The 52,985-nt window shown below is 72.6% G+C and carries 62 protein-coding genes and 2 pseudogenes (2 of these 64 only partly in view); 31 read left to right on the top strand and 33 right to left on the bottom strand.

What is annotated here, in order from left to right:
- The 3 genes and pseudogenes from AB0J53_RS19585 to AB0J53_RS19595 form a co-directional block, all read right to left on the bottom strand.
- Positions 1-111, bottom strand: the 5' end (the start) of a protein-coding gene (locus AB0J53_RS19585) for a serine hydrolase domain-containing protein (protein ID WP_364173957.1). Its footprint begins 681 nt before the window's first position; the window shows 111 of its 792 coding nt (coding positions 1-111); its start codon is at positions 109-111; its stop codon lies off the left edge, out of view.
- A 94-nt stretch (positions 112-205) separates the two neighbouring features.
- Positions 206-535 (bottom strand): annotated as a pseudogene (locus tag AB0J53_RS19590) (serine hydrolase); the annotation flags it as partial.
- Between the two features lie 117 nt (positions 536-652).
- On the bottom strand, positions 653-1,102 hold the full coding sequence (locus tag AB0J53_RS19595; protein ID WP_364173959.1) for a DUF1801 domain-containing protein: 450 nt from the start codon (positions 1,100-1,102) through the stop codon (positions 653-655).
- Positions 1,103-1,337: 235 nt separating this feature from the next.
- On the opposite strand from AB0J53_RS19595, the gene AB0J53_RS19600 reads away from it, so the two are divergent.
- Positions 1,338-1,685, top strand: coding sequence for a hypothetical protein (locus AB0J53_RS19600; RefSeq protein WP_219502901.1), 348 nt, complete (start codon positions 1,338-1,340; stop codon positions 1,683-1,685).
- 42 nt (positions 1,686-1,727) lie between these two features.
- Here AB0J53_RS19600 and AB0J53_RS19605 read toward each other — a convergent pair whose 3' ends face one another.
- On the bottom strand, positions 1,728-2,288 hold the full coding sequence (locus AB0J53_RS19605) for a GNAT family protein (RefSeq protein WP_219502898.1): 561 nt from the start codon (positions 2,286-2,288) through the stop codon (positions 1,728-1,730).
- A 160-nt stretch (positions 2,289-2,448) separates the two neighbouring features.
- On the opposite strand from AB0J53_RS19605, the gene AB0J53_RS19610 reads away from it, so the two are divergent.
- From AB0J53_RS19610 to AB0J53_RS19625, 4 genes are all read left to right on the top strand, one after another.
- Entirely contained in the window at positions 2,449-2,934 is a 486-nt protein-coding gene (locus AB0J53_RS19610) for a GNAT family N-acetyltransferase (RefSeq protein ID WP_364173963.1), read from the top strand.
- A gap of 91 nt (positions 2,935-3,025) precedes the next feature.
- Positions 3,026-3,805 (top strand): type II CAAX endopeptidase family protein, encoded by a 780-nt coding sequence (locus tag AB0J53_RS19615; protein ID WP_364173966.1) that lies wholly within the window; start codon positions 3,026-3,028, stop codon positions 3,803-3,805.
- Entirely contained in the window at positions 3,802-5,058 is a 1,257-nt protein-coding gene (locus tag AB0J53_RS19620; RefSeq protein ID WP_364173969.1) for a sensor domain-containing protein, read from the top strand. Before AB0J53_RS19615 ends, AB0J53_RS19620 begins: the two co-directional genes overlap by 4 nt.
- Positions 5,022-5,666, top strand: a complete 645-nt coding sequence (locus AB0J53_RS19625; protein WP_364173971.1) for a response regulator transcription factor — start codon at positions 5,022-5,024, stop codon at positions 5,664-5,666. The genes AB0J53_RS19620 and AB0J53_RS19625 overlap by 37 nt, the downstream gene beginning before the upstream one ends.
- Here the strand turns inward: AB0J53_RS19625 and AB0J53_RS19630 are convergent.
- The 3 genes from AB0J53_RS19630 to AB0J53_RS19640 are packed head-to-tail and all read right to left on the bottom strand — an operon-like array spanning position 5,651 to position 7,486.
- Positions 5,651-6,085, bottom strand: a complete 435-nt coding sequence (locus tag AB0J53_RS19630; protein ID WP_364173974.1) for a hypothetical protein — start codon at positions 6,083-6,085, stop codon at positions 5,651-5,653. The two genes, AB0J53_RS19625 and AB0J53_RS19630, sit on opposite strands and share 16 nt — an antisense overlap.
- 17 nt (positions 6,086-6,102) lie before the next feature.
- Positions 6,103-7,113, bottom strand: coding sequence for a nuclear transport factor 2 family protein (locus tag AB0J53_RS19635; RefSeq protein WP_364173977.1), 1,011 nt, complete (start codon positions 7,111-7,113; stop codon positions 6,103-6,105).
- Positions 7,114-7,117: 4 nt separating this feature from the next.
- On the bottom strand, positions 7,118-7,486 hold the full coding sequence (locus AB0J53_RS19640) for a nuclear transport factor 2 family protein (RefSeq protein ID WP_219502876.1): 369 nt from the start codon (positions 7,484-7,486) through the stop codon (positions 7,118-7,120).
- A 74-nt stretch (positions 7,487-7,560) separates the two neighbouring features.
- Here AB0J53_RS19640 and AB0J53_RS19645 point away from each other — a divergent pair, with 74 nt between their 5' ends.
- The 4 genes from AB0J53_RS19645 to AB0J53_RS19660 all read left to right on the top strand — a co-directional run bounded on the left by AB0J53_RS19645 (position 7,561) and on the right by AB0J53_RS19660 (position 13,358).
- Positions 7,561-10,203, top strand: coding sequence for an AAA family ATPase (locus tag AB0J53_RS19645; RefSeq protein WP_364173980.1), 2,643 nt, complete (start codon positions 7,561-7,563; stop codon positions 10,201-10,203).
- Positions 10,204-10,352: 149 nt separating this feature from the next.
- Positions 10,353-11,492 carry a DUF418 domain-containing protein gene (locus tag AB0J53_RS19650; protein WP_364173983.1) on the top strand — a complete coding sequence of 380 codons (1,140 nt, stop codon included), beginning with the start codon at positions 10,353-10,355 and terminating at the stop codon, positions 11,490-11,492.
- Between the two features lie 13 nt (positions 11,493-11,505).
- On the top strand, positions 11,506-12,732 hold the full coding sequence (locus AB0J53_RS19655) for a sensor histidine kinase (RefSeq protein ID WP_364173986.1): 1,227 nt from the start codon (positions 11,506-11,508) through the stop codon (positions 12,730-12,732).
- Positions 12,729-13,358 carry a response regulator transcription factor gene (locus AB0J53_RS19660; protein ID WP_219502864.1) on the top strand — a complete coding sequence of 210 codons (630 nt, stop codon included), beginning with the start codon at positions 12,729-12,731 and terminating at the stop codon, positions 13,356-13,358. The genes AB0J53_RS19655 and AB0J53_RS19660 overlap by 4 nt, the downstream gene beginning before the upstream one ends.
- Here the strand turns inward: AB0J53_RS19660 and AB0J53_RS19665 are convergent.
- The 3 genes from AB0J53_RS19665 to AB0J53_RS19675 form a co-directional block, all read right to left on the bottom strand.
- Positions 13,355-14,476: an NADH:flavin oxidoreductase gene (locus tag AB0J53_RS19665; protein ID WP_364173990.1), complete on the bottom strand. Its 1,122-nt coding sequence runs from the start codon at positions 14,474-14,476 to the stop codon at positions 13,355-13,357. The genes AB0J53_RS19660 and AB0J53_RS19665 overlap by 4 nt on opposite strands.
- A 47-nt stretch (positions 14,477-14,523) precedes the next feature.
- Positions 14,524-14,916 carry a RidA family protein gene (locus tag AB0J53_RS19670; RefSeq protein ID WP_364173993.1) on the bottom strand — a complete coding sequence of 131 codons (393 nt, stop codon included), beginning with the start codon at positions 14,914-14,916 and terminating at the stop codon, positions 14,524-14,526.
- Between the two features lie 81 nt (positions 14,917-14,997).
- Positions 14,998-15,522: an EF-hand domain-containing protein gene (locus AB0J53_RS19675; protein ID WP_364173996.1), complete on the bottom strand. Its 525-nt coding sequence runs from the start codon at positions 15,520-15,522 to the stop codon at positions 14,998-15,000.
- A gap of 304 nt (positions 15,523-15,826) precedes the next feature.
- Between AB0J53_RS19675 and AB0J53_RS19680 the strand changes: the two genes are divergently transcribed.
- The 4 genes from AB0J53_RS19680 to AB0J53_RS19695 all read left to right on the top strand — a co-directional run bounded on the left by AB0J53_RS19680 (position 15,827) and on the right by AB0J53_RS19695 (position 18,546).
- On the top strand, positions 15,827-16,033 hold the full coding sequence (locus tag AB0J53_RS19680) for a cold-shock protein (RefSeq protein WP_219502854.1): 207 nt from the start codon (positions 15,827-15,829) through the stop codon (positions 16,031-16,033).
- 276 nt (positions 16,034-16,309) lie between these two features.
- Positions 16,310-17,743, top strand: coding sequence for a DEAD/DEAH box helicase (locus AB0J53_RS19685; protein ID WP_364173998.1), 1,434 nt, complete (start codon positions 16,310-16,312; stop codon positions 17,741-17,743).
- A gap of 60 nt (positions 17,744-17,803) precedes the next feature.
- Positions 17,804-17,929 carry a hypothetical protein gene (locus AB0J53_RS19690; RefSeq protein WP_364174001.1) on the top strand — a complete coding sequence of 42 codons (126 nt, stop codon included), beginning with the start codon at positions 17,804-17,806 and terminating at the stop codon, positions 17,927-17,929.
- Positions 17,926-18,546 (top strand): HAD family hydrolase, encoded by a 621-nt coding sequence (locus AB0J53_RS19695; RefSeq protein WP_364174004.1) that lies wholly within the window; start codon positions 17,926-17,928, stop codon positions 18,544-18,546. Before AB0J53_RS19690 ends, AB0J53_RS19695 begins: the two co-directional genes overlap by 4 nt.
- 21 nt (positions 18,547-18,567) lie before the next feature.
- Here AB0J53_RS19695 and AB0J53_RS19700 read toward each other — a convergent pair whose 3' ends face one another.
- Together AB0J53_RS19700 and AB0J53_RS19705 are read right to left on the bottom strand one after the other, a co-directional pair.
- A complete protein-coding gene (locus AB0J53_RS19700; RefSeq protein ID WP_364174007.1) occupies positions 18,568-19,749 on the bottom strand; it encodes a PQQ-dependent sugar dehydrogenase in 1,182 nt (393 codons plus the stop codon).
- Positions 19,750-19,763: 14 nt separating this feature from the next.
- The gene (locus tag AB0J53_RS19705) at positions 19,764-20,501 is read right to left on the bottom strand and encodes an SDR family oxidoreductase (protein ID WP_364174010.1); all 738 of its coding nucleotides are present in this window, start codon (positions 20,499-20,501) and stop codon (positions 19,764-19,766) included.
- Between the two features lie 87 nt (positions 20,502-20,588).
- Between AB0J53_RS19705 and AB0J53_RS19710 the strand changes: the two genes are divergently transcribed.
- The 3 genes and pseudogenes from AB0J53_RS19710 to AB0J53_RS19720 all read left to right on the top strand — a co-directional run.
- On the top strand, positions 20,589-21,203 hold the full coding sequence (locus AB0J53_RS19710) for a TetR/AcrR family transcriptional regulator C-terminal ligand-binding domain-containing protein (protein WP_364174012.1): 615 nt from the start codon (positions 20,589-20,591) through the stop codon (positions 21,201-21,203).
- Between the two features lie 123 nt (positions 21,204-21,326).
- On the top strand, positions 21,327-21,644 hold the full coding sequence (locus AB0J53_RS19715; RefSeq protein WP_364174015.1) for a DUF202 domain-containing protein: 318 nt from the start codon (positions 21,327-21,329) through the stop codon (positions 21,642-21,644).
- Position 21,645: 1 nt separating this feature from the next.
- Positions 21,646-21,849: pseudogene (locus AB0J53_RS19720) on the top strand (DUF202 domain-containing protein); the annotation flags it as partial.
- 207 nt (positions 21,850-22,056) lie between these two features.
- On the opposite strand, the gene AB0J53_RS19725 reads toward AB0J53_RS19720, so the two are convergent.
- From AB0J53_RS19725 to AB0J53_RS19740, 4 genes are all read right to left on the bottom strand, one after another.
- Positions 22,057-22,992, bottom strand: a complete 936-nt coding sequence (locus AB0J53_RS19725) for a sulfite exporter TauE/SafE family protein (RefSeq protein ID WP_364174018.1) — start codon at positions 22,990-22,992, stop codon at positions 22,057-22,059.
- Between the two features lie 178 nt (positions 22,993-23,170).
- On the bottom strand, positions 23,171-23,755 hold the full coding sequence (locus tag AB0J53_RS19730; RefSeq protein WP_364174021.1) for a hypothetical protein: 585 nt from the start codon (positions 23,753-23,755) through the stop codon (positions 23,171-23,173).
- A 57-nt stretch (positions 23,756-23,812) separates the two neighbouring features.
- On the bottom strand, positions 23,813-24,361 hold the full coding sequence (locus AB0J53_RS19735) for a hypothetical protein (RefSeq protein ID WP_364174024.1): 549 nt from the start codon (positions 24,359-24,361) through the stop codon (positions 23,813-23,815).
- Between the two features lie 48 nt (positions 24,362-24,409).
- The gene (locus AB0J53_RS19740; RefSeq protein ID WP_364174027.1) at positions 24,410-25,033 is read right to left on the bottom strand and encodes a TetR family transcriptional regulator C-terminal domain-containing protein; all 624 of its coding nucleotides are present in this window, start codon (positions 25,031-25,033) and stop codon (positions 24,410-24,412) included.
- Between the two features lie 82 nt (positions 25,034-25,115).
- On the opposite strand from AB0J53_RS19740, the gene AB0J53_RS19745 reads away from it, so the two are divergent.
- Positions 25,116-26,291, top strand: coding sequence for an alpha/beta hydrolase (locus AB0J53_RS19745; protein WP_364174030.1), 1,176 nt, complete (start codon positions 25,116-25,118; stop codon positions 26,289-26,291).
- On the opposite strand, the gene AB0J53_RS19750 is transcribed toward AB0J53_RS19745, so the two are convergent.
- The 5 genes from AB0J53_RS19750 to AB0J53_RS19770 all read right to left on the bottom strand — a co-directional run bounded on the left by AB0J53_RS19750 (position 26,288) and on the right by AB0J53_RS19770 (position 32,119).
- Positions 26,288-26,908, bottom strand: coding sequence for a response regulator transcription factor (locus AB0J53_RS19750; protein ID WP_364174033.1), 621 nt, complete (start codon positions 26,906-26,908; stop codon positions 26,288-26,290). The two genes, AB0J53_RS19745 and AB0J53_RS19750, sit on opposite strands and share 4 nt — an antisense overlap.
- A complete protein-coding gene (locus AB0J53_RS19755) occupies positions 26,905-28,113 on the bottom strand; it encodes a sensor histidine kinase (protein WP_364174036.1) in 1,209 nt (402 codons plus the stop codon). The genes AB0J53_RS19750 and AB0J53_RS19755 overlap by 4 nt, the downstream gene beginning before the upstream one ends.
- A 36-nt stretch (positions 28,114-28,149) precedes the next feature.
- Complete coding sequence (locus AB0J53_RS19760) at positions 28,150-29,970, bottom strand: hypothetical protein (protein WP_364174039.1); 1,821 nt, start codon at positions 29,968-29,970, stop codon at positions 28,150-28,152.
- The gene (locus AB0J53_RS19765; RefSeq protein WP_364174042.1) at positions 29,955-30,722 is read right to left on the bottom strand and encodes an ABC transporter ATP-binding protein; all 768 of its coding nucleotides are present in this window, start codon (positions 30,720-30,722) and stop codon (positions 29,955-29,957) included. Before AB0J53_RS19765 ends, AB0J53_RS19760 begins: the two co-directional genes overlap by 16 nt.
- 98 nt (positions 30,723-30,820) lie before the next feature.
- The gene (locus AB0J53_RS19770) at positions 30,821-32,119 is read right to left on the bottom strand and encodes a tetratricopeptide repeat protein (protein WP_364174045.1); all 1,299 of its coding nucleotides are present in this window, start codon (positions 32,117-32,119) and stop codon (positions 30,821-30,823) included.
- Between the two features lie 117 nt (positions 32,120-32,236).
- On the opposite strand from AB0J53_RS19770, the gene AB0J53_RS19775 reads away from it, so the two are divergent.
- On the top strand, positions 32,237-32,833 hold the full coding sequence (locus tag AB0J53_RS19775) for a hypothetical protein (RefSeq protein ID WP_364174048.1): 597 nt from the start codon (positions 32,237-32,239) through the stop codon (positions 32,831-32,833).
- Here AB0J53_RS19775 and AB0J53_RS19780 read toward each other — a convergent pair.
- Both AB0J53_RS19780 and AB0J53_RS19785 read right to left on the bottom strand, forming a co-directional pair.
- Entirely contained in the window at positions 32,830-33,117 is a 288-nt protein-coding gene (locus AB0J53_RS19780) for a Fe-S cluster assembly protein HesB (RefSeq protein WP_364174051.1), read from the bottom strand. The two genes, AB0J53_RS19775 and AB0J53_RS19780, sit on opposite strands and share 4 nt — an antisense overlap.
- 159 nt (positions 33,118-33,276) lie before the next feature.
- Positions 33,277-33,510, bottom strand: a complete 234-nt coding sequence (locus AB0J53_RS19785; protein WP_219502813.1) for a hypothetical protein — start codon at positions 33,508-33,510, stop codon at positions 33,277-33,279.
- 484 nt (positions 33,511-33,994) lie between these two features.
- Here AB0J53_RS19785 and AB0J53_RS19790 point away from each other — a divergent pair, with 484 nt between their 5' ends.
- Positions 33,995-34,483: an HXXEE domain-containing protein gene (locus AB0J53_RS19790; protein WP_364174054.1), complete on the top strand. Its 489-nt coding sequence runs from the start codon at positions 33,995-33,997 to the stop codon at positions 34,481-34,483.
- Between the two features lie 6 nt (positions 34,484-34,489).
- On the opposite strand, the gene AB0J53_RS19795 is transcribed toward AB0J53_RS19790, so the two are convergent.
- A complete protein-coding gene (locus AB0J53_RS19795) occupies positions 34,490-35,110 on the bottom strand; it encodes a helix-turn-helix domain-containing protein (protein ID WP_364174057.1) in 621 nt (206 codons plus the stop codon).
- Positions 35,111-35,178: 68 nt separating this feature from the next.
- Here AB0J53_RS19795 and AB0J53_RS19800 point away from each other — a divergent pair, with 68 nt between their 5' ends.
- Positions 35,179-35,943: an SDR family oxidoreductase gene (locus AB0J53_RS19800; RefSeq protein WP_364174060.1), complete on the top strand. Its 765-nt coding sequence runs from the start codon at positions 35,179-35,181 to the stop codon at positions 35,941-35,943.
- Positions 35,944-35,959: 16 nt separating this feature from the next.
- Here AB0J53_RS19800 and AB0J53_RS19805 read toward each other — a convergent pair whose 3' ends face one another.
- Complete coding sequence (locus AB0J53_RS19805) at positions 35,960-37,120, bottom strand: alpha/beta fold hydrolase (RefSeq protein WP_364174063.1); 1,161 nt, start codon at positions 37,118-37,120, stop codon at positions 35,960-35,962.
- Between the two features lie 301 nt (positions 37,121-37,421).
- Here AB0J53_RS19805 and AB0J53_RS19810 point away from each other — a divergent pair, with 301 nt between their 5' ends.
- Complete coding sequence (locus AB0J53_RS19810; RefSeq protein WP_364174066.1) at positions 37,422-37,568, top strand: hypothetical protein; 147 nt, start codon at positions 37,422-37,424, stop codon at positions 37,566-37,568.
- A gap of 5 nt (positions 37,569-37,573) precedes the next feature.
- On the opposite strand, the gene AB0J53_RS19815 is transcribed toward AB0J53_RS19810, so the two are convergent.
- On the bottom strand, positions 37,574-38,056 hold the full coding sequence (locus AB0J53_RS19815) for a carboxymuconolactone decarboxylase family protein (protein WP_308125683.1): 483 nt from the start codon (positions 38,054-38,056) through the stop codon (positions 37,574-37,576).
- Between the two features lie 218 nt (positions 38,057-38,274).
- Here AB0J53_RS19815 and AB0J53_RS19820 point away from each other — a divergent pair, with 218 nt between their 5' ends.
- Positions 38,275-38,709 carry a hypothetical protein gene (locus tag AB0J53_RS19820; protein WP_364174070.1) on the top strand — a complete coding sequence of 145 codons (435 nt, stop codon included), beginning with the start codon at positions 38,275-38,277 and terminating at the stop codon, positions 38,707-38,709.
- A gap of 66 nt (positions 38,710-38,775) precedes the next feature.
- On the opposite strand, the gene AB0J53_RS19825 is transcribed toward AB0J53_RS19820, so the two are convergent.
- Positions 38,776-39,270 (bottom strand): GNAT family N-acetyltransferase, encoded by a 495-nt coding sequence (locus AB0J53_RS19825; RefSeq protein WP_364174073.1) that lies wholly within the window; start codon positions 39,268-39,270, stop codon positions 38,776-38,778.
- Between the two features lie 126 nt (positions 39,271-39,396).
- On the opposite strand from AB0J53_RS19825, the gene AB0J53_RS19830 reads away from it, so the two are divergent.
- A complete protein-coding gene (locus AB0J53_RS19830) occupies positions 39,397-40,584 on the top strand; it encodes an MFS transporter (protein ID WP_364174818.1) in 1,188 nt (395 codons plus the stop codon).
- On the opposite strand, the gene AB0J53_RS19835 is transcribed toward AB0J53_RS19830, so the two are convergent.
- On the bottom strand, positions 40,579-41,229 hold the full coding sequence (locus AB0J53_RS19835; RefSeq protein WP_364174076.1) for a hypothetical protein: 651 nt from the start codon (positions 41,227-41,229) through the stop codon (positions 40,579-40,581). The two genes, AB0J53_RS19830 and AB0J53_RS19835, sit on opposite strands and share 6 nt — an antisense overlap.
- A gap of 228 nt (positions 41,230-41,457) precedes the next feature.
- Positions 41,458-41,898, bottom strand: a complete 441-nt coding sequence (locus AB0J53_RS19840; protein WP_364174079.1) for a MerR family transcriptional regulator — start codon at positions 41,896-41,898, stop codon at positions 41,458-41,460.
- 70 nt (positions 41,899-41,968) lie between these two features.
- Here AB0J53_RS19840 and AB0J53_RS19845 point away from each other — a divergent pair, with 70 nt between their 5' ends.
- Positions 41,969-42,595, top strand: coding sequence for a methyltransferase domain-containing protein (locus tag AB0J53_RS19845; RefSeq protein WP_219502792.1), 627 nt, complete (start codon positions 41,969-41,971; stop codon positions 42,593-42,595).
- 60 nt (positions 42,596-42,655) lie between these two features.
- Here AB0J53_RS19845 and AB0J53_RS19850 read toward each other — a convergent pair whose 3' ends face one another.
- From AB0J53_RS19850 to AB0J53_RS19860, 3 genes are read right to left on the bottom strand one after another with little or no spacing between them, the layout of a single operon-like run.
- On the bottom strand, positions 42,656-43,423 hold the full coding sequence (locus AB0J53_RS19850) for a hypothetical protein (RefSeq protein WP_364174082.1): 768 nt from the start codon (positions 43,421-43,423) through the stop codon (positions 42,656-42,658).
- Entirely contained in the window at positions 43,420-44,154 is a 735-nt protein-coding gene (locus tag AB0J53_RS19855) for an ATP-binding cassette domain-containing protein (protein ID WP_364174084.1), read from the bottom strand. Before AB0J53_RS19855 ends, AB0J53_RS19850 begins: the two co-directional genes overlap by 4 nt.
- A gap of 38 nt (positions 44,155-44,192) precedes the next feature.
- Complete coding sequence (locus AB0J53_RS19860) at positions 44,193-44,942, bottom strand: hypothetical protein (RefSeq protein ID WP_364174087.1); 750 nt, start codon at positions 44,940-44,942, stop codon at positions 44,193-44,195.
- 118 nt (positions 44,943-45,060) lie between these two features.
- On the opposite strand from AB0J53_RS19860, the gene AB0J53_RS19865 reads away from it, so the two are divergent.
- The 7 genes from AB0J53_RS19865 to AB0J53_RS19895 all read left to right on the top strand — a co-directional run bounded on the left by AB0J53_RS19865 (position 45,061) and on the right by AB0J53_RS19895 (position 51,926).
- Complete coding sequence (locus AB0J53_RS19865) at positions 45,061-45,978, top strand: histidine kinase (RefSeq protein ID WP_364174090.1); 918 nt, start codon at positions 45,061-45,063, stop codon at positions 45,976-45,978.
- A complete protein-coding gene (locus AB0J53_RS19870; RefSeq protein WP_364174092.1) occupies positions 45,975-46,679 on the top strand; it encodes a response regulator transcription factor in 705 nt (234 codons plus the stop codon). The genes AB0J53_RS19865 and AB0J53_RS19870 overlap by 4 nt, the downstream gene beginning before the upstream one ends.
- A gap of 123 nt (positions 46,680-46,802) precedes the next feature.
- Positions 46,803-47,423: a dihydrofolate reductase family protein gene (locus tag AB0J53_RS19875; RefSeq protein ID WP_364174095.1), complete on the top strand. Its 621-nt coding sequence runs from the start codon at positions 46,803-46,805 to the stop codon at positions 47,421-47,423.
- A gap of 43 nt (positions 47,424-47,466) precedes the next feature.
- Positions 47,467-47,796, top strand: coding sequence for a YciI family protein (locus tag AB0J53_RS19880; RefSeq protein ID WP_364174098.1), 330 nt, complete (start codon positions 47,467-47,469; stop codon positions 47,794-47,796).
- Positions 47,793-49,034: a DUF6596 domain-containing protein gene (locus tag AB0J53_RS19885; RefSeq protein ID WP_364174101.1), complete on the top strand. Its 1,242-nt coding sequence runs from the start codon at positions 47,793-47,795 to the stop codon at positions 49,032-49,034. The genes AB0J53_RS19880 and AB0J53_RS19885 overlap by 4 nt, the downstream gene beginning before the upstream one ends.
- Before the next feature lie 138 nt (positions 49,035-49,172).
- Positions 49,173-51,062, top strand: a complete 1,890-nt coding sequence (locus AB0J53_RS19890) for a sialidase family protein (protein ID WP_364174104.1) — start codon at positions 49,173-49,175, stop codon at positions 51,060-51,062.
- A gap of 174 nt (positions 51,063-51,236) precedes the next feature.
- Positions 51,237-51,926 (top strand): FCD domain-containing protein, encoded by a 690-nt coding sequence (locus AB0J53_RS19895; RefSeq protein ID WP_219502776.1) that lies wholly within the window; start codon positions 51,237-51,239, stop codon positions 51,924-51,926.
- 33 nt (positions 51,927-51,959) lie between these two features.
- Here AB0J53_RS19895 and AB0J53_RS19900 read toward each other — a convergent pair whose 3' ends face one another.
- On the bottom strand, positions 51,960-52,985 hold the 3' portion of the coding sequence (locus AB0J53_RS19900; protein WP_364174107.1) for a hypothetical protein. Its footprint extends 195 nt past the window's final position; only the last 1,026 of its 1,221 coding nucleotides appear in the window; its start codon lies beyond the right edge, outside the window — the gene reads right to left on this strand; the stop codon is at positions 51,960-51,962.

The following is a 52,985-nucleotide window of genomic DNA, read 5'->3' on the forward strand; positions in this document are numbered from 1 at the left end:
GGCCTCGTCGATGAGCTGCTGCGGGGTATAGGTGCGCTTGCTGTACTGCTCGGGGTCGTCGAACTCGGCGGCCTGGTCGTAGGTGGCCAGGCCGCCGGTGTGGTTCAGCAACTGCCGCACGGTGATCTGGTCGCCGCCGTCGATCCGGCCGGCGTCTGCCGATCGGCTCGTCGAGATCCAGCCGGCCTTCTTGCGCGAGTTGCAGGACGACCACCGCCAGCATGCTCTTGGTCACGCTGGCGACGCGGAACCGCCCCTCGCGCGGCACCGGCTCGCGGGTGTCCAGGTCGGCGGTCCCGCTGGTGCCGATCCAGGTCCCGTGCTCGTCATCGATGCGGACCAGGACCCCGGGCGCGCCGCCGGCCACGGTCGCGTCGAGGGCCTGTTGCAGGCCGGCCGGCTCCTCGTGCCTCGGCTGCGCGCTCGCCGGGGCGGGTGACAACAGGGCCGCGGTGACGAGCGCGGCGACCGCGGTGCGTGTACCGGTCATGAGTGGCATGAGTCTTTCCGTGGGGATCGTGGGAATGATCTCCATCCTGGCGGCCGGGGTCGCCGTCCTCGTCCACACTCGTGACGATCTTCCGTTGCGACCGCGGTCGCACCCGTGGTGCCACTTCCGGCTGATCCGTCACCGACGCCGGCCGGGCGCGGGTCAGCTCACCGCGTGCTTCACGAGTGCGGCGATCTGGGCCTCGACCTGGGCCGTCACCTCGGTCAGGGCGAATCCGACCGGCCACATCGTGCCGTCGTCCAGGTTCGCCCGGTCGCTGAACCCGAGCGTGGCGTAGCGCGTCTTGAACTTGGCCGCGCTCTGGAAATGGCAGACGATCTTGCCGTCCAGCGCGTACGCGGGCATCCCGTACCAGAGCTTGGGCGCGAGCTCGGGGGCGCCGGCGGTGATGACGGCATGGACGCGTTCGGCCATGACGCGATCCGGCTCCTGCATTTCGGCGATCTTCGCGAGCACGTCGTCCCGGTCCTGCGCGGCCTTGTCGGCGCGGGAGGCACGGCGTGCGGCCTTCTTCTGGTCCTGGGCGTGCTCTTTCATCGCGGCCCGTTCCTCGGCCGTGAATCCCTGGTACGTGGTTCCGTCGTTGCTCATGGCGAGTTTCTTTCTTGAGAACGCTGATCCGGGTCCCGTGGTGGCCCGGCGAGGCCGTCGCCGGAAGGGGGACGTCCATCGCTTGCTTCGAGGATCAAGTACGGTCAGGCCCCGGAACAACGAGGAATGCCGGAAGATCACCTTCAGCGGGAGTGAACAGCGCAGGTCAGGGCGTGGAACCGCGTGACATCGTGATCTTCATGAGTCCTGCACATACGTGTGTGAAGATGCTCGCATGGGACGAACGATCACCAACGGCCCGGGCTTACGCTGGGCAGCGATACTCCTGGCCGGCGTGCTTCTCCTCGTGGGGCTGTTCTGGCTCAAGCCCGGCCAGGACGATCGGTTCGCTGACGCGGCTCCGCAGATGGAGGCCGTCGCCCGCGCGCTGGGCAAGGACGAGGTGCTGGGGCGTCGGACCATCGGCGGCCTGACCTTCGACGCGATTTACTGGGACGGCGACGTGGTCGTCTTCTCCCTCAGCGGCGCCCACCGCGCGTACATGTGGAGTCCTGACCGGAGGCCGGGCGACACCCTGCGCGTGTGGGGCCCGTGGTACACGCACCTGAGCGACCCCCACTGACCTTCGTCCCCATGCGGCCTGTCTGATCCCGGCCGTCCCGCGTCACTCCTCGTCGTGCCCGTCCCACTCCGGTCGCAGGATCGAGTGGACGACGGAGTCGCGCCAGCCGCCGGCGAGCTTCAGGTGCCCGCGGATGGTGCCTTCCTCGACCATCCCCTCCTGGGCCATGACCCGGGCCGACCGCTCGTTGACGGGCGAGCGGGCGCCCCAGATCCGGTGCAGGCCCAGATGCTCGAAGCCCAGCCGCAGCAGGAGCTGGATGCCGTGGCCGCCGAGCCCGCGTCCCCACTGGTCGGCACGGAACGCGAACCCGATCTGGCCGCTGGACTGGAGCGGGTGGCCGATGTCGACGGCCAGCCGCAGGTGGGCGACCAGCTCCCCGCCCGGAAGGACGCCGGCGAGGGAGTACTCGGTGCGCTCAGGCCGGCGGGCGGCCTTCATCGCGCGGTCGACGATGCCGGCGACCTGATCGCGGTCGCGCGGCTCGAACGACATGTGCTCGGCCACCAGGGGGTCGCCGTAGATGGCGAGCAGCGGGTCGACGTCGCCGGGCTCGAACTCGCGCATCCCCAGCCGCGGGGAGGAGAGCTTCACCGGGAACATGAGCCGTCACCCGGCCCGGCGAAGCCGCGCCCGGCCTGACCGTCGCCGCCAGTGGCCGGCCGTCCGCTGTCCGTCGCTCACGATCTCGCCACCTTCCCCGTCCCGGGCAGATCTCCCGCCCGGTCGCCTGACGCGTGTTCGTGCGAGCGATACTACGGCGGTGAACGACATCGTTGTACGAGCCGCCGAACCGGACGAGGCGGACGCGCTCACCGCGCTCACCCGGCGTTCCAAGGCGTACTGGGGTTACCCGCAGGCGATGCTCGACGGCTGGGCGGAGCTGCTGTCGATAAGCTCCGCCACCATTCGTGCCGACCGGGTCGTCGTCGCGGAGCGGGACGGTGTGCCGGCAGGCTACTACCACCTCGCCGGCGAGCCCCCGCACGGCGAGCTCGCGGATCTCTTCATCGAGCCGGAGGCCATCGGCACCGGGCTGGGGCGCAGACTCTGGGAGCACGCCGTCGAGTCCGCGCGCGGCGCCGGCTTCCAGACCCTCACCCTTGAGTCCGACCCGCACGCCGAAACGTTCTACCTGCGGATGGGGGCCGAGCGCGTCGGGGAGCGAGAGGTCGCTCCCGGCCGGCGGCTGCCCGTCTTGAGGGTCACCGTGGGGTCCGCGGCGGGAGTCCCCGGCGGCGCACCCTGAGGGAGATCCCGGCGGGGGTGGACCTGGATCCACCCCCGTCAGGTTGCCAGGTGCAGTGATCGCAGCGCGGCCGGACGGAATCGTCGGTCCCATGCTGAAGACACAGACACCGACGATCGATCGCGTCCTGGCGCCCGTGGGGGTGTTCCTCGCCGTCGCCTTCGTGGCGTCCGGCCTGCTGGGCGCGGCGCAGGCTTTCACGCCGATCCCCGCCGAGGTGATCCAGCTGACCCAGTTCGGGCCGGCCCTCGCGGTCGGGGCCGTCGCCCTGTGGTGGCCGAACCTCACCCGGCGGGCCCTGTCCGGCGCGGTGAGCCAGCAGGCCGGCGGGGTGGGCCGTCACGGGCTGCTGCTGCTCGCCACGGCTCCGCTGATCGTCGCGCTCTGCGTCGGCGGGTACGGCCTGCTCACCGGCGATGCCGGGTTCACCGGGCCGCAGACGCTGGGCAGCCCGTTCGCGCTGATCGTGGTCGCGCAGCTGGCGGGCGCGTGCGGCGAGGAGATCGGCTGGCGCTGCCTGCTGCAACCGCTGCTGCGCCGCCGGTTCGGCCCGCTGACGGCGTCGATCGCGGTGGGGGTGCTGTGGGGGGTGTGGCATGTGCCGGTGTTCGGCAGGCCGCCGGCGCACGCGGCGGCGTTCCTGCTGGCGACGGTGTCGATGTCGGTCGTGATGGGGCTGGCGCTGGAGCGGGTGCGCTCGCACCGGCTGCTGCTGACCGGCGGCTTCCACACGCTGATCAACCTCGGCCTGCTGCTGTTCATGGACGAGGAGAGCGGAGCGGTCGCGCCGATGGTGATGTTCGGCACGTCGTGCGCGCTGGCGGCGCTGCTGTGGGTGTGGAACGCGCCCGTTAGAATCCACGACCGATGAGAGCGAAGGGGGCGCTGGCCGCTGTGGGGCGCTGCCAGCTGGCGGGACTGCTCGCGGTGGCGGTGTCCGCGGTCGGGTCGCTCGTCGTCCTGGCCCTCCTGCTCCTCCCGGTGGGCGCGGGTTTCCGGCTGCTCGTCCCCGCCGCGACGGCGCTGCGGCGCCTGTCGGACCGCTCGCGCGCCCGCGCCGCCCGGTGGACGGGGGTGCGGATCAGCCCGCCCGAGCCGTTCGCCGGTGACCCCTCGTGGAGCCGGCGCAGGAGAGCGGGCGCGATCCTCGCCGACGAGGGCTTCTGGCGGGATCTGGCCTGGGCCTGGCTGGAGCCGTGGGCCGGGGGAGTCCTCGTCGCGATCCCGCTCATGTTCCTCTGGTACGGCGCGTTCGGCACGCTGGTGCAGCCCTTCGTGTGGCGGCACCTCGGCGACGGCAACTGGTACGCGTTCGTCCCGGTCCACAGCACGCCGACCATGCTGGCGGCCCTCGCGCTGGGCGTGGGCTTCCTGGTCGCAGGGGTCGTGATGGCGCCGCGGATCCTGAGCCTGCACGGCCGCTGGACCCGGCTCCTGCTGTCCGTGCCGCGCCGTACGGAGCTGACCAGGCGGATCGCCCATCTGACCGACACCCGGGCGCAGGCGCTCGACGTGCAGGCGGCCGAGCTGAGGCGCATCGAACGCGATCTGCACGACGGCGCCCAGGCCAGGCTCGTCGCGCTCGGCATGACCCTGGACAGCGCCACCCGGGTCCTGGACAGCGACCCGGCGGCCGCCCGCAGGCTGCTGGCCGAGGTGGGCGAGACCACCGCGCGGGCGCTGGAGGACCTGCGCACGCTCGTGCACGGCATCAACCCGCCGGTCCTCGCCGACCGGGGCCTCGGCGACGCCGTGAGGTCGCTCGCGCTCGACAGCTTCCTCGACGTCCACGTCGACGTGCGGCTGGCGGGCCGACCGCCCGCGCCGGTCGAGTCGGCCGCCTACTTCGCGGTCGGCGAGGCCCTCGCCAACGCGGCCAAGCACGCCGGCGCGCGGGAGGTCGGCATCGTCCTCGAACACGACGGGCGGACGCTGCGCGTCAGCGTCACCGACGACGGGCGCGGCGGCGCCGACCCGGCGAAGGGGACCGGGCTGCGCGGCCTCCAGCGGCGGCTGGAGACGTTCGACGGCGTTCTCACCCTGCACAGCCCGCCAGGCGGGCCGACCACTGCGATCATGGAGATTCCGTGCGTGTTGTCCTCGCCGAAGACCTCTTCCTGCTGAGGGACGGGCTGACCAGGACCCTGCGCGAACACGGCTGCGAGGTGGTGGCCTCGGTCGACAACGGGCCGTCGCTGCTGCGCGCGCTGCTCCAGGACGAGCCGGACGTCGCCGTCGTGGACGTCCGGCTGCCGCCCACCTATACCGACGAGGGGCTGCGGGCCGCGATCGAGGCCCGCAGCCGCCGTCCTGGACTGCCGATCCTGGTGCTCTCCCAGTACGTCGACCAGCTGTACGCCAACGAGCTGCTGGCGGCCGGTGACGGCGCCGTCGGCTACCTGCTCAAGGACCGGGTCACCAACACCGAGCAGTTCGTCGACGCCGTCCGCCGGGTCGCGGCGGGCGGCACGGTGATGGACCCGCAGGTCATCGCCAAGCTGCTGTCCCGCAGCCAGGCCCGCGGGATGATCGGCAGCTTGACGCCGCGTGAGCTGGACGTGCTCGAGATGATGGCCGAGGGCAGGTCCAACGTCGCCATCGCGGCGGCCCTGCACTTCAGCGAGAGCGCGGTCGCCAAACACACCGCGAGCATCTTCGGCAAGCTGCGGATCGCCCCCTCGACGGACGACAACCGCCGCGTCCTGGCCGTCCTGGCCTACCTCAAGCGCTGATGGCGCCGCGCTGCGTGTGCGGGCAGCGCGGCGCTGACGGTGACGCCGCCGCCGGGCACCGCGTTCATCGACAGCCCGCCGCCCAGCCCCGCGAACCCGGCCCGCCTGACGCGCAGGCGTCCGGCGAGCCCTTCCCGCGGCAGGCCGGAGCCGTCGCCGCTGATCGTCAGGCGCAGTCCCCGGGCGCCGAGGGTGAGCGCGAGGCCCACGCACCGCACCGATCCGTCCTCGGCGAACGCGTCCAGCGTGTCGAGGATCGTGGCACGGACGAGCCCCTCGACGACGCGGGGCGGGGGCTCGCCAGGCAGCGCCCACACCTCCACGGTGATCCCGGTCGATCGGGACCAGCGTTCCACCTGGTCGTGCAGGTCCCAGGTGCGGCCCGCCCGCACGTCCGGAAGGAGTCCGTCCAGTGCCATGCTCTTCCCTCATTCCCTCAGGTGCGGCGCAGCAGGCCGTACAGCTGGTTGATCTTGCCCGCGTCGGCGATGAGGGGCAGCGTGTCGAACGTCAGGCTCCAGTCGGTGACCTTGCCCTTGTGGTGGCCGAAGCGTTCGATGATCCCGTAGGAGATCTCCCGCTCCTGGCTGCGTACGGTGCCGTACCACTCCTGGTACGTGGCGTCGCGGGTGTGGATCGCCTGCCCGGGGCGCAGCGCGGTGACGTTGCCGCGTTCCGGGTCGTTCTCGAACCTGCTGAGCAGCCTGTCGACGTAGGCGAGCTTGGCGGCCTTCGTGTACAGCTTGCGCCCGTCCAGGCCGGGACCGCTCAGCGGCGCCCTGTCCGAGGCCGCGACCAGGGCGTGGGCGTTCCTGCTGTTCCAGGCGGCGGCCCGGCCGAGCAGACCCTGACGCGAGCTGTCCACCTGCGCCTCGGCCTCGGGGGCGGCGGCGGCACGATCGGCGATCCCGCCGAACAGGTTGTCCAGCTTCAGCTCGCCGGGAGCGATGGGGGCGAACCAGGAGTACCGGTCGTAGTAGCGCCGTCCCTGCGTGACCTCGCCGGACTCGTCGAGCACCACGCGGTAGATGGCGGGGTACTCGATCGTCCTGCCGTGGATGACGATCGTGTTGTGGGCTCCGTACATCACGGTGTCGCCGCCGGCCGCGATGCGCTGAGGCGTGAACCCGAAGTTCGGCACGAGCGTGAGCGTGCCCTTGATGGCCTGCTCGATGGCGGGCCTGCCGTGGATGAGGTCGGCGGCGGCCTCCCAGAGGGTCGCGTCGGCGGCGAACATCTCACCGTAGATCCTGATCCGTTCGGCGCCGTCGCCCGTGGGCATGGCGCCGAACCGGGTCTGCCGGTCGATGAAGATCTTCGCCTGAGGGCTGACCCGGCCCTCGATCACGGGACCGTCCGTCCGCTGCGCCTGCGCGGGCGAGGCGAGTGCGACGATCGGCAGGACGGCCAGCAGGGCGGCGGCCAGATGGCGCCTTCTGTTCCTCATGGTCTCAGGCCCCGCTGGGGATCTTGTCGAGGAAGCCGTGCACGCGGTCGATGCGGCCGTCGGCGGTCAGCACGGCCACGTCGAAGCCCACCACCAGGGCCTCGGCGCCGTCCTGCGCGAGCTCCCAGGTGAAACGGGCGATGTCGTGGTGGGCGTCCACCGGCCCCGCCAGGGTGAAGGTGAAGCCGGGGAACTGCTCCTGGACCGCCGCGATGGTGGCGTCGATCGCGTCGGTGCCCGCGGCGACCGCCATCGGGTCGGTGTAGACGCCGTCCGGGGTCCACAGCTCGTCGATGGCCGCGCGGCGGGCGGCGGCGTCGGTCTCGTTCCAGGTGGCGAGGTAGCGGGCGATGGTCTCGTCGATGTTCTTCATGACGAGAACGCTAGGGAAACCGCACATAATGGGCATCTGTCGCGATTAGGTACTTGTCTCAGTAAAGGGAGACCATGCTGTACGGGCGAGAAGCCGAGGCATCCGTCATCGACGAGCTTCTCGCCACCGTGCGGTCAGGACGCAGCGGCGCCCTGGTGATCAAGGGCGAGCCGGGAATCGGCAAGACCGCCCTGCTCGACCACGCCGCAGGACGCGCCGACGGCATCCAGGTCATCCGGCGCAGCGGCGTGCCGTCCGAGAGCGAGCTGGCGTACGCGGGGCTGCACCTGCTGCTCCGTCCGGCGCTGGACCGCACCGGCAAGCTGCCGCCGCCGCAGCGGCGCGCGCTGGAGACGGCGCTCGGCCTGACGGAGGGGCAGGGCGCCGACGCCCTCCTCGTCGGCCTCGCCGTGCTGTCGCTGCTGGCCGAGGTGGCCGAGGACGGGCCCGTGCTGTGCCTCATCGACGACGCGCAGTGGCTGGACCCCGGCTCCCGTGCCGCGCTGGCCTTCGCCGCCAGGCGGCTGGACGCCGAGGGCCTGGCTCTGGTCATGGCCACCCGCGACGAGGAGGACGCGCACGGGCTGCCCGAGCTCACGCTGACCGGGCTGCCCTCCACGGCCGCCGCGGCCCTGCTGAAGGGGAGCGACCTGACGCCGGGCCAGCGCTACCGGGTGCTGGCCGAGGCGCAGGGCAACCCGCTGGCCCTGATCGAGCTGCCCGCCGCTCTGCGCCAGGACCTCCACGGGCCCGGCGGGCTCCCGCTGAGCAGCCGGCTCCAGGCGGCCTTCCACAGCCAGGTGGACCACCTGCCGGCGGCGACCCGGACCCTGCTGCTGGTGGCCGCCGCGGGAGAGGGGCTGGACGAGGTGCTCGCCGCGGCCAACCTGCTCGGCGTGACCGCCGCCGACCTGCGTCCCGCCGAGACCGAGGGGCTCGTGACCACCAACGGGCAGCACGTGCGCTTCCGCCACCCGCTGATCCGCGAGGCCGTCTACCAGCGGGCCCCGATCAGCTCCCGGCTGGCCGTGCACGCCGCGCTCGCCGAGACGCTGACCGGCGACCACCACGCCGACCGGCGGGCCTGGCACCTGGCCGCCGCCACCGTCGGCCCCGACGAGCAGGTGGCGGCCGAGCTCGAACGCACCGCCCGGCGCGCCGCGCTCAGGCACGGGTACGCCGCCGCGGCCACCGCCTACCAGCGCGCCGCCGCCCTGACCGGCCACGGCGACGAGACCCGCGCCCGGCGGCTCACCCTGGCCGCCGAGTCCGCCATCGAGGCGGGCGACCTCGACCGGGCCCAGGAGCTGGCCGGCCAGGCCGGACCGCTGACCGCCGACCGGGCGATGCGCTCACGCGTCATCCACACGCAGGCCACCGCCCACTTCGGGCGAGGCCGGTACGCCGAGGCGCACCGCCTGATGACCGAGGCCGCGGAGCTGGACCCGGCGCTGCTGGTCCGGGCCTACCAGACCGCCTGGTACGCCGGCGAGGCCCAGCTGTCGGAGGTGTCCGCCCGCCTGGCGGAGGTTCTGTCGCAGGGCCTGCTCGACGAGCCCGTCGCCGCCCTGGCCCGCCTGGAGTCGGCCGCCTTCGCCCGGCTGTCGGGCGCCGACCCGGCCGGGCCGAGCGCGCTGGAGCAGGTCGTGGCCGAGGCCGAGCACGCCCTGGCCGGTTACCCGCCGGGGCTGGCGGCGATGGTCTGCGGCACGCCGCTCATCGCCGGGCAGGACGCCGCCGCCCTGCGCATGTCCACCCGCCTGGTCGCCCGCTGCCACGCCGAGGGCAGCATCGGCGTGCTGCCGATGGTGCTCTACTTCCAGGCACAGGCCGAGCTCTTCCACGGGGGACGACTCCACGCGGCGGGCGCCGCCGCGACCACCGCCCTGCGCCTGGCCGAGAACACCGGCCAGCACCAGTGGGCCGCCCTGAACACGGGCCTGCTCGCCTACCTGGCCGCCGTCGAGGGCGACGAGGACGGCCACCGCGGGCTCACCGCCGACGTGGCGCGCAGCCCGGCCGTCCCCATGCAGGGCGCCATGTGGGCCGACTGGGCCCGGGCGCTGCTGGACCTGGGCCAGGGCCGGGCGGAGGCGGCACTCGGCCGGCTCGAAGCCCTCGCCGACGGGCCGGGCTGGTATCACGTGTCGGCCATCCGGTGCGTGCCCGACCTGGTGGAGGCCGCCGTGCGCAGCGGTGAGCCGGACCGCGCCCGGCCTGCCCTGGCCCGCTACCTCCGTCTCGACCAGCGCCACCTCGTCGAGCGCTGCCTGGCCCTGCTCGCCGGGGACGACGCCGAGACGCACTACCTGGCGGCGCTGGAGGCGGGCGGACCGGCCTTCGAGCAGGCGCGCACCAGGCTGCTGTACGGGGAGTGGCTGCGCAGGGCGCGCCGCCGCGGCGTCGCGGCCGGTCAGCTGCGCGAGGCCCTGGAGTCCTTCGAACGCCTGGGCGCCGTCCCGTGGGCAGGCCGGGCCAGGGGCGAGCTCCAGGCCGCGGGCGGGCTCGCCGACGCGCCCGCCCCGGACCGGGCCGCCGGCCTGACGCCGCAGGAGCGGCAGATCGTCCAGCTCGCCGCGCGCGGGCTGTCCAACAAGGACATCGCCGCCCAGCTCTTCCTGAGCCCCCGCACGGTCGGCTACCACCTGTACAAGGCCTATCCCAAGCTGGGCGTCGCCTCCCGGGGCGAGCTCGCCGCGGCGGTCACCCGCGCGTGACGCGCAGGCGCGACGCCGCAGGCATCCTCCGAACGGAGGATGCCGGGCATCGCCCGTTCGCCGCCGGATCGCGCCCCGCCGCACGATTCGCCGGTCCCGCCCCCGGCTCCACACTCGGGTGCGAGATCCGGTGACGAAGGGGAGGCGACGTGGTCGCGGTCGAACGGTTGAGCCCGGTGGGGCAGGGGGCGCGGCAACTCGCCCCCGATCTGGCCAGGGGAATCATGCTGGCGCTGATCGCGGTGGCCAACTCGGCCATCTACCTGTACGGGCGCCCGTACGGCATCAGGCAGCACATCGTCGAGCACGGCTGGCTCGACCGGCTGGCCTCGGCGGTGAGCATGACGGTCGTGGACGCGCGGGCGTACCCGATGTTCGCGGCCCTGTTCGGCTACGGCATGGTGCAGATCTGGAACCGGCGCCGCGACGACGCCGAAGGGCGGCGCGTGCTCAGGCGGCGCAGCTGGTGGCTGCTGGCGTTCGGCGCGGTCCACGCGACGCTGCTGTTCTCCGGGGACGTGCTCGGCGTGTACGGGCTGGTCGGCCTGGTCTTGGTCCGGTTGCTACGGGTGCGTGACCGGACGCTGCTCGTCCTGGCCGCCTGCTGGCTGGTTCCGGTGGCGCTGGCGTCGGCTCTGGTCTTCAGCACGCCGGACGGCGCGGCGGAGCGGTCGTACTTCTGGTCGTTCGCCGTCGAGGACCCGCTGACGGCGCTGGCGCTGCGGCCGGTCGAGTGGGTGACGGGCCCCCTCGGCATGCTGGGGGTGGGCACCGCGGCCCTGGTCGGCGTGTGGGCGGGGCGCCGCGCGCTGCTGTCCTCGCCGGACCGGCTGCGGCGGGCGGCGCTGTGGGGGCCGTTGGCCGGTGCGGCCGGCGGGCTGCCGGTGGGGCTGATCGCCGCGGGGGTCCTGACCGTGCACGATCCGGTCGTGGTCATGGCGCTGAACGCGGTGCACGTGGTGACGGGGATCGCGGGCGGGCTGGGGTACGCGGCGCTGATCGGCGTCCTGGCCGACCGCGTCGGGCGGCGGCGAGGGCCCGTCGTGACCGCGCTCGCGGCCTGCGGTCAGCGCTCGCTGACCTGCTATCTACTACAGTCAGTGGGGTTCGTGGCGCTTCTGTCCCCCTATGCGGGTGGGCTCGGCGGATGGCTGGGATCGGCCGCCACGGTGGCGCTGGCGCTGCTCGTCTGGGCGGGCACCGTGGTGGCGGCCGAGGTGATGCGCCGGGCCGGGGCGCGCGGGCCCGCCGAGGTGCTGCTGCGCCGCCTGGCCTACCCCCGCAGGTGAGAGCGAGGTCTGGGTGGTGCGGGTACGCGACTGGGACCGGCGCTGGCACGCCGTGCCGCTGGCCGTGCTGGCCGTGGCGACGCTGATCGCCGTGGCCGACTCCGCGGCCCCGCCGTCCGGCCGCGCCGTCACCGTGGCGCTGGCCGTGGGCGCCGGGCTGTGGCACGGCTGGATGGTGATGGCCCATCCGCAATGGCCGGAGCGGGCGCTGGCGCCGATGGCGGTGTACTTCGCGGGACTGCTGGCGCTCTCGTGGGTGCTGTCGACGCGGCATCCGGCGTACGCGCTGCTGGTCGTCGCCTGTTTCCCGATGGCGTTCGTGGCCCTGCCCGGCCGTTACGCCTACCTCGGCGTGGCCGCGGGCGGGCTGCTGGTGCTGGGCGACCCGTTCGCGCTGTCCTGGCCGGTGGACGTCTGGCCCAGGGTGCCGTGGGTGCTGGCGTCGGTGGCGCTGGCGGCGTTCATCGGCTGGATCATCCGCGCGATGGAGGCCGAGGTGGGACGGCGGCGCGCGGCGAACCGGGCGCTGGAGGAGGCCAACGCGCGCCTGGCGCGGCTCGCCGAGGAGAACGCCGCCCTGCAGGGCGAGCTGCTGGCCGCCGCCCGCCAGACCGGCGTCGCCGGCGAGCGCGGCCGGCTGGCCCGCGAGATCCACGACACCGTCGCCCAGGGGCTGGCGGGCATCGTCACCCAGCTCGAAGCCGCCGACGAGGTCGCCTCCGACCCCGACGCGGTACGCCGCCGCCTGGCCATAGCCCGGGCTCTGGCCAGGGAGAGCGCGAAGGAGGTCCGCCGCTCCCTCGACGACCTGAGGCCCGGCCCGCTGGCGGCCTCCCGGCTGCCGGAGGCGCTGTCGGCGCTGGTGTCCGGCTGGGGCGAGACGCACGAGGCGCCCGCGACGCTCACCGTCACCGGAACCGCCCGGCTGCTGCACCCCGAGGTCGAGGTGACGCTGTTCCGGGCGGTGCAGGAGGCCCTGGCGAACGTGGCCCGCCACGCCAGGGCGGGCAAGACCGTGGTCACCCTGTCGTACATGGAGGATGTGGTGGTGGCTGACATCAGGGACGACGGGGTCGGATTCACCCCGTCGCAGACCGGCGGCTTCGGGCTGACCGCGATGCGCCAGCGGGTGAGCCGGCTGGCGGGCGAGGTCGAGGTGGAGTCGGCGCCCGGCCGGGGCACCGCGGTGAGCGTGAGCGTGCCGGCCATCCCGGCGGCCGGCGAACGGGAGGCGCCGTGACGGTGCGGCTGGTGATCGTCGACGACCATCCCGTGGTACGCGACGGCCTGCGCGGCATGTTCGTCGAGCAGGCCGACCTGGAGATCGTCGGCGAGGCCGGTGACGGCGAGGAAGGGCTGGCGGTGGCCGTAAGGGAACAGCCCGACGTCGTGCTGACCGACCTGCGGATGCCGGGACTTGGCGGGGCGGAGTTCATCGGGCTGCTGACCGCGCGGGTGCCGTCGGCCCGGGTGCTGGTGCTGACCACGTACGACGGGGACGACGACGTACTGCCGGCCGTGGCGGCCGGCGCGATCGGCTTCCTGCTGAAGGACTCGCCGCGCGAGGAGGTCTTCCGCGCCGTCCGCGCGGCCGCCGTGGGGGAGACGGTCCTGACGCCCGCCGTGGCGGCCCGCGTCCTGCGGCGCGTACGCGAGCCCGCGCCCCGGGCGGCAGAGCTGAGCGAGCGCGAGCACACCGTGCTGCGGCTGGTGGCGCGCGGCGCGACGAACAAGGAGGCGGCCGCCGCGCTGTTCATCAGCGAGACCACGGTCAAGACCCACCTGGCGCACATCTACACGAAACTGGGCGTCTCCGACCGGGCCGCCGCCGTCGCCACCGCCTACACGCGCGGCCTGCTGCCCTAGGCGCGAACGCGCGGGCCCTGGAGCCGCTGTCGCGCGTTGCTCAGCGTCGCCATCGGCTCCAGCATGCGACGGTCGTACGCCTCCAGCGGCAGGCCCCGTGACAGGCGATGGGGAAGATCGGGGTTGGCCAGCGCGCCCCGGCCGACGGACAGCAGGTCGGCATGGCCGTCCGACAGGACCTGGGCCGCCTGCGCGAGATCGTGCATGCCGCCGTTGGCGATGACCGGAAGGCCGCTCACCTGGCGAGCCAGGCTCGTGATCGTGACGCCGCCGTCCAGCCGGGCCGTCTCGATCCAGTCGCGACCCTCGCTGGCGATGTGCAGGTACGTGGCGCCCGCCTCCGCCAGCGCGGCGAAGATGATCCGCGCGTCGGCCGCGCCGCCGTCCCAGCGGTGGCCGAAGTCGTTGACCTTGCCCTGCGACAGCCGTACGCCGACGCAGAAGCCGGCGCCGAGCTCGGCCCGGACCGCGGCCACCGCCTCGGCCGTCAGCCGGACCCGGTTCGCGACCGGGCCGCCGTAGGAGTCGGCGCGCCGGTTGGTGTAATCGGTGAGGAACTGGTCCAGCAGGTAGCCGTTGGCTCCGTGGAGTTCGACCCCGTCGAAGCCGGCATCCCGGGCCCGGACGGCCGAGGCCACGAAGCCGCCGATCGCCGCCTCGATGTCGGCCCCGGTCATCTCCCGGGGCGTGGGCCAGCGCCCGGACCCGCCGTACTCGGGCAGCATCTCCCCACGCGGCCGCACGGCGGACGGCCCGGCCGTGCCGGCGCGGTACGGGTTGCCCTGCGACAGCGCGCCGGCGTGCATGAGCTGGAGCACGACACGGCTCCCGGCGGCCCGCACTCTGCCGGTGACGTCCTGCCAGGCCGCAACGTGCCGGGCGGAGACGATGCCCGGCTGGTTGAGGTAACCCTGGCTGTGGACGGTGTCGGTATAGGTGCCTTCCGTGATCACCAGCCCGAAGCCGCCCGCCGCGTACCGCTCGTAGTATTCGGCCATCTCCAGGGTCGGCGTGCCGTCGGGGTCGGCGGACACCCGGGTCATCGGCGCGACGGCGAGCCGGTTGGGCAGGTCGAGACCGCCGACCCGGACGGGCAGCAGCGCGTGGTGGTTCGTCATGGAGGTACTCCCTTGATGGGTCGGAGGTCTGTTGCGGATCGGCGGCGTCAGCGCGCGGTCGCCACGGCGGTCGCGTCGACCTCGATCTGCCAGTCGGCCTGGGCGAGGCGGGAGATCTGGATCAGGGTGTCGGCGGGGTAGGGCTCGGTGAAGAACTCTTTGCGCAGTTTGATGATGGTGTCGAGGTTGGGTTCGAGGTCGGTGACGAGGATGGTGACCTTGACGGCGTCGGCGAGGCTGGATCCGGCTTCTTTGAGGACGTGGTCGAGGTTGGTGAAGGCCTGGCGGGCCTGGGTTTCGAAGTCGTCGCTGACGGTGACGCCGTTGTGGTCGAAGCCGGCTTGGCCGGAGGCGTAGACGAGGTCGCCGACTTTGATGGCTTGTGAGATGGCGTAGGGCTCGTACCAGTCGGGGGTGGTGCTGATGCGTTCGCGCTTCATGACATCTCCTTGCATGTACGTACATGTTTTGTCCGTGCAAGAAGATGTTGCATGTACATGTATGTACTTGTCAAGCCGGCATCAGGCGGCGGGAGGCGTGCCGAAGACGTGGGTGCCCGGCGCGGCAGGGTCGTCGCCCGCCCAGAACTCGCCCCAGTGGAGGATGAACTCCGTCCGGGAGACGGCGCCGTCACCGTCGGCGTCGAGGCGGGCGAACGCGGCCGTGGTGTCGGTGGGGCCGCCGTTCCACGCCTCGATCATGCGCCGGTACTCGGCCGGTGAGATCCGGCCGTCGCCGTCCTCGTCGATGGCGTCGAACATGGCCTCGGCGGTGGCGTCCACGGCGCCCGGCATCTCGCCCAGCACGTCCACGACGGTGAGCACGTCGTCGAGGGTGACCGACTCGGGGTCGCGGGAGTGCGCGGCGAGCGTCCCCCACCAGCCGCGCATGACCGCGGTGAGGCGCTCCGTGTCGCCCGCCCTGCGGATGGCCGCCCAGCGGCGTGCCAGGTCGTCGAAGTCGCTCTCGCGCAGTGCGCCGTCGCCGTCGGCGTCCATCGCGCTGAACACGAGCTGGACCTTGCCCCGCTGGAATGTGCTCGCCATGCCCCGATGGTCTCCAGCGTCACGACCTGCAACTACTGTCGCTATGGTGCTCTCCTTTCGCCGGATCGTGACAGTAGTGTCACTGTGGGTTACGGTCAGGATGTTGTGCAGCACGGCCACATGTGTGGTAGCTTGGGGTCAGTTGCAGTTGTGGTACCCATGAAAACTTGTGTGCACCTGACGGTATGTAGCCTCAGGTGCATTTTTGTTTGCCGGTCATCTCCGGGTGTGTGGTCCTATCGCGGCGACGCGAAATCCGTTCGTTGCGGATTTCGGCTTTGCACCCCATCAAAAGGAGATCAACATGGCTTCCGGCACCGTGAAGTGGTTCAACGCGGAAAAGGGCTTCGGCTTCATCGAGCAGGACGGCGGCGGCGCCGACGTCTTCGCGCACTACTCCAACATCGTCTCCCAGGGCGGTTACCGCGAGCTGCGCGAGGGCCAGAAGGTCGCCTTCGACATCACGCAGGGCCAGAAGGGCCCGCAGGCCGAGAACATCGTTTCCGCCTGACATCGACGCACCACGTAGCTGGGGCCCGCGCTGTACGGCGCGGGCCCCAGCTACGTTGCTCCGGGGCATCCGGTCCTGTCCGGTCATAAGCCGGCTCCCGCCCCGACCGGCATCGCAGCCGCCGTTCTTTCGGCGCATGCCGACCATTTCGACGCACCAGGCCAGGTGGCTTTCCGCCGGCCCGGCTCGTCTTTCTTCGGCTCGTGCTCGCCATTCTTGTGCCGCCCGTCGCGCCTGAGAATCACTTGACACGTGCCGCATCGAGGAAGGTTCTGCGTGAACCACGCAACTCGCAAGCACGACCGCTTCTCCTCCACCCGCACGGGCGGCTCCGCCGGCTCCGGCAGAGGCAGCCGATCCGGCTCGTCGGCTCCGGGCCGTTCCGGCAACCCCCGGCGGTCCGGTAGCCACGGACGGCGTCCCGCCGCGCTTCAGGGTGAGTTCGCCCTGCCGGTCACCGTCACCCCCGCCCTGCCCGCGGCCGCGACGTTCGCCGAGCTGAACATGCCGCCCGCGCTGATGAAGACGCTCACCGGCCTGGGCATGAACGAGCCGTTCCCGATCCAGTCGGCCACCTTGCCGAACTCCCTGGCCGGCCGGGACGTCCTCGGCCGGGGACGCACCGGATCGGGCAAGACGCTCGCCTTCGGCCTGGCCCTGCTCGTCCGCACCGCCGGGCAGCGTGCCGAATCGCGCCGGCCGCTGGCCATGATCCTCGTGCCCACCCGGGAACTGGCCCAGCAGGTCACCGACGCGCTCACCCCGTACGCCCAGTCACTGAAGCTGCGACTGGCCACCGTCGTCGGCGGCATGTCGATCAGCCGGCAGGCCAAGGCGCTGCGCGACGGCGCCGAGGTCGTCGTCGCGACCCCCGGACGGCTCAGGGACCTTATCGAGCGCGGCGACTGCCGCCTCGATCAGGTCGAGATCACCGTGCTGGACGAGGCTGACCAGATGGCCGACATGGGGTTCATGCCGCAGATCACCCACCTGCTCGACCAGGTGCGCCCCGGGGGCCAGCGGATGCTGTTCTCCGCCACGCTGGACCGCAACGTCGACCTGCTGGTACGCCGCTACCTGACCGACCCGGTGGTCCATTCGGTCGACCCCTCGGCGGGCGCGGTCACCACGATGGAGCACCACGTGCTGCACATCCACGACGCCGACAAGCACGCCACCACCGTGGAGATCGCCGCGCGCGACGGCAAGGTGATCATGTTCCTGGACACCAAGCACGCCGTGGACCGGCTCACCCAGGACCTGCTGAACAGCGGCGTCCGCGCCGCCGCGCTGCACGGGGGCAAGTCCCAGCCCCAGCGCACCCGCACCCTCGCCCAGTTCAAGACCGGGCACGTCACGGTGCTGGTGGCGACCAACGTCGCGGCCCGCGGCATCCACGTCGACAACCTCGACCTCGTCGTCAACGTCGACCCGCCGAGCGACCACAAGGACTACCTGCACCGCGGCGGCCGCACCGCCCGCGCGGGGGAGTCCGGCAGCGTCGTCACCCTCGTCCTGCCGAACCAGCGCCGTGACATGTCCCGCCTGATGGCCGCCGCCGGCATCGTCCCGCAGACCAGCCAGGTCCGCTCGGGCGAGACCGAGCTCCGGCGCATCACCGGCGCCCAGGCTCCCTCGGGGATCCCCGTGACCATCACCGCCCCGGCGGCCGGCCGCCGAACGGGCCGGAACGGCCGCCGCTTCAGGTAGCGGCGGCTGCCCCGCCCACGACCGTGACCATGCGGTGGACGGCGAGCTACAGTGCTCCGTGTGGGGAGTGACTCCGCGGCGGAGCTGGGCGCGCTGGACTACACGGCGCTGCTGCGCCACATCGCCGCACGCGCCGCCGACCTCCCGGACCCGATGCCGCGCGATCCGGCGGGGGAGCGTACGTGACGGGTGGGGCGGTCGTGTTCGACCTTGACGGCACCCTGGTCGACACCATGACCGTGGTGCCCGCCGCGTACGCCGACACCGTCCGCGCGCTCGGCGGTCCCGGCGTCACCCCGGAGCAGGTCGTGGCCGCGTGGCGGCTCGGCTCGACCCCGGCGGTGCTGGCTCATTTTCTCGGCCGCCCGCCCACGGCCGAAGACCTGGAGCACTTCCACCGCCGGCTGGACGCCGCCGCGGCGACCGTCCGGCCGTTCCCCGGCGTCGTGGAGCTGCTCGGCGACCTCGCCCGGGCGGGCCGGCCGCTCGGCGTCTTCACCGGCGCCACGCGGCGCGCGGCCACGATGATGCTGGACGCCGCCGGCCTGACCGGCCTGTTCGCGGTCGTGGTGTGCGGCGACGAGGTCGGCCGGGCCAAACCGGCGCCCGACGGGCTGGAGCTCGCCTGCCGCCTCCTCGGCGTACGCGCCGCCGACGCCGTCTACGTGGGCGACGCCGAGACCGACCTCCAGTGCGCCCGGCGGGCGGGAGCCCGAGCCGTCCACGCGTCCTGGGGCCTGTCCGCCGGCCCATACCCCGGCCCGGTGGCCCGGCACCCGAGAGACGTGCTGGCCCTGCTCTGAGGATCGCTGGCACCGGCTCTGTCAGGGTTCGCGCACCTCGACGCGGAGGATGCGGTCGTCGCCCGGGCGCGGGGCGGTGCCGCCCCAGGTGGCGCGGTCGGTGTTCGACGTGATGAGCCAGAGGGCTCCGTCGGGGGCCACCTCGACGGTGCGGATCCGCCCGTACTCGCCGGCGAAGTGGTCGATCGGCTCGGCCGTCGCGGCGCCGCCCTCGACGGGGAGCTGCCAGAGCCGCCGGCCGCCCAGCGCGCCGATCCACAGCGACCCCCCGGCGTACGCGACACCGGAAGGGCTCGCCTCGTCGGGGTGAATCGTGGCGATCGGAGCCTGCCCGGTGGACCCGGCGATCCCCTCGGTCTCCGGCCACCCGTAGTCCGCGCCCGCGCGGAGGACGTTCACCTCGTCCCAGGTGCGATGACCGAGCTCCGACGCGTACGGGGTGCCGTCGGGCCCGAACGCGATGCCCTGGACGTTGCGGTGGCCGCTGGAGTAGATCGGCGACGAGCCGGGATTGTCCTCGGGTACGGAGCCGTCGGCCGCGATGCGCAGGATCTTGCCGTTGAGCGAGTCGTCGGCGGCGGCGTTCCCGGGCTCGAAGGCGTCACCCGTGCCGATCCACAGGTGCCCGTCCGGCCCGACGGCGATGCGGCCGCCGTGGTGCCGGTCGGCGGTCCGGATGCCGTCGAGCAGCACCCGGTCGACGGCGAGGGAGCGATAGTCGCGGGCGATGGTGAGCGCGACGATGCGGTTCTGGTCCTGCCCGGAGACGGAGGCGTAGACGGTGCGGTCGGCCGCGAACCGGGGGGAGACGGCGATGCCGAGCAGCCCGCCTTCCGAGCTCACGTGCACGCCGGGGACGACGCCGACCGTACGCGGGTCGCCGCCCTTCGCGGGGATGCGGACGATCTCGCCGGAGATCCGCTCCGAGACGAGCGCCGACCCGTCGGGCAGGAAGGCGAGCCCCCAGGGGGCCTCCAGCCCCGTCGTCAGCTCGACCGGCTCACCGAGGGTCGCGACCGGACCGGCCGGCGCGCTGCCCGGGGGCGCGGACGGGGAGGGCCCTAACGGGGAGGGCCCAGACGGGGAGGGCCCGGGTGGGGAGGGCGCGGTCACCGGCTTGTCGGGCGGGCCCGAACACCCGCTCAGCGCGACGGCGAGCGAGGCCGCGACGGCCGCCGCGCGTGATCGTGAACGCCGGGTCACCGGCCGTTTCGTGCTCAAGCCGCGCCGCCGTTAACGTGGATAACCTGGCCGTTCACCCAGCGCGCGGGCCCCGAGAGGAAGGCGACGGCCTCCGCGACGTCCTCCGGTGCGCCGAGCCGGCCCATCGGGTTCATGGAGGCGATCCGGTCGATCGTCTCCTGGCTCTTGCCCTCGAAGAACAGCGGCGTCGCGGTGGGGCCGGGCGCGACGGCGTTGACCGTGATGTCCCGGCCGCGCAGCTCGCGCGCGAGGATCAGCGTCAGCGCCTCGACGGCTCCCTTGGACGCGGCGTAGGCGCCGTAGCCCGGGATCTGCAGCCGGGTGACCGACGTGGAGAAGTTGATGATCGCGCCCCCGTCGCGCAGGCGCCGGGCGGCGAGCCGGTCGACGACGAACGTCCCGCGGACGTTGGTGCGCTGGACGCGGTCGAAGGTGTCGAGATCCATCTGGGCCACGGGCGCGAGCGGCATGATGCCCGCGGTGTGGACGACGACGTCGAGTCCGCCGAACTCGCGATCGGCGACGTCGAACACCGCGGCCATCGCGTTCTCGTCCGCCACGTCCCCGCCGGCGACGGCCGCGCGGCCCCCGGCGCGGGTGACCGCCTTCGCCGTCTCCTCGGCGCGGTCCCTGCTGCCCGCGTAGTGCACCACGACGGCGAAGCCGTCGGCGGCCAGGCGCTCCGCGCTCACCCTGCCGATGCCGCCGGATCCGCCGGTGACGAGCGCGACGCGCTCTGTGCTGTTCACCATGTCATGCGCCTTCGCTAGGATATGAACGAGTTGTTCACATACGACGGTAGCACCGAAATGAACAAATAGTCCATAAGTGGAGTGACGATGTCCGAGAGCGTTGCCGACCGACGCGGCCGAGGCCGCCGCCCCGCCGCGGAGGTGCGCGCCGCGGTGCTCGCGGCGGCCGGGCGCATCCTGCTGCGAGACGGCATGCAGGCGGTCACGTTCGACCGGGTGGCGATGGAGGCGGGATCGAGCAAGACGACCCTGTACAAGTGGTGGCCGTCGCCGGGCGCGCTCGCGGCCGAGGCGTACTTCACCCATAGCCGGCGGACGCTGGACTTCCCCGACACCGGGGACGTGCGCGCCGACCTGATCACCCAGCTCGGCGCGTTCGTCCGGTGGCTGAAGGACGAAGGGGCGGAGAAGCCCGTGTCCGAGCTCGTCGGCGCGGCCCAGATGGACGCGAGCCTCGCCCGGGCGTGGTCGGAGAGTTACGCGCTGCCCCGGCGCGAGCTCGCCCGGGAACGGCTGCGCATCGCCCAGCGGGACGGTCAGCTGCGCGGGGACGCGGACCTGGACGTCATCGTGGACCAGCTGTGGGGCGCCTGCTACCACCGGCTGCTCGTGCTGCGGGTGCCCTTCGACGAGTCGATCGTCGAACGCCTGGTCGACCATGCGCTCTACGGGGCGGCGCCGCGCTCGACGGGTGCGGGATGATCAGCGCGGCGAGGAAGGCACTTTACAAAAGACATCGGAGAGTTATCGTCTGATTACGTGGAGAATCGTGATTCTGGTCAGCCTCCCACCGGAGGAGAGGGCACGGGCGGTTCGGAGCCCGATGTGCGCTTCACCTTCGCCAACGAACGCACGATGCTGGCGTGGAACCGGACCGCGCTCGCCCTGGTCGTCGCGGGCCTCGCGATCGTGCAGCTACTGCCGCCGTTCGCCGGGGCGCCTGGGGGCCGGCGGCTGCTGGCGCTTCCCCTGATCCTTCTCGGCGCCCTCCTGCCGGGCGGCGCGTACCTGGAGTGGCGCCGCAACCAGCGCGCGCTGCGCCACGGCCGCCCGCTGCCGAGCTCGCCCCTGCCCCGGATCCTGGTCCTCGTCCTCATGTGCGTGGCGGTGGCCGCCGGCGTCCTCGCGCTGAGGCAGGGCTGACATGGCGGGTTCCGCTCCCCGTGACGGCGGGACCGATGCCTCGGGACCGGACCCGGGCCTGGCGCGCGAACGCACCCACCTGGCCTGGATCCGCACCGGCATGTCGTTGATCGCGTTGTGCGTCACCCTGCTCAAGGCGGCTCCCCTGCTGGGCGTGGTGGCCCTGGCCGCCGGCGTGCTGGCGTGGACCTTCGGCCGCGTGGCGCACTCCACGGGACGGCGGCCGGCTCGCGGGCTCCGGCCGCTGACGCCGCTGACCGTGCTGGTCACGCTGGTGGGCGTGGCCGGGATGCTGCTGGCGGTCAACCCGGGCGGGCAGCAGCCGCCGGTCAGGCCCACGCACTCGACATATCGCGGTGCCGGCGTCGTCCAGCCCGGCCATGATCGTCAGCCGCGATCCGCCCCGGCGTCGTCAGGCCGACGAGCTCTCCACGGCGTCCCGCTCCTCGGCCGCCCGCCTCCGGAGCGGCACGCCGTACCGGCGATGGATCACCAGCCATACGGCCAGCGTGGCGGCGACGGCCGCCAGGACGACCGCCGTCACGGCGGCCGGGCCGAGGCCGGACATCTTCGCGGCGGAGGCCAGCAGCAGGAAGGTCAGAAGAAGGCGCAGCGGCCCGGCGGGGGCGCGTGAGGAGATGCGCGCCCCGAGGTAGATGCCGGGAAGGGAGCCGGCCAGCAGGGCCGTGGTGATCTCCAGCCTGAAGTCACCGAACAGCAGGTGTCCGATCGCGGCGGAGATCACCAGCGGTACGGCCTGCAGCAGGTCGGTGCCGACCAGCTGGTTGGCCTTGAGCATCGGGTAGAGCGCCACGAGCGCGACGATGATCAGCGAGCCGGAGCCCACCGACGTGATGCCGACGACGAGCCCGCCGAGCGCGCCGACAGCGGCGGTGGGAACAGGCCGCACCCGGAGCGGAGCGGTGCTCCGCGCACGGTGTCCGGCGGGCGCTCCGCCACCGCTGCGGCCGACCCTGTCGAGCGCGGCCCTGTAGCTGCGGTGCGCCAGCGTGGCGGCGGCGATCAGCAGCGCCGCCGCCATGGCGATCTCGATCACGTCGTGGACGCGCTCGCCGTCCCCCAGGGCCCTGGCGACCAGCACGCCGCCGAACGCGGCGGGCACCGAGCCCGCGCACAGCCAGGCCACCAGCCGCAGGTCGATGGTCCCCCGGCGGTAGTGCACCGCGCTGCCGACCGGCTTCATCACCGCGGCGGCCACCAGGTCACTGGAGACCGCCGCCATGGGTGACACACCGAAGAACGTGACCAGCATCGGCGTCATCAGCGCGCCCCCGCCCATGCCGGTGAGCCCGATCATCAGGGCCACCGCAAAAGCGCCGAATGCCATGGCGAAATCGAATTGCACAGCAGTGTCCTTCGCTCGCGGGAGGGGACGAATGTCGGGAGGCGGCCGCCGTATTCGGTCTGCCCCTGGCGTTGATTTGGCTAACTGAAATGAGAAAACGCTAATCAGTGCCGACCGGCGAACGCCGCCATTGCTGCTTTTGCCCCGAGCGGCCTCGGTATCAGGTGAGTGAATGGCCCCGGGGCCACATCGTGTCGAGCCGGGCCGCCGTGATCCGGTACGCCTCCTCCACGGCCGAGGTGAGCACGACGTCGCCGCCCGGCCCGGCGGCGGCCAGATACTCGCGCAGCACGATCGACTCGGCCGTGTCGGCCAGGTCGAGCAGGCCGCTGATCCGCGCGGCCACCGCCACGAGGTCGCCCCTCGCCGGCACGCCGCCGCCCTCGGGCTCGCGCAGCGCGATGGCGCCGAGCGCGGCGGCGGCCGCCGACAGGGTGGCCACGTCGACCGGGTCGACGTCGACCAGGCGCAGCGGCACGTGCTCGATCCGGCCGCACGAGGCGTAGACCCGCCCGGCCAGGCGCGCCTCGACCGCCCGGCGTCCCTGGGTGAGCGCGACCGCCCGCCACAACCGCCGTAGCGCGGCCAGCGCCGCGCCGTCCGCGAGAGGTTCCGGCAGCGTCGCCCCGGCTCGCTCAGCGGCCCGCAGGGACAGCAACAGCCGCTCCAGCCGCCCGACGGCCCCGGCCAGTTCGTCGCCCAGATCGGGCACCAGAACCGCGCGGGGACCTGGATCCAGCCCCATGACCGTGACGCTACACAGAACGCCCGGCCCCGTCACCGCCCGGCCGCGCGGGGCCCGTCAGCCCGGGAGCGCGTCCAGCTCGTCGGCCCTGCGCAGATCCTTGGGGCGGCCCAGCGCGCGACGCATCCGGATCAGGTCCTCCCGGCAGACGTAGCGGACCACCAGCCCGTCCGGGCCGGCCGCGACGGCCGCGCGGTCGAGGCAGTCCCCGACCTGGAGGCCGCCCCAGGCCAGCGCCGGGGTGCAGCAGTCGCCGTCGGCCCCGGCCGAGGTGAACTGCGTTTTGGGCCGGAGCAGGGAGTCCGGGCGAGTCGGCAGGGGCCTGCCGCTCTCGTCCATGAGCCGGGCGCCGACGGCGGTGAGCGCGGCCGTCAGGGCGGGGGCGTGGGCCGGGTCGCCGTCCCAGAGCAGGTCCAGGTCGCGGGTCGGTTCGGTGGAGCCGTGCATGATGCCGGCGACCTGCCCGATGACGACGGCCCGGGCGCCGTGGTGGTGGAGGGCTTCGAGCAGGGGGAACGGGTCGAACGCGGGGGCGTCGTCCGCGCCTGCCAGGTCACGGGCGCGCCGGGTGGCGGCGCGGAGCCTTTCCAGCGGTGTGTCGATCATCCGTTCCATCCAACACCCACCCGCCCCGCGGCGTCGATGGCGGCCTTTTCAGGACGGCGGCGCCGGGCTGCTCGCGCTGCCGGTGACGAGGCGCACCGCGGTGTCGACGGCGGCGAGGTGATCCCGGTGGACGCCGCCGGGACGCATCAGGATGGACCACATCAGCCCGTCCATGATCGCCAGGACGAGCTGGGCGAGCGCGTCGTGGTCCTGTCCTGGTCGCAGTTCGCCGACGGACTCGGCGTACGCGAAGGCGGCGCGCAGGTTGTCTCGCGCCTCGCGGTTCAGCTCGTCGATCACCGCGGCGAACTCCGGGTGGACGGCGGCCCTGGCGTAGAAGGCGGCCCAGATGCGCGCCTCGCCCTCGCGCCGGGCGTCCAGGGGGAGCAGCTCCAGCAGCGTGGCGCGCAGGGCGTCGGGGAACGGCATCCCGGCCGGTCCCAGGCGGATGTGCCGGATGCGTTCCCGTTCCGCCTCGACGACGGTGCGCAGGGCGAAGTGCAGCATCTCGTCCTTGGTGCTGAAGTAGCGCTGCACCGCGCCCACGGAGCAGCCAGCCTCGGCCGCCACCGTGCGGACGCTGACGGCCTCCAGACCTTCGCGTTCGGTGATCCGGAGCAGGGCGGCCGTCACGTGGCGACGGCGTTCATCATGATCGACGACTTTGGGCACGCCTCCAGTGTCGCGCATTCCCGCTTTCCGGGTACAGTCGTATTAAATACGGTCGTATTCGATCCTGTGAAGCGAGGCACGCATGGCCGATCGGCGCGAGAAGAGACGATCGTGGGAACGCCGGCTCGCGATGGCGGGCGCGGGGCTGGTCGCCGTCATCCTGCTGCCCGCGGCCGCCACGGCGCTGCTGCCGATGCCTAGCCTGGAGCTGTGGGCGATCGGGCTGCTGGTGCTGGAGTTCAGCCTGGTCTTCGCGGTGATCGCGGTGGTGGGCGTCGTGCTCGCGTGGCTCGCCGCACGACGACCCTCCGGACGCCGGGTCGCGGTCGTGCTCGCCGTGGTCAACGCGGCGATGCTCGTCACCGCTCTCCTCCCGGCGGTCTCCGCATGGGGGACGGCTCGCGCGTACGGGGTGCCGCTCAGCCTGGCCGGATACCTCGACGGGCTGTCCACCTCCGCCGGACGCGGCCCCGACGAGACGGTCCGCTACGCCCGCGCCGGGGGCGAGGACCTGATGCTCGACGTCTGGCGGCCCGAGGCGGCGCCCGGGGCCGGACGGCTTCCCGTCGTGGTCAACGTGCACGGCGGGGCGCAGGACGCGCCGCAGAGCCCGTTCCCCCGGTGGGACGCCTGGCTGGCCGACTCGGGGTACGTCGTGTTCGACGTGGACTACCGCTTCTTCCGGCCGTACGACTGGAAGTCCTCGCCCGGCGACGTCAAGTGCGCGCTCGGGTGGGTGGTGCGCAACGCCGAGCGGTACGGCGCCGACCCGGCGCGCATCACGCTGATGGGCCAGTCGGCCGGCGGCTACCTGTCGATGCTCGCCGCCTACGCCACGGCCGCCGAGCTGCCGCCGTCCTGCGACGTTCCCGAGGTGAGACCGGACGCGGTCATCGCCTGGTTCGCGCCGGGGGACGCGACCGCCGAGGTGCCCTCGCCGTTCCGGCTGTCGGAGACGGTACGGCGGCAGCTCGCCGAGGAGACGTGGCCGCTGGCCGACGAGGACTGGAAGCGCGCGTCGCCGAGCACGTACCTCCGGCCCGGGCTGCCGCGGACGCTGCTGATCCAGGGCGGCCGCGACATTCTCCAGACCGCCGGGTACACCAGGGACTTCGCCGCCCGCCTCGCCCAGGCCGGGGTGCGGCACGAACTCGTGGAGATCCCGTACGCGGACCACCAGTTCGACCTGGTCTGGGGCGGTTTCGGCAGCCAGATCGCCCGGCACGTCGTACGGGACTTCCTGAACGCGGCTAACTAGCCGAGCAGGCCGCGGCGGTAGCCCTCGCCGACGGCGGCGGCGCGGTCGCGGACGCCGAGCTTGTCGTAGATGTGCAGCAGATGGGTCTTGATGCTGGCCTCGCTGATGAAGAGCTTGGCGGCCGCCTGGCGGTTGGTGGCGCCGTCGGCGACGAGGGTGAGGACCTGGAGTTCGCGGTCGGTGAGCGCGGCCTTGGCCGGCCGGCGTACCTGGCCCATCAGGCGGCCGGCGACCGAGGGGGACAGGACCGGCTCGCCCGCGGCGGCGGCGCGGACGGCGCGCAGGAGCTCGTCGGTGGGGGCGTCCTTGAGGAGGTAGCCGGTGGCGCCGGCTTCGATGGCGGGCAGGACGTCGGAGTCGCCGTCGAAGGTGGTCAGGACGAGGGCCTTGATGTGCGGGTGGGAGCGGCGCAGGGCGGTGATGGCGCTGACGCCGTCCATCTCGGGCATGCGCAGGTCCATGAGGACGATGTCCACGTCGAGGGCGGCGGCGCGTTCGACGCCTTCGCGGCCGTTGGCGGCCTCGCCGGCGACGTCGATGTCCGGTTCGGCGTCGAAGGCCGCGCGCAGGCCGTCGCGGACGATGGGGTGGTCGTCCACGATGAGGAGGCGGATCATCGCCGGTCCCCCTGGATGGCGGGGACGGTGGCGCTGACGGCGGTGCCCTCGCCGGGCGTGGTCTCGAATTCGAGGGAGCCGCCGACGCCGCGTACGCGTTGTCTCATGCTGCTGAGTCCGAATCCTTCGCTGTTGGGGTGGTGGATGCCGGTGCCGTTGTCGCGGATGTCGAGGAGCACGACCGGTCCGGTGTAGGAGAGGGTGAGGCCGGCGCGGGTGGCGCCCGAGTGTTTGGCGACGTTGGTGAGGGCTTCCTGCGCGACGCGGAAGAGGGTCACCTCGATGGCGGGGCTGAGGGGGACGCGGTCGCCGGTGACCTCGACGTGGAGGTCGACGCCGGTGCTCTCGGACCAGCCGCGGGCCAGGGTGGTCATGGCCTCGGGCAGGTGGGCGTCCTCCAGCTGGTGGGGCTGGAGGGCGGAGACGGAGCGGCGCGCTTCGGTGAGGCTGTCCTGGGCGAGGGTGAGCGCACGGGCGATGTGGGCGTCGGAATCCTCGACGCGCTGGGCGGCGCGGAGCTGGGTGATGATGCCGGTGAGGCCCTGCGCGAGGGTGTCGTGGATCTCGCGCGCCATGCGCTGGCGCTCGTCGAGTATCCCGGCCTGGTGGGCCTGGGCCAGGAGCTGGGCGTGGAGGTCGGCGTTCTCCGCCATCGCGGTCTGCAGGTCGCTGGCGGCCTTCCGGTACTTGCGCTGCCGCTCCTCGATCTTGAGGCCGGCGATGGAGCCGCCGCCGATGGCGATGGTCTGCACGGCGATGATCACCAGGTAGAAGGCGATGAGCTGGAGGGTGGCCTGGCTCCAGTCGAGCGTCGACCCGTACAGGATGCAGGAGGTGGTGGCGACGGCGGCGAAGGTCCACCTGGAGGGCGCGAAGTGGGCGGCGAGGAAGAAGCCGGAGATGCAGTAGATGACGAAGATGGGGTCGTGGAAGGTCAGCAGCGCGGCGGTGGCCAGGACGCCGAGGAAGTGAACGGTGACGTGAATCCGGCGCCGGCGCACGGCGGCGGGGAGAAGGGCACGGGTTCCGGCGATCCAGGCGAGGGCCAGGGCGGCGAGCCCGAGGGTGCGGGCGATCCCGCCCGGAGGCTGGTCGGGGGAGGCCAGGCTGATGACGAGGGAGACGGCGAGGGTGACGTAGGGGACGATCTCAACGGCGTTCTCGAAGCGTCGTTCCCAAGGGGAGAGCGGGAAGGGGTCGTTCATCCGGAGCATGCCCTCCTCTCGGGAAACGTACGGATATCAGCTGGTAGTGGGCGTTGAGGAAGAGCTTAGGCGCATGGGGATCAGGAAGGCGTAGCCGTACATGAGCAACCCGGTGGCGATCATGGCGATGATCGTGGGCCACTGCCACATCGACGGGAGATGAAGGGCGAGGAACCACGAGGGGCCCTCGACGCCGAAGATCTTCATGAACAGGGGCACGACCCCCTGGGGGAACAGGGGAAGCCAGGCGATGAGGTGGCAGATCATGACGCCGACGCGGTGCTGGACGGGGAGGTCCGCGGTGGAGGGCTTGTCGGGCGTGGGCGCCGGGCCGTGCTTCATGAGGTTGAGCAGCTCGATCCCGCGGGACTCGAGCCTGCGGTAGGCGATCCTGCCGAATCCCCACATGCTGAGGGCGCCGGTCAGCAGACCGGCGGCGATGCCGGCCAGCGGGTGATACAGGATGGCGCCGGCCGCGGGCAGGGCGGTGGTGGGGACCGCGATGAGCACGAGCCAGGCGATGCCGGTCTCGGCGGATTCGTCGGCGCCGGTGCTGAGCGGGTTGCCGCCGCGCTTGTGCGGGTCGGTGCCGGGGACCAGCGAGGTGACGCCGAGCAGGACGATGAGCCCGGCGCCGCCGCCGAGGAAGGCGGGGAGCAGGCCGAGCACCCACGGCCAGGCCCAGCTCTCGCCGCTGACGAGCGTGCCGGCCAGGGAGAGGAGCACCGCGGGCGGCCCGACGGCGAGGAGCCAGGCGAGCTGGCGTCCGCGGACGTCGGAGCGTTCCGCGCCCGGGGTCATGAGGGTGAGCCAGAGGGCGGTCCCGTCGGCGCCGTAGAGGTTGGCCGAGGCCGAGGCGGCCATCACGATCGCGATGAGCCCGGTGAACGGGACCATGATCCACGCGTCGATGGCGAGAAGCAGGAGAGGCGTGACGATCGCGTAGGAGAAGGCGGTGGCGAGGAGCTGGATGCGGACGAGGTCGCGCCACCAGGCGCGCAGTTCCTTGGCGGCGGTGATCCGGGCGCCGCTGGTGGTGGCGGGAAGGGGCCGGTGCGTGCTTCGGCGGGACGGCACACCGCCGCGCACGGCTGAGACGACACGCCGCGACAGCAGCCGGGCCCAGACGGCCAGGAGGAGGCCGATCACGCCGGCGCCCGCGACGAGGATGGCGAGGGCGAGGGGCCACGAGGCTTCGACGGCGGCCACGCCCCAACCGGACGGCAGGACGCGGAAGACGGTCTCGAACCACGCGGCGGTGTCGGTGCCGCCCAGTGCCGCCACGAGCGCCCAGCCGTTGCTGCACAGGGCGATGGCGGTGCCGATCAGCACGCCGACGGTGGTCGCCGTGAGCCGGGACCTGACGAACAGCCCGATGAGCGCCACGAAGACGCGGGACATCATCACCATGATGATCAGCGTGGTGACCGCGGCCACCAGGCCGACGAGCACTCCGACCGGGCCGAAGCGCCACCCGTACACGGGCAGGGACATCAGGGCGAGGAGGTTGACGGCGGGCGCGGGGCCGGCGAACGCCCCGGCGAGCAGCGCCACCGCTATCTGGCGCGGCGTGGCCGGGAGCATGGAGAAGTACTCGGGGCGGAGAGCCTCGCTGCCGCCCCCGAAGAGGAGGGGGCCGAAGATCCAGCCGGAGAGCCAGCCGGCCAGCGTGAGAGGCAGGTAGGCGGGCCACAGGACGGCGACGGCGATCGTTCCGATGGCCAGGAGCACCCCGAGCGAGACGCCGGCGGTGAGGTTGGCGGCGTCGTCACCGCGCAGGGAGTTGCGCATGATCGCCAGTCGCATGCGGATCATGTGCTGGGCGGCCACCGGGGCGGGGGTCAGGAGGTGAGCCATGCCAGCCCCTCCGCTCCTCCGGTGCGGGCGCCGACGAGATCGACGAAGGCGTCGTCCAGGCTTCCGCCGCCGCGTACGTCGGCCAGCGGCCCGGCGGCCACGACGCGGCCGTCGGAGATGACGCCCACGTGGTCGCAGAGCTGTTCGACGAGGGCCATGACGTGGCTGGAGATGATCACCGAGCCGCCGTTGCCCGCGAACCTGCGCAGAATGGTCCTGATCGTGGCCGCGGAGACGGGGTCGACGGCCTCGAAGGGCTCGTCCAGGACGAGCAGGCGGGGCGCGTGCAGGAGGGCGATGGCCAGGCCGATCTTCTTACGCATGCCGGTGGAGTACTCGATGACCAGCGTCCGCTCCGCGGAGTCCAGCTCCAGGACCCGGAGCAGCTCGTCGGCGCGCTCGGCGACGACGGCCGGCTCCATGCCCCGCAGCAGCCCGAGGTAGGTGAGGACCTCACGGCCGGTGAGCCGTTCCGGCATGGCGTTGCCGTCGGGCAGCACGCCGATCAGCTCCTTGGCGCGTACGGTGTCACGCCAGACGTCGACGCCGAAGATCTCGGCGCTGCCCGCGTCGGGGCGCAGCAGGCCGACGGACATGGCCAGGGTGGTGGTCTTGCCGGAGCCGTTGGGCCCGACCAGACCGTAGAACGATCCGGCGGGCACGGTGAGGCCGACGTCGTCGACGGCCACGTGGTCGCCGAAGACCTTGCGGAGTCCGGTGGTGCGGAGAGCGGGCTCCCGGGTGGTTGGCATGACTCGAGCTTCGCCCGGATGCCGGGGCGGCGGATCGTCCGGGCGGAGAGCGGGGTGGTGGATTCCGGCATCAACCGATCGGTTGATGCCGGGCCCGTTCACGGTGTGGCGCGGCCCCGGGCGACGTAGGCGGTCATGCCGGTGAAGTCGAGGGTGACGTGGTAGGGCTTGAAGAAGCTGTGCGAGAAGCTTGCGTGCACGTCGAAGCCCTCTCGGCCGAGCGCCGGCCGGTCGTCGGCGTAGCAGTAGACGTCGTGGGCGGCGGCGTTGCCGAGGCGGACCTCCTCCGGGTAGCAGGGATGGCTGACGACCGGCTGCCCGCCGGCGAAAGCCTCCACCGGGCGGTCGTGGTCGGTACGGATCCGCAACCGTTCGACCGTGTCCGCGGGCATGCTCACGGCCATCTCGCCGGTCCCGCCGAGGTTCAGGGCCACCACGCGCGGGCCGGACCCGGCGGCGCCGGTGACGCTGCCCCGGGTGAACAGCAGGTGCTCGGGGGCCAGCCACAGCGGCAGCGGCTCGGCGCCGGACCGTACGGCGGCGGCGCGGGCCGCCCTGGCCGTTTCGGGGGTCCGGCGGCGCAGGATCAGCGACCGGCCGGCGTAGTCGACGGTGGTCAGGAAGTGGTACAGGATCCACGTGCCGATCAGTCCGTCGCCGATGCCCGGGCCGTCGTCGTCCGACCAGCCCACGGGGATGTTGCGCAGCTCGATGCCGCCCAGCTCGAAGGAGTCCAGTATCCCGGACCAGATCGTCATGGTCCTGCCCTCGTACTCCAGCTTGTCCTCGGTCACGGCGCGGATCCCGGCGTCCTCCGCCGCCTTCTGCGACACGCCCAGTTGCGCGACGCGCGTGTAGAACGACAGGTTGATCGGCGGTCCGCCGTTGAGCGACGCCTGCAGCATCGGCGCCGGGTCGAGCTGCCGCCACGGCACCCGCCCGACGTCGCCGTGGATCTGGTACGGCTCGCCGCGGAACGCCGCGAACAACGTGGCGTAGCCTTCCTCACCGGCGGCCCGCCATCGCGGCACGGCGAGAGAGAATTTGTCCTGCCGGGTGTAACAGTCGGCCAGGAAATGGTTGGCTTCCTTGTCGTCGGGCGCCAGCTCGACGGCTCTCCTGAGATATTTCTCCGCGTCTTGGAACTGGTTGGACAGCAGCGCGACATAACCGCGCCGGCGGGCCGCGTGCACATTCTCCGGGTCTTTCTTCAGCATTTCCTCGTACGCGCGGCCGGCCCTTTCGAACTCCCCGGCCCGGAACAGCGCGTCCGCGTCACCGCCGCCGGCCAGCGCCGGCGCCGCGCCGCCCGCCAGTGGCGCGGTCGCCGCAGCACCGGCCAGTACGGCGGCGCCCCGCAGCAGCGAACGCCGGTCCCATTCTCGGCCATTGCGCAAGGCATTCTCCTTTTTCGATTCAGGCCCCTTCACTATCGACCGGCCTTGTGCGCGCCGGGTCAGCGCCATGTCATCGTCATGTCACGGCGCACGCCGCACCGCTTGTAGCCTTGCGTCGTGACCGGCGAACTGTTGCGCGAACAGAGGGAGCTGCAAGCCGCGGCGGACGCCGCCTATCACGATCTGGGCCTGGCCGCGGCCCTCGGGAAGATCGGCGCGCCGGTGCGGGTGGGCAGCGCGGCGCTCGGCCTGATGGTCGCCCGCGACCTGGACATCGACGTGACCTGCGCGGCACTCGACGAGCACACCATCGCGGACATCTCACGCCTCGGCGCCGGCCTCGTCCTGCACCCCCGGGTACGCCAGGTGCAGATCCGCGACGACACGGGCGCGTGGAACGTCGATCCGCGCTATCCCGACGGGGTCTATCTCGGCGTGCACTACCGGGCCCCGGACGGCAACGACTGGAACCTGGACGTCTGGTTCATCGACCAGCCCGACCGCCAGCCCAGCACCGTCCACCTCCGGACGCTGCGACCCCGCCTCACCGACGAGAGCCGGGCCGCGATCCTGCTGATCAAACGTGCCCTGGCGGCTCGGGGCGGGCCGCGTGTCAGCAGCTACGACATCTACACGGCGGTCCTGGACGACGGGGTCCGCACGCCCGACGAGTTCGACCGGCGCGGGACGGGCTCGCCTGGGCCGCGCTCTTAGGTCCGGGGGATGATCCGGAAGGACGGGCGGTCGTCCTCCATCTCCGCGTCGAGGGTCTTGTCTTCCAGGAACGAGGCGGCACTCGGTTCGAGATACACCCGTACGCCCTCCGCCTCGAGGATCTGATCCTCCGGGTGCGGGCCGCCCGAGACCGACAGCTCCAGAGATCTGTCGGAGCCGTTGGTGGAGGAGGCCGCGATGCGCAGCCCGGTGTCCGGCGGAGTTTCGGGTTGTGTGGTCAGATCGCGGATCGCCGCGACCGCGTCGGTGGTCAGCGTGAGCACGGCCACTCCTCCCGGGTTGTCCGCTCGCTACTGCTCCTGAAGCCCTGCCCGCACAGGAGAGCCCAATAACCCCAAGTAGGTGCAAATGGTGTCAATTGCGACACGCGGGTGACACGGCCTCGGCGCGCCGCCGCGCCGAGACCGTGCCTCAGGAACCGGCTACACCCAGTTCTTCACCCTTTCCCCGGCAGCCTTGGAATGCCTGCCCGCGATGATGTCCGGGGTGCTCGAAGCGCTGCCGGCCAGCAGCCCGGTCTCCGCCGTGCGCGTCACGGCCACTCCCGGCTCGCCGGCGGCGCCGTCGTACGTGACCGGCCCGGTCAGCAGCACTCCACCGCCGACGGCGGCGATACCGAAGCCGGCCACTGTGATCATTATCTTCAGCTTGCGCATGATTCCTCCTGCGTACTCGGGATGGGGCAGGCCCTCGCAAGACGGGTCTCGCGGAGCTCTTCCTGAGCCGGCCGCCCCACCGGGTCGAGCTTGGCAGCGCGAGCGCAGCAAGATCCATACCGCCTGCGCTACCTCCGGCGGTAGCGCTGCCTGTCGGCCGGACGCGCTGGGCGGATCCTGTGCCGATCGCTCAAGGACGCCGGCCCGCGCCCTCGGCCTGGCGGAAGCGGTCGATGATCTGCTCGAACAGGACAGGCCCGCCTCCTCGGCGACGCGATCCGTCGTACTGGGCGAGAACGCGAGCCGCCGCCTCCGCGATGCGCCGGCGGGTCTCCCAGGCGCGCTGCTGACGCGGCGTCTTCCTGGGGCGATGGGGCGAACGGGCGGGGGCGTCGGACGCCCTCAGAAGCGAGTACAAAAAGCGAGGGATTCCTCATAGTCTGGCCGCCCAGCTCAGCAAACCCCCAGGAGGTATCCCGTGGCCATGTCCGCTGTGAACGAAGGCTCGCGCGAGGTCGCGCCGATCGGCGGCGTCCTTCCCTTCCTGCTGCCGTTCGGCGTCTACGTCGTGCACACGCTGGAGGAACTGCCCGGCTTCGCGGCCTGGGCCACCCGGCACTTCGGCCCGGAGACCACCGGCATGTTCGCCGCCTACCACATCCCGCTCGTCCTGCTGGTCCTGGCGACCTCCTGGCGGGCCATGTGCCAGGGCCGGCACGGCGTATGGGTGGTGCTGGCGACCGCCTTCCAATGGCAGTTCGCCATGAACGCCCTGTTCCACCTCGGCGCCTGGGTCGCCCTCGGCGAATACTCCCCGGGGGCCGTCACCGCCAGTGTGGTCTCCCTCCCCGCGACAGCCGTCTATCTGGCCTGGATCAGGCGTGAAGGACGGGCGGACACCCGGGAGATCGCCCTCGCTCTCCTGCTGGGGACGCTCATCGCCGCCGCGGCGGTCGGCTTCCTGTTCCTGTGAGGCCGGTCATCGTGCTGGGCTGACGACGACGTCGTCGCCGAAGACGGCCGCGAGGGCCCTGCCGATCAGGGTGGGCAGGTCGGTCCGCCCGTCGTCCTCGGCCCAGCGCACCATCGCCGTGTGGAGGGCGGCCAGGCAGGCGCTGGCCGCCGCCTGGGCCCGGAACGCCGCGTCGGGGTCGGCGGGATCGTTCGCCAGGGCGCCGGTGATGGCCTGCTGGAGGGCGTACTGGTTGTCCAGGTGCCTGGCCCGCAGGGCGGGCGTGGAGATCATGAGCTGGAGGCGGGCGAGCAGGAACTGCCGGTCCGCTGCCATGTCGTCGCCGGTCAGGGCCGTGGCGGCGTCGACGAGCGCGCCGCCGATGCGGCGGACCAGGGGCAGGCCGGCGGGTGACGCGGCGATCCGCTCGGCGATGAGCCTGCCGTGCTCGTCGACGAGCACGAGGTCTTCCTTGGTGGGGAAGTGCCGGTAGACGGTCATGGGCGAGACGCCGGCCGCGTCGGCGACGTCGTTCATGGTCGTGGCGTCGTAGCCGCGTTCGCTGAACAGCCGTATCGCGTGCCCCTGGATCGTGCGGCGCGTCTGGGCCCGTCGTCGTGCTCGCAGGGTTGAGTGCTGCTCCGGCATGTGTTAGACACTACCATCGTGATAGTCACTACCAAATCGGTAGTCGCTAACAGTCAGGAGTGGTGGACATGAGTGATCTCATCGGCAGGACGGCCCTGGTGACCGGCGCCTCGCGCGGCATCGGCCAGGCGATCGCGACCCGGCTGGCGGGCAGGGGAGCGATGGTGATCGTGCACTACGGCACGGACGCGGACGGCGCGACGGCGACGGCCGGCCGGATCGAGCGCGACGGCGGGACCGCCGTCGCCGTCCGGGCCGAGCTGGGGGTGGACGGCGACGTCGACGAGCTCTTCGCGGGAGTCGAGGCCGCTCTGGCCGGGCGGCCCCTCGACATCGTGGTCAACAACGCGGCCGCGCAGCCCGCCGGTCCGCTCGGCGCCACGACGCGGGCCGAGTTCGACCACCTGTTCGCCGTGAACGTACGGGCGCCGTACTTCATCATCCAGCGCGCCCTGCCCCTGATGCGCGACGGCGGCCGGATCGTCACGATCTCGTCCGTCGCGACCCGCATGGCCAACCCCGCCCAGACGTCCTTCGCCATGACCAAGGGCGCGATCGAGACCATGAGCCTGACCCTGGCCAACGAGCTCGGCGTCCGGGGCATCACCGTGAACGCCGTCGCCCCCGGCGCCACCCGGACCCCCGCCAACGCGGCCGTCTTCGACGCGCCCGGCCTGGCCGGCTTCATCGCCGGATCCACGGCACTCGACCGCCTCGGCAGCGCCGACGACGTCGCCGACGTGGTCGCCTTCCTCGCCTCCGACGCGGCCCGCTGGATCACCGGCCAGGTCGTCGACGCCAGCGGCGGCCTGTTCCTGGGGCCGCGCGCCTGACCTCGCCGCGCCGGCCTCAGGCGCTTCCGGTCAGCATGAGGTTCATCAGCGGGCCGGCGAGCGCCGCCTTGCCTCGGCCGGGGAGGGCGGCCAGGCGAGCCGTCCGCGCGGGCAGCAGACGCAGGTCCTCCTCCGTCACCGTGCGGGCGACGGCCAGCGCCGCGGCGGGATGGTTGTCCAGGATGCTGTGCGCCAGCCCGTCGAAGGGCACGAGCACGCCGTGGGGAGTCAGCTCGCTGATCCGCTGCGCGACGGCCGGTATGGACCGCAGGTCCCTGGCTCCGGACACGACGGCGACAGGCCAGGTGAAGCTCCGCAGAGCGGCGGGCGCGTCGACGGGCTCGCCGGTGAAGGCGGGGAACCGGCCGGCGATGGAGGCGTACGGCAGGGCGGGGTCCAGGGGCAGGCCGTCCGGCTTCAGCGTGTAGGCCTCGCGGAAGTTGATCACCCCGGCGAGGTCGAACTCCATGACGTACGGGCGCACCCGGGTCGTCTCGCCGGTGACCAGGGCGGCCAGCCGGTCCCAGAGCCTGCGCCTGCCCTTGTCCACCGCCATGAGCAGCTTGGACAGCAGCGGAACCCCGCCGAGCTCGTAGGCGAGCGGGACCACGACGGCCGTGTCCTCGTCCGTGACCTTGCCCGACTCCACCAGGGCGCGCAGCGCCGCCGCCACGCCCCTGGTCTCGGGCTCGTCGCCGTCCCACAGCAGCCTTCGCAGGTACGCCCGGCAGAGGTCGAAGTCGTCGGCCGAGGCGTAGGTGGAGTCGAGCACCATGCCGGACACTCGCTCCGGATGGGTGGCGCCGAGCACCTGCGCGAGATAGCCGCCGTAGGAGGTGCCGTAGACGACGACCCGGTCCACGCCGCACGCGTCGAGCACCGCCACCAGGTCCTCGACCGCCGCCGTGACGGTGAGATCCTCCCACCGCAGATCCATGCCGGTACGGTCACGCCGGGAGAAGCCGACGCCCCGGTGCTCGACCATGATTACGTCGAATCCCCGGTGGGCGGCCAGGCGCCTGAGCCGGCGATACGGGACGACCGAGCCCAGCCCCGGTCCTCCCGGGATCACCAGCAGCGGCGTCGCCCCCCGCCGCCCCGAGCGCACGTAGGCCAGATCGAGGCTGCCCCGCGGGACACGCCGGACGCCGTGGCGCCGATCAGAGCGGATCTTCATGGCCCTCATGAAAGACCTTGACGTTACGTCAAGGTCAAGAGCCCCGCGCCCCGGGCTCAGGCGGGCGGGTCCGTGGGGCCGGTGAGGCCGTGGAGGAGCAGGTCGGCGACCAGGCGCATCCTCGACCCCGCCGCCCTGAGCCGGCGTACGCGGGCCTGTACTCGGCCTCCGGCGTGGCCGACGGCCCCGACGCCGAGCCCGGGACGTTCAACCTGGTCTCCTGGCCAGCGCGCTCGAGCGCGCCGACGTCCCCGACGCCCTGGCCGACTACGCCCGGCGGCGCCGGGCCCGCATCGCCAAGATGGTCAGGTCCGCCGCCGCCAACCGCGACGCCAAGATCGCCGGTCCCGTCGCCCGCCGGCTGCGTAACCTCCTCATGCCGGTGGCCCTACGGCACTTCTACGAACGCGGCACCTCCTGGCTGTACACCCACGACGTCACCGCCTAGGGGCGCTACTGCCGCCACTGCTCCGCCGGTGACACGCCGGGCAGGGGCTTGCCGATGAGGGCGAGCGGGAGGAAGAAGCAGACCTGGCCGATGGCCATGATGAGCGTGGCCAGAGCCTGGTCGTCGTAGTGCTCGGACGCCCTCGCGTACAGCTCGTCGGGGACGCGCTCGCCGGCCGGGTTCGGCGTGAGCACGGCTTCGACCAGCTCCAGTGCGACGCGCTCGGCGTCGGTGAAGTAGGGCGCGTCGCGCCAGGAGGCCACGGCGGTGATGCTCTCCTCGGCGGCGCCGGCCTTGCGGAGGTTGCCGGTGTGCAGGACCGTCAGGTACGTGCTGCCGGCGAGCTGACCGGCGCGCAGCTGGACCAGACTGATCGTGGTCTGCGGGATCGTGCCGTTGCCGGTGGCCTTGTACAGGGCGCCGCCGATGTCCTTGAGCTCGGGGACGAGCACGGCGGGGTTCGGCAGACGCGACTGGGTGGTGGTCACGGGGTTGTCCCTTCTCGGTTCCAATGCTGGATCACTGCTGCACTGACGGAGCGCAGGGGACGAAGGTGACCGCTCGGCCCAAGAATGTGCGCGCCGCTGCCCTCGCCACCACCCACCGGGCGTCACGAGGACAAGGGCGCTTTCACGATCGCCGGGATTCCCCCTCGGCACAGCGGAACTAAAGTCGATCCAAAGCGGTCATCCGTAGCTTCATCCGCATGACCCTTCGACGCATCATCAGCATCGCCGCCGCCGGAGCGACCGCCGCCGCTCTGGGCCTCGCGATGGCGCCCGCCGCAAGCGCGGACGACGCCGGCGACTGCAACTACGGCTACGTCTGCTTCTACAGCGGCTCCGGCCTGACCGGCACGCTCAAGCTGGAGAAGGCGGGCAACTGGAGCGGCAACGTCTCGGGCATCCGCTCCTTCTTCAACAACGGCGCGCCCGAGCCGAACGGCGCCGACCACGTCATCGTCACCTACCAGTACCACACCGACAGCGGCAGCGGCCCGGAGCTCAGCAGCAAGCAGCGCAAGTGCCTGCACTACGGCCGCGCCGACGCCGGCTCCATGCCGGGCGGCTGGCGCAACTGGGGCTCGGTGGTCACCAACATCGAGTGGGTGAACCGCTGGCACAGCCTGTGCGGCGGCTGATCAGCCATCTGGGGGATGCGGGCGAGACCCCGCCGGCAGCCGCCGGCGGGGTCTCGCTCAATCGCTCTACTGGCCCTGGTCAGGGGCGGTGAACGAGATCCACACGTCCGGGGGGACGGCCGCGGGCTCCTCCTTCCACGCGTCACCGGCGATCTCCGTGGCGACGCGACGCCAGAACGCCGCGCCCGCCGTGTTGGCCTCCTGGAAGGCGATCCTCCAAGGTCCCGGATGCCGGGAGATCACCTCGCGTACGACTTCCATCCCGACCCCGGAACGGCGCGCGCCGCGTACCACGAAGAAGCTGTTGAGCACCCGCGCCGGGCCGGACAGGGCGCGCACGAACGCGAACCCGACGGGCCGGTCCCCGCTGGTGAACAGGTACGCCGTCCACTCGTCGTCCTCGAGCGCCGTGCGCAGCCGGTCGCTGTGATAGGTGCCGTCGGGGCTGGGCAGCCCGCCCTGGAAGTCCGCCATGTCGTGGCGGAACATGAGCCAGAGGCGTTCGATGATGGGGCGGTCCGCGGCGTTGATGGGCCGCACGGTTGCCTTGATAGTGGTCATACATAGACCTTCCGGCCGGAATCAACATCCGACCGGAAAGCAGACACTAGCAGATTCGATCATGGCCCGCCCACCGCGGCCGGACCATGACGGACGTGCCTTGGGGGCGGCATCGATCTGACGGCGCTGCGCAGTCCGGCCTTCCGGCTGATCGCCCTGGCCCAGCTCGGGTTCGTGGTGGGCGAGCAGGTCCTGGCGGTCGCCGTCACCGTCTCCGTGCTCGGCGCCGGGGGCGACGCGTCGGCGGTCGGGGTCGTGCTCGCCGCCAAGGGCGTCGCGTCGTTGTGCCTGCTCCTGGTCGGGGGCGTCTGGTCGGACCGGCTGCCCAGGCGGCGGATCCTGGCCGTCATGCTTGCGGTCGACGCGGTCGCGGCGGGCGTCCCCCTGCTGGTGACCGGGAGCGTGTGGCCGGCCGCCGTCATGTTCGTGATCGGCGCGGCGGAGGCGTTCGTCCGGCCCGCGTTCAACGCGATCCTGGCGGGGGCGCTGGAGGAGGATCAGCGGGTCTCCGGCCGGGCGCTGGTCAACATCTGCACCCGGGTGGGGGTCATCACCGGCCCGGTGGCCGGCACGCTGCTCGCCGGAGCGAACATGGCCCTTGCCTTCGTGCTGGCGGTGGTGGCGTTCGCCGCGAGCGCGCTCGCCTTCCGGTGGGTCGCCGAGCCGCCGTGGACGCCGGTGGCCCGCCGCTCCCTGCCGAAGGAGGCGGTGGCGGGGCTCGCCGACGCCGGACGGCGGCCGTGGCTGGCGGCGCTCCTGCTGTTCTCCCCGGTCAGCCTCATGTTCGTGATCGCGCCCAGCCAGGTGCTCCTGCCCGTGCTGAGCCGGGACGCGTTCGGCTCCTTCACGGCGTACGGCACGGCCCTGGCCTGCTACGGCGCAGGCGGGCTGATCAGCAGCGTCACGATGATGGCCTGGCGGCCGAGGCGGCCGGGGGTCGTGGCCATGTGCGCGATGGCGTCGTACGCGCTCGTCCCGCTCGGCCTGCTGTACGCGCCCGCGGTCTGGGTCCTGTTCTGCTGCTACCTCGTGGCCGGGTTCGGCGTCGAGACGTACGCGCTGTGCTGGGACGTGGCGATGTACCGCGAGGTGCCCGGCCACCTGATCGGCCGGACCACGTCACTGGCCTGGCTCAGCACCTTCGGCCTCATGCCGTTCGGCCAGGCTCTCACGGGGCCGTTGACGGACCTGGCCGGCACCGGCGCGGTCCTGCTGACCGCCGCGGGGCTGGTGCTGGTGATCCCGCCGTGCCTGCTCCTCGTCCCCGGCATGAGCCACCTGCGCGGCACCAGTACGCCGAGGAGAACGTCATGACTGCACGCGAAGCGGCCGGACGGCGACCGGATCGGCGGAGAGCGTCACCTCGATGGTGATGCGGGGATTGTCCGGCCGGGGGAGCTGCAGCCCGCGCTCGAACTCGTCTGCGTCGTCCGGCATCGCCTTCGGCTGGATCGTGACCTTGACCTGGCCGGTCTCCTCATCCGTGTGCGAGGTCATCGTGGCCACCTCGGGCCGGGAACGGAGCCAGGTGACGACCGTGTCGTGGGCCTGCTGGAGGTCGGCGGACGAGAATCCCTTGCCGCCGATCAGCGTGACCTCCGTGGGAAGGGTCCTGGCCAGCTCGATCGCGCGAGCCGGGACGCGCCCCTTGAAGCCGATGCGCAGCCCTCGGTGGACGTCGACGTACCTGATGCCGGAGAGCTCGCCGGGGAACTCCTTGTGGAGCTTGTCGAGCACCCGGTTGTTGGCCGTCTGTGAGCCGAAGCGGTCGATGGCCTCCTCGTAGGAGATGCCCTGCGATCTGGCGACGTTCACGAGGTCGACCAGTTCGGCGTAGGGGATGCCGTCGATCGTCACGTCCGGCTCGGTCACCGCGGGGTCGTACCCGTCGAAGTCGGTCGGTTTGGGCGACGAGGTGGCGGCCAGCCGGGTCGCGTACCGTTTGACGATTTCCTCCAAGGGACGGCCCGACGACGCAGCCTCTCGTTCGAGCCGTTCCAGGGTGGGCCGATGCGGTGCGGGCTGATCGGCCCTCGGTAACACGATCGTCTCGGTCCCGGCCGCCGTGGGCGCCGCGCCGGCACCGGGCTGACCGCAGGCGCACAACGCCGCGAGCAACGCGATGACGGTCCAACGTGATCCCTTCATACCTGAGGGACGCGCCGGCGGCCTGAAGGGTTCATCCGGTCAGGGATGCGAGTGGATCTCGTCGTGGGCCTCTTCGAGCGAGGATCCCGCCAGGAGCGCCGCGATCCCGCCGGTGAAGTTGGCGCATTCGAAGAGGTCCTCGTGCGGGCAGGCCAGGCCGTGGGCGATGGCGGTGCGCGCCACCTGGGCCTGGGCGATCCGCTGGTCCAGCTCGGCGAGCTTGCGCCGGTAGAGCTCGCGCCATCCGTCGTCGGCCGGTGCGCGTGAGGCGACGAACGCCCTGATCTCCCGCAGCGTGAAGCCGGCGTCGCGCAGCAGCAGGACCACGCCGACCAGCTCGACCGCCGACGGCGGGTAACGCCGCCGGCCCGAGATCCGGGCCGGCGCCGGCAGGAGGCCGAACTCCTCCCAGTAGCGCAGGGCGGAGGTGGCGACACCCGTGCGGCTCGCCAGCTCGCCGATCGTCAACTGCTCGCCCATTGACTTCAAGCATACTTGAAGCCGTTGACTGGCGATCATGCGAACAGCGGATACGTCTCTCAAGCAGCGCGTGATCAGATACCTGGTGGGCCAGGCCCATCGCCCCCGAGGCGTCGTCGGGTGGGCGACGAGCTGGATGTTCGCCCTTCGCCCCTCCAACCGGCAGCGCAACAGGTGGGCGGTGTCACTGCTGGACGTGCGGCCCACCGACCGGGTGCTGGAGATCGGGTTCGGTCCCGGCATCGCCATCGCCGAGCTCGCCCGCCGGGCCACCCACGGCCAGGTCTTCGGCGTCGACCACTCCCTGACCATGGTCCGGCAGGCCGCCCGCCGCAACGCCGCCGCCGTCCGCGCCCGCCGGGTGCGCCTCACACAGGCCTCCGTGGAGCGGCTGCCGAGCTTCGGCGACCCGCTCGACGCCGTCCTCGCCGTCAACTCCGCAGGGTTCTGGCCGAACCCGGTGGAGCGGCTCGCCGAGCTGCGCCGCCTGCTCCGGCCCGGAGGGCGCATCGCGCTCGTCAGCCAGCCGCGCAGCCCGGGCGCCAACCGGGACACCACGGCCCGGGCCGCCCAGGAGCTCCAGGACCTGCTCACCCAGGCCGGCTTCACCCGCCTCCGGGTCGAGACCCTCGACCTCGACCCGCCCGTCGCCTGCGTGCTCGCCGACAACCCGGCCGGCACCGGCCGTCACCCATGACGGCCGCGGCCCGCCGTACGAGGTCGACCAGGGGAGGACGCCGTGCGGACGGATGATCCGCTACTCCACGACCGCCTGCCGTGCGCCGACGTCGCGCCGGACGAAGACGACCGCGGCCGAGACGACGGCCGCGACGCACCAGAGCGCGACAGTCGCGCCGGCCCCCGCGACGGTGAGGTCCGGCGGGTTGAGCCAGTCGGAGGTCTGCTGCTCACGGTTAACGAACAGCAGGACGGCGGCACTGGCGGGCAGGTACTGGAACACGGGCAGGGCCATCATGAGCGGCACGCCCCCGAAAGTGAGCACGATCATCCCGGTCAGGACGGCGGTCTGGGACCGGACGAGGAACGCCGCGCACGCGCTGAGGAGGCCGAGCGCCGTCCACGACACGACGCCGAGCGCCAGGCTCGCCAGGAGCGTTCCGCCGTTCCCGGTCGTCCAGACGGAGCGGTCGCCGAGAGGCGCCTGCACGAGGGTCGCGACGAGCACGGCGAGCAGGAGCCCGAGTGCCGTGGTGAGGCCGGACGCGATGAGGAGCTTCGCGGCGAGGACCCGGCCGCGGCGCGGCGCGGCGAGGACCGTGGTGGTGAGCTGGCCCCCGGCGTGCTCGCCGGAGACGACGAGCACGCCGACGACCGCGGCGAGGAAGGAGAGGTTCGCCAGCGCGTGGACGCCGGCGGTCTCGGGGGTGGTGAACCCGAGATCCGGCGACGCCTCGATGAGGCAGTACGCCAGGGAGAGCGCGACGGAGGAGAGAACCGCCCGGACGACGGGCCGGAGGGTGCGTGCCTTGGCGAGTTCGCCGCGGAGGACGTCGAAGAAGCTCATCGGGCGGCCCCCGGGGTGGGGTCCTGCCGGCGCGAGCGTTCGAGACGGTCGAAGAACGCCGTCTCCAGCGACCCGTGGGCGCGGACCAGCTCGCCGACCTCGCCGTCGCCGATGACACGGCCGCGGTCCATGAGCACGACCCGGTCGGCGACCATCTCGGTCTCGCTCATCAGATGGGAGCTGAGGAGCACGGTCCTGCCGTCGCGGGCGAGCCCCGTGAGAAGTCCGCGCAGCCACTGGATGCCGATGGGGTCGAGGCCGTTGGCCGGCTCGTCGAAGATGAGCGCCCGCGGGTCGCCCAGCAGCGCTGTCGCGATGCCGAGGCGCTGCTGCATGCCGAGGGAGTACTCCTTGACGCGGCGCTTCCAGTCGCGCGGCTGGAGGCCGACCGTCTCGAGGACCTCGGTGACCTTGCGGTCGGGGAGGCGGTTCGTCCGGGCGACCCAGCGGAGGTGGTCGATCGCCCGGCGGGACGGATGCGCGCCGGACCCCTCGAACTGCGCCCCGGCGACGCGCATCGGGACGGGATGCTCGCGGTACCTGCGGCCGCACACGGTCGCCGTACCGGAGTCGGCGCGATCGAGGTCGCAGATGATGCGCAGGACGGAGGACTTCCCGGCCCCGTTCGGGCCGAGCAGGCCCGTGACGGCGCCTGCCGGGGCGGTGAAGCTCACGCGGTCGGCGGAGACGATCGCGCCGTGCCTCTTGGTCACGGCGGTGACGTCGATCATGGTACGGGTTCCCTTCGACGAGACGTGGGCGCCGGGCGTCACCGGACGTCGCGGCGCCGGTGGACGGCGATCCCGACGGCGACGGCGGCCGCCACCTGGAGCGCGGCGGCGATGAGGCAGGAGGCCGGCGGCGCGGCGCCGGCCTGCATGTACGCGGACTTGAACACCTGGTCGAGCGCCCCGCCCAGGAACGGGAACCGCGCGGCGAGAAGATCCGACGCGCCGATCGTCCAGACGAGCACGGGGACGACCCCGAGGAGCAGGCTCCGGGTCGCCGCGACGAGCGCCGCCGCCACGAGCGCGACCGACACCCAGTAGCCGATCAGCCAGCCGTACGGGAGGAGCTGTACCGGGCCGCCGCCGGAGGCCAGGAGCGGCATGATTGCCGCGAGGGAGCACAGGACGCCCGCGGCGAGGGCGGCCGACGCCACGGTGAGGAGCTTCGCCACGGCGAGCCGGACCCGGCCCGCCGTGGCCAGGAACGCCGTGCGCCGGGGTCCGGCCGGGAGATCCTGCCCGAACACCCACGCGCCGAGCAGGATCGGGATCGCCTGCCCGTAGTGCAGGAGCGTCAGCGACCAGTCCGTGCCGCTCATCCCCGCGAGCTCGCCGCCGCGCCCCTGGACGCGGAACCGCGCCAGCTGGTCCATGCCGAACGCCGTGGCCGCCAGCACGACCAGCGCGCCGAGCAGCAGCGTACGGGGGATCGCGGGGAACGAGCGCGCCTTCCGCAGCTCGGCCGAGAGCGTCGCCGTAAAGCGAGCCGGAGCGGAATTGGTGGATGCCATGCCTCCATGCCATCGCAGCCGCGCCGGGCGCGGATCACCGCTGACGGTGAGCTTCACCCCTTCGTGCCTCACCCCTGGGTACGAGGCGGTCTCCGGGACCGGCTCGTACGCTGAGAGCATGACGACGACCGGCGCCCAGGCGCGAAAGCGCCCCGTACGGGCCCGCTCGCGCGCCTGGGCGCTGGTCGTCTGCCTCGCGCTCGTGCCCCTCGCCGCGGCGGTGGCCCTGGACGCGGACGGCGGTTTCCTGCTCGCCGCCGTCATCGCGTCGGGCCTGATCGTGACGCTCGCGGCGCTCGGATGGGCGGCGCGGCGCTCCCGGGCGCGTCAGCGCGACTACGAGGAACGGCTCGCCGCCTGGTCGGCGGAGCGCGCCATCGCCCAGGAGCGCCTCCGCATCGCCCGGGACCTCCATGACCTGACCTCCCACGGCCTCGGGGTCATCACGGTCCGCGCCGCCGCCTCCGGCTACCTCGCGGGCCCGGACGCCGACGCCGAACGGCGGCGAGCCATGCTCGACGTCGAGCGCGTCGCGCGGGAGACCACGGCGGAGCTGCGCCGCATGCTGACCCTGCTCCGCACCCCCGGCGACGGTCCCGCGCCGCTGCGCCCCGCCGACACCCTCGACGCGCTGCCCGCCGTCGTCCAGGACGCCGAGCGCCACGGCCTCATCGTCGAGTTCGCCTCCGCGGGGCTCGGCGACGTGTTCGACGGGTCTGGCGACCGGCACCCGATCGGCGCGGGCGCGCAGCTCACGGCCTGCGCCGTCGTCCGCGAGGCCCTCGCCAACACCCTCCGCCACGCCGGACCGACCACGGTGCGGCTCACGGTCACGAGGCACGCGGGCGCGCTGTCCGTCGGCGTCGAGGACGACGGCCCCGCACCGGGCCGGCGACCCGAACCCGAACCCGGGGCGGGGTACGGGCTCGCCGGGCTGCGCGAACGACTCGCGGCCCACGGCGGCACCCTGGAGGCGTCCCCGGCGGGGCGCGGCTTCCGCCTCCGCGCCGAGATCCCGCTCGGCGGGCGGCCGTGACCGGCCTGCCGGGCCCTGACCGCCGTCCGATCAGCGTGCTCCTCGCCGACGACGAGCCGCTGCTGCGCAAGAGCCTGCGCATCGTGATCGACAGCCAGCCCGACCTCCGCGTCGCCGGCGAGGCCGCCACCGGGTCCGAAGCCGTACGCGCCGCCCGGGAGCTCGCACCGGACGTCGTCCTCATGGACATCCGCATGCCCGACGGCGACGGGATCCACGCCACGCGCCGCATCACCGCCGACCCCGCCCTGGCGGCCGTGCGGGTCGTCGTGCTCACGATGTTCGAGCTCGACGAGTACGTGTACGGCGCGCTCCGGGCCGGGGCCGGCGGGTTCCTCCTCAAGGACGCCCACCCGGAGGCGCTCCTCGACGCCGTCCGCCGAGTGCACGGCGGCGAGGCGCTCTTCGCCCCGTCGGTGCTGAAGAAGCTCGTCGAGCACTACGTCACGGCCCCCGCCGCCGGTGCGGCGAAACCGCCCGCGTCCTCGCTGCGCGACCGGCTCACCCCACGCGAGACCGACGTGCTCGTCCTCATCGCGCGGGGCCTGTCGAACGACGAGATCGCGGCCTCGCTCCACCTCTCGGGAAACACGATCAAGACCCACATCAGCAGCCTGCTCGCGAAACTCCACGCCCGCGACCGCGCCCAGCTCGTGATCGCCGCCTACCGGTCCGGCCTCGCCACGGTCACGGCGGAGTGAGGAACCCGGCGATCCGGAGAAACGGCGGGTCCCTGTCGGATCGGGCCGGGGCTGTTCGTTGAAGGTGTGAGAGGGCGCCCACGAGGGATGTCCCCAGGGTCGAGGAAGAGAAGGATGACGAGCATGAAGCTGACGACCATCACGAACGTATCCGTCGACGGCGTGATGCAGGGACTCGGGCAGTCGGACGAGGACCGCAGGGGCGGGTTCGAGCGCGGCGGCTGGGCCCTGCCGCTGTTCGACGGTGAGGCCGAGGCGTTCCTCGGGCAGATCTACCAGCGCGCCGACGCGTTCCTGTTCGGCCGGCGGACGTACGAGATCTTCGCCGGTTCCTGGGGCGTGATGCCGGATCCGGAGAGCAACCCCATCGGCGGCCCCCTGCACGCGCGGCCCAAGTACGTGGCCTCGACCACGCTCACCGACCCGGGATGGGCGGGCACGACCGTCCTGTCCGGCGACGCCGTGGACGCCGTGCGGAAGCTGAAGGCCGAGCGGGACGGTGAGCTGCAGGTGCACGGCAGCGGCGCGCTGGTCCGCAGGCTGCTCGACGAGGGCCTGGTGGACGAGATCACCCTGTTCACCTATCCCGTGGTCGTCGGCCAGGGCACGCGGCTGTTCCCCGCCACGGGCCCGGACCTGGCGCTCGACCTGGTCGGCTTCCGGGCGTTCGCGAGCGGCATCACGAGCCAGGTCTACCGCCCCGCCGGACGCCCGCGGTACGCCGGCCCGGACCTCGCGTCATAGCCGCCCCTCGTACGACCGACCGTCACGCAGGAGATGACCTGACATGCAGTACCTGGTTTCCGTGATCGACGACAGGACCGCCTCGGCCACGCCGGAGGAGATGTCCGCCATCAACGCGTTCAACGACCGGCTGGTGGCCGAGGGCCACTGGGTGTTCGCCGGCGGCCTGGCCTCGCCCGGCACGGCCACCGTGATCGACAACCGGGGCGGGGAGGCGATGCTCACCGACGGGCCCTTCCTGGAGTCGAAGGAGTACCTCGCCGGTCTCTGGATCATCAGGGCTCCCGACCTCGACGTGGCGCTCAAGCTCGCCGCCGAGGGGTCCAAGGCGTGCAACCGGAAGGTCGAGGTACGGCCGTTCCTGGGCGGGTGACCGTGGCCGACGTCCGTGAGGCGATCATCCGGGCCCACCACGAGGAGTGGTCGCGCGTGGTGGCCGCGCTGGCCAGGCGGTTCGGGGACCTCGATGTCGCCGAGGAGGCGGCGGCGGAGGCGTTCGCGGCCGCTGTCGAGCGGTGGCCGGCCGACGGCGTGCCTCCCAGCCCTGGCGCCTGGCTGGCCACCACGGCCGGCCGCAAGGCCATCGACCGGGTCCGGCGCGAGAGCAAGCGCGCGGACAAGCAGAAGGAGGCCCAGCTGTTGTACGACGACGACCCGGCCGAGCCTCTCGGAGCGATCGACGACGACCGGCTCCGGCTGATCTTCACCTGCTGTCATCCGGCGCTCGCGATGGAGTCCCGCGTGGCGCTGACGCTGCGCCTGGTCGGCGGCCTGACCGTCGCCCAGATCGCCCGTGCCTTCCTGGTGCGGGAGACCGCGATGGGGCAGCGGATCACCCGAGCCAAGGCCAAGATCAAGGCGGCTCGCATCCCCTACCGGGTGCCGTCCGCCGAGGACCTTCCGGCACGCGTCTCCGGCGTGCTCGCCGTCCTCTTCCTCGTCTTCAACGAGGGCTACCTGGCGACCGGCCCCGACACCGATCCCGTACGCCCCGACCTGACCGCCGAGGCGATCCGGCTCGGCCGCCTGCTCCGCACCTTCATGCCGGAGGACGGCGAGGTGGCCGGGCTGCTGGCGCTGATGCTCCTCACCGAGGCCCGCCGCACCGCCCGGGTCTCGGCGGGCGGCGAGCTGGTCGCTCTCGACGAGCAGGACCGGGGGGCCTGGGACGCGGCGCTGATCGCCGAGGGCCATCAGCTGGTGCGCGAGCGCCTCGCCGCTGCCGCCGCCGGGGCGGCTCCGGGCCGCTACCAGATCCTCGCGGCGATCAACGCCGTGCACACCTCCGCCAGGGACGTGCGCGACACCGACTGGTCGCAGGTCGTCGCCCTGTACGACCAGCTCGTCCGCCTCGACCCCTCGCCGGTCGTCGCCCTCAACCGGGCCATCGCGGTCGCCGAGCTCGACGGCCCGGAGGTGGCGCTGGCGGCCGTCAACCGTCTTGAGCCCGAGCTGGCCGGCTACCACGCCTACCACGCGACCCGCGCCGACCTGCTGCGACGGCTGGGCCGGGGCCGGGAGTCGCGCGCGGCGTACGACAGGGCCATCGAGCTGGCGGGCAACACCGCCGAGACCGCGGCGCTGAGCCGCCGCCGCGACCGGCTCCGGTAGCGCCCGCGGGCGCCGTGCCGGCGCCCGGAGACTCGGCCCGTTTCTGGCGGACATTCTACGTTCACCATCTGTTGTGACATCCGACGTTGGACGTAGGATGTCTTCTCCCCCAGCTACTCCAGCCAGAAGGGCGAAGACATGCACGATGGCTATCCCCCGGAGAGCCGTACCGGGCGCTTCCTGCGGCGCCGGGCGGGCGCCGTGATGGCGCTCGCAGGCTTACTCGTCGGCGCGTTCGCCGCGCCGGCCGCCGCGACCGGCGACAGCGCGCCGTTCGTGGACGAGCAGGTGATCTACAACCGGGGCGACTCCGGCTACAGCTGCTTCCGGATCCCCGCCGTGGTGCGGGCGGCGAACGGCATGGTCCTGGCGTTCGCCGAGGGGCGGGTGAAGGACTGCGGCGACGACGAGGACATCGACCTCGTGCTGCGCCGTTCCGCCGACGGCGGCCGGACCTGGGGGCCGATCCAGGTGATCTCGGAGGGCAACGGCACGACCCACGGCAACCCGGTGCCGATCGTCGACGGGCGCACCGGCCGGGTCGTGCTCGTGAGCACCCGCAACGGCGCCGAGCCGTGCCCGAACGGCTGTGACCGCGACCCGTGGGTCCAGTTCAGCGACGACCACGGGGCCACCTGGTCGGCCGCCAGGGAGATGACCGAGGGCAAGCGCCCGGAGTGGAACTTCTGGTACGCCACCGGCCCGATGCACGGCATCCAGCTCACCTCCGGCCCGCACGCCGGCCGGCTGGTCGTCGGGGCCAGCTTCGAGAGCTGGGACCGCGTCGGCAAGCACGTCTACGGCACCCACCTGCTCTACAGCGACGACAGCGGGGTGACCTGGAACATCGGCGCCGAGACGGCCCGCGACGACGGCACGGTCATCGCCCAGGAGGTCACCGTCGTCGAGCTCACCGACGGGCGGATCTACGCCTCGGCCCGCGAGCGCGGCACCGACGAGGGCAGCCGGGCGTACGCGACCAGCAGCGACGGCGGCAGGACGTGGGACGCGCCGTTCCGCACCGTGCCGGCGCTGGCGACGACCGACGTCCAGGGGTCGCTGCTGCGCTTCGACGACGAGCGCATCCTCTTCTCCTCGCCGATGCACCCGGGTGCCCGGGAGGCGATGGGCATCAAGTCGTCCTACGACGAGGCCCGCAGCTTCGAGACGTGGGACGAGGGCAAGGTCTTCCACTGGGGACCGTCGGCGTACTCGGACATGGTGCGGCTGGACGGTGACGAGGCGGCCCTGATGTACGAGGCGGGCAGCGTCTCGCCGTACGAGCAGATCCGGTTCGCGCGGTTCAACGAGGCGTACCTGGAGACGCCGAACGGCACCCCGCCCGGCATCCCCGGCCCGCCCGAGCCCGGCCCGACGACGCCGGACACCTCGCCGCACCGCAACGCGGCGTACGTCCGGGGCGGCGCACAGCCCGCCGACGGGCGCTTCGGCGGCGGGCTGGCCCTGGACCGGGTGGACGACCGGGTGGAGGTGGCCTTCGACGACTCCATCGACCTGGGCGGCAAGGACTTCACGCTGACCACCTGGGTCCGCTACACGGAGAAGACCGGCTCGCACGCGATCCTCTGGTTCCACCGGGTGGACCGGGGCACCAACCCGCCGGGGCTGTGGCTGCGGGCCGAGCCCGCCAGCAACCGCATCCGGGCGGTGCTCTCCGTCGACCGGTACGACGTGACCGTCCAGTCGCCGAGCGCGTACAACGACGGGCAGTGGCACTTCGTGGCGCTCCAGCGGGCGGGCGGCGAGCTGCGGCTCATGGTGGACGGCGTGCAGGTCTCGGCGGCGGCGGCGCCGGCCGGGTCGCTGACTCTCGGCAAGGAGTTCGGGATCGGCGGAATCCACGTCGGCCAGCGGATGGACGGCGCGGACCGCTTCCGCGGGACGCTGGACGAGCTGCGGGTCTACCGCCGCGCCCTCAGCGGCACGGAGCTGGACCTGATCCGCGAGCGGAACCTGCCGATCGGCGGCCGGCTCGGGCTGCGGCTGCCGTTCGACCACGTGAACTGAGAAAGCGAGTCATCGCCCCGCGCAGGACATCCCATGTCCTGCGCGGGTGGTGAACGACCGAGGCTCACCCGGTGGCCAGGCCGTGCAGTCGTCGTAAACTTTCCGTACCGCCTGGCCGTCCGGGACCGAGAGGTGGGATGTTCGACCACAACGTCTTCCGAGCCTGGAGGCAGCATGCCTGCGCGTGACGGCGCGTCGCTTCAGGAGCGCATCGTCGCCCTGATCCACGAACGCGGGCTGGCCCCCGGATCGCCGATGCCGACCGAGGTGCAGCTGATGGAGCTGCTCGGCGCGAGCCGCAACAGCGTCCGCGAGGCCGTACGGGCGCTGCGGGCCCTGGGCATCGTCGAGATCCGGCACGGCCACGGGACGTTCGTCGGGCACGCGTCGCTCGACGTGCTGACGCCGTCGCTCGCCTTCCAGGTGCGCTCGGGGCCGGGCGGCGGGATCGACGCGCTGCGCGATCTGGTCGAGGTCCGCGAGCTGCTGGAGACGGGGCTGATCGGCCAGGTGGCCCGCACCGCCAGCGCCGCCCGGCTCGCCGCGCTGGACGCCCTGGTGAACGGCATGGACCGCGACCGGGAGGCCGATCGGGCCTTCCACGCGCTGCTGTACGAGTCGAGCGGCAACGAGCTGGTGCTGCAGCTGATCGGCCTGTTCTGGGACGTCTACCACGAGGTCGAGCCGACGCTCGGCCCGCCGGAGGAGCGGACCGAGGAGATCGTCGTCAACCACCGCCGGATCGTGACGGCGCTCCGGGCGCGGGACGCCGAGGCCGCCCGGGAGGCGATGCGGCTGCACTTCCGCGACGTGAAGGCGCGCATCGCGCGGGCGAAGGCGCCGCCCTCACCCGCGCCGACCTGACCCCCAGGGGCCGCCCGCCCGCCGCCGGGCGATTCAGCGGATCCGGGCGAGGTCGATGAGCACGTACTCGTTCTTCAGCTCGTACGCGATCAGCCGGTCGTAGGGGTCGAGCCCCGGTTGGACGGAGACCTGCCGCCCCTCGGCGTCCGGGCGCACACCGAGGTCGCCGGACCGGCCGGTGGTGAGGTCGAGCAGCGCCTGCACCCCGGGCCGCACCTGGGCGGTCATGAACCGGTCATGGGCCAGGCCCGGCGTGGAGTCCGGAAGAGCGCGTTCCCCCGAGCCGTCCCGGAGGCGGTAGAAGGGCTTCCTGCCGGGGCCGCGGCCGACGCAGGCCGTCACGCCGCAACGGATGTCCTCTTCGCCCGGGCGGACGAGCGCCTGGCTGGTCTGCCCGGTTTCGACGTTGAGGATCCGCTCGAAACTGGGCTCGTTGTCCGGTGTGTACGCTCCCGGCGTGCCGACCCAGGGCCACTTCAGGATGTGGTGGCGTCCGGCGCCCTCGACGGGCGTCACGGCGCCGCCCTCCAGCGGGAGGGTGAAGACGCCGCCCTCGTGGAGGGAGAAGGCGATCTTCCCGCCGGTCACGACGAGCTTGTCGCCGCGTCCCTCGACCGGGGTGTCGGTCTTGACGGCGGTGGGCTTGCCGCCCGACAGCGGCACGGACCAGAAGCTCGTCCGCATCTTGTCGATCGTCTGCCACACGAGCTTCCCTTCGCCCACCGCGAACCCCGAGGCGAACACGCCCTTCGGCGTGCGGATGTCGGTCACCTTCCGCGTCCGGCCGGTCCGCAGGTCGTAGGTGTGGACGGCGTCGGCCTTCTCGAAGCTCTCCCACGTCTCCAGCAGGACCGTGTGCTCGTCGAGCAGGGTCAGCGGCCTGCCTCTGCGACCGTCGGGAAGCTTGGCCGGGATGGTGTGCACCGCCTCCGGCCACACCTGGGCGACGGGGTCGGGAACAGCGGGCATGGCGGGCAGCGTCATGGCCGGCGACGGCGTCGCCTCGCGGGCAGGCCCGGCCGCGACCGGTGGATCGGCGCCCAGCGCCTCCCTCAGGCC

Origin of the sequence: Nonomuraea sp. NPDC049725 (assembly GCF_040674795.1) — a bacterium.
Classification (GTDB): Bacteria; Actinomycetota; Actinomycetes; order Streptosporangiales; family Streptosporangiaceae; genus Nonomuraea; species Nonomuraea ceibae.

Excerpts from the sequence above, each read along its gene's own strand:
- AB0J53_RS19895 (WP_219502776.1), top strand. The coding sequence starts at position 51,237 with ATGCCTGCGCGTGACGGCGCGTCGCTTCAGGAGCGCATCGTCGCCCTG.
- AB0J53_RS19730 (WP_364174021.1), bottom strand. The coding sequence starts at position 23,755 with ATGGGGCTGGATCCAGGTCCCCGCGCGGTTCTGGTGCCCGATCTGGGC.
- AB0J53_RS19760 (WP_364174039.1), bottom strand. The coding sequence starts at position 29,970 with ATGGCTCACCTCCTGACCCCCGCCCCGGTGGCCGCCCAGCACATGATC.
- AB0J53_RS19620 (WP_364173969.1), top strand. The coding sequence starts at position 3,802 with ATGAGAGCGAAGGGGGCGCTGGCCGCTGTGGGGCGCTGCCAGCTGGCG.
- AB0J53_RS19710 (WP_364174012.1), top strand. The coding sequence starts at position 20,589 with ATGTCCGAGAGCGTTGCCGACCGACGCGGCCGAGGCCGCCGCCCCGCC.
- AB0J53_RS19705 (WP_364174010.1), bottom strand. The coding sequence starts at position 20,501 with ATGGTGAACAGCACAGAGCGCGTCGCGCTCGTCACCGGCGGATCCGGC.
- AB0J53_RS19680 (WP_219502854.1), top strand. The coding sequence starts at position 15,827 with ATGGCTTCCGGCACCGTGAAGTGGTTCAACGCGGAAAAGGGCTTCGGC.
- AB0J53_RS19630 (WP_364173974.1), bottom strand. The coding sequence starts at position 6,085 with ATGGCACTGGACGGACTCCTTCCGGACGTGCGGGCGGGCCGCACCTGG.
- AB0J53_RS19615 (WP_364173966.1), top strand. The coding sequence starts at position 3,026 with ATGCTGAAGACACAGACACCGACGATCGATCGCGTCCTGGCGCCCGTG.
- AB0J53_RS19645 (WP_364173980.1), top strand. The coding sequence starts at position 7,561 with ATGCTGTACGGGCGAGAAGCCGAGGCATCCGTCATCGACGAGCTTCTC.
- AB0J53_RS19600 (WP_219502901.1), top strand. The coding sequence starts at position 1,338 with ATGGGACGAACGATCACCAACGGCCCGGGCTTACGCTGGGCAGCGATA.
- AB0J53_RS19850 (WP_364174082.1), bottom strand. The coding sequence starts at position 43,423 with ATGAGCTTCTTCGACGTCCTCCGCGGCGAACTCGCCAAGGCACGCACC.
- AB0J53_RS19875 (WP_364174095.1), top strand. The coding sequence starts at position 46,803 with ATGAAGCTGACGACCATCACGAACGTATCCGTCGACGGCGTGATGCAG.
- AB0J53_RS19670 (WP_364173993.1), bottom strand. The coding sequence starts at position 14,916 with ATGAAGCGCGAACGCATCAGCACCACCCCCGACTGGTACGAGCCCTAC.
- AB0J53_RS19890 (WP_364174104.1), top strand. The coding sequence starts at position 49,173 with ATGCACGATGGCTATCCCCCGGAGAGCCGTACCGGGCGCTTCCTGCGG.
- AB0J53_RS19810 (WP_364174066.1), top strand. The coding sequence starts at position 37,422 with ATGGTCAGGTCCGCCGCCGCCAACCGCGACGCCAAGATCGCCGGTCCC.
- AB0J53_RS19840 (WP_364174079.1), bottom strand. The coding sequence starts at position 41,898 with ATGGGCGAGCAGTTGACGATCGGCGAGCTGGCGAGCCGCACGGGTGTC.
- AB0J53_RS19795 (WP_364174057.1), bottom strand. The coding sequence starts at position 35,110 with ATGCCGGAGCAGCACTCAACCCTGCGAGCACGACGACGGGCCCAGACG.
- AB0J53_RS19735 (WP_364174024.1), bottom strand. The coding sequence starts at position 24,361 with ATGATCGACACACCGCTGGAAAGGCTCCGCGCCGCCACCCGGCGCGCC.
- AB0J53_RS19805 (WP_364174063.1), bottom strand. The coding sequence starts at position 37,120 with ATGAAGATCCGCTCTGATCGGCGCCACGGCGTCCGGCGTGTCCCGCGG.
- AB0J53_RS19865 (WP_364174090.1), top strand. The coding sequence starts at position 45,061 with ATGACGACGACCGGCGCCCAGGCGCGAAAGCGCCCCGTACGGGCCCGC.
- AB0J53_RS19855 (WP_364174084.1), bottom strand. The coding sequence starts at position 44,154 with ATGATCGACGTCACCGCCGTGACCAAGAGGCACGGCGCGATCGTCTCC.
- AB0J53_RS19880 (WP_364174098.1), top strand. The coding sequence starts at position 47,467 with ATGCAGTACCTGGTTTCCGTGATCGACGACAGGACCGCCTCGGCCACG.
- AB0J53_RS19820 (WP_364174070.1), top strand. The coding sequence starts at position 38,275 with ATGACCCTTCGACGCATCATCAGCATCGCCGCCGCCGGAGCGACCGCC.
- AB0J53_RS19595 (WP_364173959.1), bottom strand. The coding sequence starts at position 1,102 with ATGAGCAACGACGGAACCACGTACCAGGGATTCACGGCCGAGGAACGG.
- AB0J53_RS19790 (WP_364174054.1), top strand. The coding sequence starts at position 33,995 with ATGTCCGCTGTGAACGAAGGCTCGCGCGAGGTCGCGCCGATCGGCGGC.
- AB0J53_RS19675 (WP_364173996.1), bottom strand. The coding sequence starts at position 15,522 with ATGGCGAGCACATTCCAGCGGGGCAAGGTCCAGCTCGTGTTCAGCGCG.
- AB0J53_RS19640 (WP_219502876.1), bottom strand. The coding sequence starts at position 7,486 with ATGAAGAACATCGACGAGACCATCGCCCGCTACCTCGCCACCTGGAAC.
- AB0J53_RS19745 (WP_364174030.1), top strand. The coding sequence starts at position 25,116 with ATGGCCGATCGGCGCGAGAAGAGACGATCGTGGGAACGCCGGCTCGCG.
- AB0J53_RS19755 (WP_364174036.1), bottom strand. The coding sequence starts at position 28,113 with ATGAACGACCCCTTCCCGCTCTCCCCTTGGGAACGACGCTTCGAGAAC.
- AB0J53_RS19750 (WP_364174033.1), bottom strand. The coding sequence starts at position 26,908 with ATGATCCGCCTCCTCATCGTGGACGACCACCCCATCGTCCGCGACGGC.
- AB0J53_RS19665 (WP_364173990.1), bottom strand. The coding sequence starts at position 14,476 with ATGACGAACCACCACGCGCTGCTGCCCGTCCGGGTCGGCGGTCTCGAC.
- AB0J53_RS19785 (WP_219502813.1), bottom strand. The coding sequence starts at position 33,510 with ATGCGCAAGCTGAAGATAATGATCACAGTGGCCGGCTTCGGTATCGCC.
- AB0J53_RS19800 (WP_364174060.1), top strand. The coding sequence starts at position 35,179 with ATGAGTGATCTCATCGGCAGGACGGCCCTGGTGACCGGCGCCTCGCGC.
- AB0J53_RS19605 (WP_219502898.1), bottom strand. The coding sequence starts at position 2,288 with ATGTTCCCGGTGAAGCTCTCCTCCCCGCGGCTGGGGATGCGCGAGTTC.
- AB0J53_RS19765 (WP_364174042.1), bottom strand. The coding sequence starts at position 30,722 with ATGCCAACCACCCGGGAGCCCGCTCTCCGCACCACCGGACTCCGCAAG.
- AB0J53_RS19825 (WP_364174073.1), bottom strand. The coding sequence starts at position 39,270 with ATGACCACTATCAAGGCAACCGTGCGGCCCATCAACGCCGCGGACCGC.
- AB0J53_RS19635 (WP_364173977.1), bottom strand. The coding sequence starts at position 7,113 with ATGAGGAACAGAAGGCGCCATCTGGCCGCCGCCCTGCTGGCCGTCCTG.
- AB0J53_RS19860 (WP_364174087.1), bottom strand. The coding sequence starts at position 44,942 with ATGGCATCCACCAATTCCGCTCCGGCTCGCTTTACGGCGACGCTCTCG.
- AB0J53_RS19725 (WP_364174018.1), bottom strand. The coding sequence starts at position 22,992 with ATGGCATTCGGCGCTTTTGCGGTGGCCCTGATGATCGGGCTCACCGGC.